The sequence below is a fragment of the Pseudomonas sp. NPDC087626 genome (assembly GCF_044743405.1).
Classification (GTDB): Bacteria; Pseudomonadota; Gammaproteobacteria; order Pseudomonadales; family Pseudomonadaceae; genus Aquipseudomonas.
Genome location: NZ_JBIUWJ010000047.1, coordinates 1 through 40,793, shown reverse-complemented (window position 1 = coordinate 40,793; position 40,793 = coordinate 1). Strand labels below are relative to the sequence as shown.

48 protein-coding genes are annotated in these 40,793 nt (G+C 61.7%); 23 read left to right on the top strand and 25 right to left on the bottom strand.

The window, feature by feature from the left end; genetic code table 11:
* Positions 1-300 precede the first annotated feature (300 nt).
* Positions 301-1,551, bottom strand: a complete 1,251-nt coding sequence (locus tag ACIOVD_RS26385; RefSeq protein ID WP_401131069.1) for an aspartate aminotransferase family protein — start codon at positions 1,549-1,551, stop codon at positions 301-303.
* A gap of 370 nt (positions 1,552-1,921) precedes the next feature.
* Between ACIOVD_RS26385 and ACIOVD_RS26380 the strand changes: the two genes are divergently transcribed.
* The 4 genes from ACIOVD_RS26380 (at position 1,922) to ACIOVD_RS26365 (ending at position 4,855) form a co-directional block, all read left to right on the top strand.
* Positions 1,922-2,710, top strand: a complete 789-nt coding sequence (locus ACIOVD_RS26380) for an ABC transporter substrate-binding protein (RefSeq protein ID WP_095168529.1) — start codon at positions 1,922-1,924, stop codon at positions 2,708-2,710.
* Between the two features lie 63 nt (positions 2,711-2,773).
* Positions 2,774-3,421 (top strand): amino acid ABC transporter permease, encoded by a 648-nt coding sequence (locus ACIOVD_RS26375; protein WP_159995468.1) that lies wholly within the window; start codon positions 2,774-2,776, stop codon positions 3,419-3,421.
* A 10-nt stretch (positions 3,422-3,431) separates the two neighbouring features.
* Positions 3,432-4,091, top strand: coding sequence for an amino acid ABC transporter permease (locus tag ACIOVD_RS26370; RefSeq protein ID WP_095168526.1), 660 nt, complete (start codon positions 3,432-3,434; stop codon positions 4,089-4,091).
* Entirely contained in the window at positions 4,088-4,855 is a 768-nt protein-coding gene (locus ACIOVD_RS26365; RefSeq protein ID WP_095168525.1) for an amino acid ABC transporter ATP-binding protein, read from the top strand. The genes ACIOVD_RS26370 and ACIOVD_RS26365 overlap by 4 nt, the downstream gene beginning before the upstream one ends.
* Before the next feature lie 78 nt (positions 4,856-4,933).
* Here ACIOVD_RS26365 and ACIOVD_RS26360 read toward each other — a convergent pair whose 3' ends face one another.
* Positions 4,934-5,584, bottom strand: a complete 651-nt coding sequence (locus tag ACIOVD_RS26360; protein WP_401131066.1) for a histidine phosphatase family protein — start codon at positions 5,582-5,584, stop codon at positions 4,934-4,936.
* 114 nt (positions 5,585-5,698) lie between these two features.
* Between ACIOVD_RS26360 and ACIOVD_RS26355 the strand changes: the two genes are divergently transcribed.
* The gene (locus ACIOVD_RS26355; protein ID WP_320334355.1) at positions 5,699-6,439 is read left to right on the top strand and encodes an AzlC family ABC transporter permease; all 741 of its coding nucleotides are present in this window, start codon (positions 5,699-5,701) and stop codon (positions 6,437-6,439) included.
* Positions 6,436-6,762, top strand: a complete 327-nt coding sequence (locus ACIOVD_RS26350; protein WP_095168521.1) for an AzlD domain-containing protein — start codon at positions 6,436-6,438, stop codon at positions 6,760-6,762. The genes ACIOVD_RS26355 and ACIOVD_RS26350 overlap by 4 nt, the downstream gene beginning before the upstream one ends.
* 29 nt (positions 6,763-6,791) lie before the next feature.
* Here ACIOVD_RS26350 and ACIOVD_RS26345 read toward each other — a convergent pair whose 3' ends face one another.
* The 6 genes from ACIOVD_RS26345 to ACIOVD_RS26320 all read right to left on the bottom strand — a co-directional run bounded on the left by ACIOVD_RS26345 (position 6,792) and on the right by ACIOVD_RS26320 (position 12,654).
* A complete protein-coding gene (locus tag ACIOVD_RS26345; RefSeq protein ID WP_095168520.1) occupies positions 6,792-7,001 on the bottom strand; it encodes a hypothetical protein in 210 nt (69 codons plus the stop codon).
* Positions 7,002-7,142: 141 nt separating this feature from the next.
* The gene (locus ACIOVD_RS26340; RefSeq protein ID WP_401131063.1) at positions 7,143-8,417 is read right to left on the bottom strand and encodes an OprD family porin; all 1,275 of its coding nucleotides are present in this window, start codon (positions 8,415-8,417) and stop codon (positions 7,143-7,145) included.
* Between the two features lie 113 nt (positions 8,418-8,530).
* A complete protein-coding gene (locus ACIOVD_RS26335) occupies positions 8,531-9,919 on the bottom strand; it encodes a tripartite tricarboxylate transporter permease (protein WP_159995476.1) in 1,389 nt (462 codons plus the stop codon).
* Entirely contained in the window at positions 9,916-10,386 is a 471-nt protein-coding gene (locus ACIOVD_RS26330; protein WP_095168515.1) for a hypothetical protein, read from the bottom strand. Before ACIOVD_RS26330 ends, ACIOVD_RS26335 begins: the two co-directional genes overlap by 4 nt.
* A 58-nt stretch (positions 10,387-10,444) precedes the next feature.
* Positions 10,445-11,362, bottom strand: a complete 918-nt coding sequence (locus ACIOVD_RS26325; protein WP_401131060.1) for a hydroxymethylglutaryl-CoA lyase — start codon at positions 11,360-11,362, stop codon at positions 10,445-10,447.
* A 2-nt stretch (positions 11,363-11,364) separates the two neighbouring features.
* Complete coding sequence (locus ACIOVD_RS26320) at positions 11,365-12,654, bottom strand: hydroxymethylglutaryl-CoA reductase, degradative (RefSeq protein ID WP_159995482.1); 1,290 nt, start codon at positions 12,652-12,654, stop codon at positions 11,365-11,367.
* 136 nt (positions 12,655-12,790) lie between these two features.
* Between ACIOVD_RS26320 and ACIOVD_RS26315 the strand changes: the two genes are divergently transcribed.
* Both ACIOVD_RS26315 and ACIOVD_RS26310 read left to right on the top strand, forming a co-directional pair.
* Complete coding sequence (locus ACIOVD_RS26315) at positions 12,791-14,161, top strand: PLP-dependent aminotransferase family protein (RefSeq protein ID WP_401131057.1); 1,371 nt, start codon at positions 12,791-12,793, stop codon at positions 14,159-14,161.
* 105 nt (positions 14,162-14,266) lie between these two features.
* Positions 14,267-14,629: a hypothetical protein gene (locus ACIOVD_RS26310; RefSeq protein ID WP_401131055.1), complete on the top strand. Its 363-nt coding sequence runs from the start codon at positions 14,267-14,269 to the stop codon at positions 14,627-14,629.
* Positions 14,630-14,657: 28 nt separating this feature from the next.
* Here ACIOVD_RS26310 and ACIOVD_RS26305 read toward each other — a convergent pair whose 3' ends face one another.
* From ACIOVD_RS26305 to ACIOVD_RS26295, 3 genes are all read right to left on the bottom strand, one after another.
* Positions 14,658-14,858, bottom strand: coding sequence for a hypothetical protein (locus ACIOVD_RS26305; protein ID WP_095168509.1), 201 nt, complete (start codon positions 14,856-14,858; stop codon positions 14,658-14,660).
* Between the two features lie 285 nt (positions 14,859-15,143).
* Entirely contained in the window at positions 15,144-15,620 is a 477-nt protein-coding gene (locus ACIOVD_RS26300; protein ID WP_401131053.1) for a hemerythrin domain-containing protein, read from the bottom strand.
* Positions 15,621-15,856: 236 nt separating this feature from the next.
* Positions 15,857-17,194, bottom strand: a complete 1,338-nt coding sequence (locus tag ACIOVD_RS26295; RefSeq protein WP_095168505.1) for an MFS transporter — start codon at positions 17,192-17,194, stop codon at positions 15,857-15,859.
* A 252-nt stretch (positions 17,195-17,446) separates the two neighbouring features.
* Here ACIOVD_RS26295 and ACIOVD_RS26290 point away from each other — a divergent pair, with 252 nt between their 5' ends.
* The 9 genes from ACIOVD_RS26290 (at position 17,447) to ACIOVD_RS26250 (ending at position 25,898) form a co-directional block, all read left to right on the top strand.
* Positions 17,447-17,752, top strand: a complete 306-nt coding sequence (locus ACIOVD_RS26290) for a hypothetical protein (protein ID WP_143501192.1) — start codon at positions 17,447-17,449, stop codon at positions 17,750-17,752.
* Positions 17,753-17,932: 180 nt separating this feature from the next.
* Entirely contained in the window at positions 17,933-18,112 is a 180-nt protein-coding gene (locus ACIOVD_RS26285) for a ribbon-helix-helix protein, CopG family (RefSeq protein WP_320334364.1), read from the top strand.
* Positions 18,113-18,756: 644 nt separating this feature from the next.
* Positions 18,757-18,990 (top strand): hypothetical protein, encoded by a 234-nt coding sequence (locus ACIOVD_RS26280; protein WP_095168500.1) that lies wholly within the window; start codon positions 18,757-18,759, stop codon positions 18,988-18,990.
* 95 nt (positions 18,991-19,085) lie between these two features.
* Complete coding sequence (locus ACIOVD_RS26275) at positions 19,086-19,319, top strand: hypothetical protein (protein WP_095168498.1); 234 nt, start codon at positions 19,086-19,088, stop codon at positions 19,317-19,319.
* A gap of 14 nt (positions 19,320-19,333) precedes the next feature.
* The gene (locus tag ACIOVD_RS26270) at positions 19,334-20,032 is read left to right on the top strand and encodes an alpha/beta hydrolase (protein ID WP_095168497.1); all 699 of its coding nucleotides are present in this window, start codon (positions 19,334-19,336) and stop codon (positions 20,030-20,032) included.
* A gap of 279 nt (positions 20,033-20,311) precedes the next feature.
* A complete protein-coding gene (locus ACIOVD_RS26265; RefSeq protein ID WP_159995493.1) occupies positions 20,312-23,143 on the top strand; it encodes a xanthine dehydrogenase family protein molybdopterin-binding subunit in 2,832 nt (943 codons plus the stop codon).
* Complete coding sequence (locus ACIOVD_RS26260; RefSeq protein ID WP_095168494.1) at positions 23,136-23,675, top strand: (2Fe-2S)-binding protein; 540 nt, start codon at positions 23,136-23,138, stop codon at positions 23,673-23,675. The genes ACIOVD_RS26265 and ACIOVD_RS26260 overlap by 8 nt, the downstream gene beginning before the upstream one ends.
* Positions 23,676-23,677: 2 nt before the next feature.
* Positions 23,678-24,925 carry a c-type cytochrome gene (locus tag ACIOVD_RS26255; RefSeq protein ID WP_401131048.1) on the top strand — a complete coding sequence of 416 codons (1,248 nt, stop codon included), beginning with the start codon at positions 23,678-23,680 and terminating at the stop codon, positions 24,923-24,925.
* Position 24,926: 1 nt separating this feature from the next.
* On the top strand, positions 24,927-25,898 hold the full coding sequence (locus ACIOVD_RS26250) for an XdhC family protein (RefSeq protein ID WP_095168491.1): 972 nt from the start codon (positions 24,927-24,929) through the stop codon (positions 25,896-25,898).
* A 45-nt stretch (positions 25,899-25,943) separates the two neighbouring features.
* Here ACIOVD_RS26250 and ACIOVD_RS26245 read toward each other — a convergent pair whose 3' ends face one another.
* The 7 genes from ACIOVD_RS26245 to ACIOVD_RS26215 form a co-directional block, all read right to left on the bottom strand.
* Positions 25,944-26,174: a hypothetical protein gene (locus ACIOVD_RS26245; RefSeq protein ID WP_095168489.1), complete on the bottom strand. Its 231-nt coding sequence runs from the start codon at positions 26,172-26,174 to the stop codon at positions 25,944-25,946.
* 250 nt (positions 26,175-26,424) lie between these two features.
* Positions 26,425-28,077, bottom strand: a complete 1,653-nt coding sequence (locus tag ACIOVD_RS26240) for an ABC-F family ATP-binding cassette domain-containing protein (RefSeq protein WP_401131045.1) — start codon at positions 28,075-28,077, stop codon at positions 26,425-26,427.
* A 144-nt stretch (positions 28,078-28,221) separates the two neighbouring features.
* Positions 28,222-29,259, bottom strand: a complete 1,038-nt coding sequence (locus tag ACIOVD_RS26235) for a DNA topoisomerase IB (protein ID WP_095168486.1) — start codon at positions 29,257-29,259, stop codon at positions 28,222-28,224.
* 67 nt (positions 29,260-29,326) lie between these two features.
* Entirely contained in the window at positions 29,327-30,415 is a 1,089-nt protein-coding gene (gene modC / locus ACIOVD_RS26230) for a molybdenum ABC transporter ATP-binding protein (protein ID WP_401131043.1), read from the bottom strand.
* A gap of 3 nt (positions 30,416-30,418) precedes the next feature.
* Positions 30,419-31,099, bottom strand: a complete 681-nt coding sequence (gene modB, locus ACIOVD_RS26225; RefSeq protein ID WP_159995503.1) for a molybdate ABC transporter permease subunit — start codon at positions 31,097-31,099, stop codon at positions 30,419-30,421.
* Positions 31,100-31,867: a molybdate ABC transporter substrate-binding protein gene (gene modA / locus ACIOVD_RS26220; protein WP_401131041.1), complete on the bottom strand. Its 768-nt coding sequence runs from the start codon at positions 31,865-31,867 to the stop codon at positions 31,100-31,102.
* Positions 31,868-32,114: 247 nt separating this feature from the next.
* Entirely contained in the window at positions 32,115-33,179 is a 1,065-nt protein-coding gene (locus tag ACIOVD_RS26215) for a nitronate monooxygenase family protein (RefSeq protein WP_095168478.1), read from the bottom strand.
* A 165-nt stretch (positions 33,180-33,344) separates the two neighbouring features.
* Here ACIOVD_RS26215 and ACIOVD_RS26210 point away from each other — a divergent pair, with 165 nt between their 5' ends.
* Complete coding sequence (locus ACIOVD_RS26210) at positions 33,345-33,803, top strand: GyrI-like domain-containing protein (protein ID WP_401131038.1); 459 nt, start codon at positions 33,345-33,347, stop codon at positions 33,801-33,803.
* Here ACIOVD_RS26210 and ada read toward each other — a convergent pair.
* The 5 genes from ada to ACIOVD_RS26185 all read right to left on the bottom strand — a co-directional run bounded on the left by ada (position 33,800) and on the right by ACIOVD_RS26185 (position 36,996).
* A complete protein-coding gene (gene ada / locus ACIOVD_RS26205; protein ID WP_320334370.1) occupies positions 33,800-34,861 on the bottom strand; it encodes a bifunctional DNA-binding transcriptional regulator/O6-methylguanine-DNA methyltransferase Ada in 1,062 nt (353 codons plus the stop codon). The two genes, ACIOVD_RS26210 and ada, sit on opposite strands and share 4 nt — an antisense overlap.
* An 85-nt stretch (positions 34,862-34,946) precedes the next feature.
* On the bottom strand, positions 34,947-35,624 hold the full coding sequence (alkB, locus tag ACIOVD_RS26200; protein WP_401131036.1) for a DNA oxidative demethylase AlkB: 678 nt from the start codon (positions 35,622-35,624) through the stop codon (positions 34,947-34,949).
* The gene (locus ACIOVD_RS26195) at positions 35,614-36,378 is read right to left on the bottom strand and encodes a 2OG-Fe(II) oxygenase (protein WP_401131034.1); all 765 of its coding nucleotides are present in this window, start codon (positions 36,376-36,378) and stop codon (positions 35,614-35,616) included. Before ACIOVD_RS26195 ends, alkB begins: the two co-directional genes overlap by 11 nt.
* Before the next feature lie 110 nt (positions 36,379-36,488).
* Positions 36,489-36,659, bottom strand: a complete 171-nt coding sequence (locus ACIOVD_RS26190) for a hypothetical protein (RefSeq protein WP_095168470.1) — start codon at positions 36,657-36,659, stop codon at positions 36,489-36,491.
* A 34-nt stretch (positions 36,660-36,693) separates the two neighbouring features.
* Positions 36,694-36,996, bottom strand: coding sequence for a DUF1883 domain-containing protein (locus ACIOVD_RS26185; RefSeq protein WP_095168468.1), 303 nt, complete (start codon positions 36,994-36,996; stop codon positions 36,694-36,696).
* A gap of 209 nt (positions 36,997-37,205) precedes the next feature.
* On the opposite strand from ACIOVD_RS26185, the gene ACIOVD_RS26180 reads away from it, so the two are divergent.
* The 4 genes from ACIOVD_RS26180 to ACIOVD_RS26165 all read left to right on the top strand — a co-directional run bounded on the left by ACIOVD_RS26180 (position 37,206) and on the right by ACIOVD_RS26165 (position 39,698).
* On the top strand, positions 37,206-37,556 hold the full coding sequence (locus ACIOVD_RS26180) for a hypothetical protein (protein ID WP_095168467.1): 351 nt from the start codon (positions 37,206-37,208) through the stop codon (positions 37,554-37,556).
* A gap of 240 nt (positions 37,557-37,796) precedes the next feature.
* Positions 37,797-38,444, top strand: coding sequence for a cytochrome c (locus tag ACIOVD_RS26175; RefSeq protein ID WP_095168465.1), 648 nt, complete (start codon positions 37,797-37,799; stop codon positions 38,442-38,444).
* Complete coding sequence (locus ACIOVD_RS26170; RefSeq protein WP_095168464.1) at positions 38,441-39,364, top strand: c-type cytochrome; 924 nt, start codon at positions 38,441-38,443, stop codon at positions 39,362-39,364. The genes ACIOVD_RS26175 and ACIOVD_RS26170 overlap by 4 nt, the downstream gene beginning before the upstream one ends.
* 103 nt (positions 39,365-39,467) lie before the next feature.
* Positions 39,468-39,698 carry a hypothetical protein gene (locus ACIOVD_RS26165; RefSeq protein WP_095168462.1) on the top strand — a complete coding sequence of 77 codons (231 nt, stop codon included), beginning with the start codon at positions 39,468-39,470 and terminating at the stop codon, positions 39,696-39,698.
* Positions 39,699-39,709: 11 nt separating this feature from the next.
* Here ACIOVD_RS26165 and ACIOVD_RS26160 read toward each other — a convergent pair whose 3' ends face one another.
* Entirely contained in the window at positions 39,710-39,991 is a 282-nt protein-coding gene (locus tag ACIOVD_RS26160) for a hypothetical protein (protein ID WP_095168460.1), read from the bottom strand.
* A 136-nt stretch (positions 39,992-40,127) separates the two neighbouring features.
* The gene (locus ACIOVD_RS26155) at positions 40,128-40,316 is read right to left on the bottom strand and encodes a hypothetical protein (protein WP_401131030.1); all 189 of its coding nucleotides are present in this window, start codon (positions 40,314-40,316) and stop codon (positions 40,128-40,130) included.
* A gap of 211 nt (positions 40,317-40,527) precedes the next feature.
* On the opposite strand from ACIOVD_RS26155, the gene ACIOVD_RS26150 reads away from it, so the two are divergent.
* Positions 40,528-40,793 (top strand): sugar phosphate nucleotidyltransferase (locus ACIOVD_RS26150; RefSeq protein WP_401127310.1); only part of this gene is annotated, 266 nt, incomplete at its 3' end.

Sequence of the window (40,793 nt, the reverse complement as noted above, 5' to 3'; positions counted from 1 at the left end):
CGGCGGCCCCCCAAATCAATGTCGGAGTACGGGCATGCCGAGCCTAAGCGAGGCACCGAGTGGTGGGGTAAGAGCCTTTTGCTTACTTTTGGGCTTTCAAAAGTGAGCCGCCGTCAGGCGGAACCATAGGAGGCCGTTACCGCAAAAATGGATATGTACTCGGTCTAATCCAACACCCCGGTCGGCCAACAAATGCAACGTCGCACCACAGTTGTGTAGATACCTATGCAGGGCCCAGGCACCTACCCGAATCCACGCACGTGGTCAGGTAGGTGCCTGGGCCTTGCCGGCCAGCGCGTTTTAGCGAATGGCCGCCAGGCAGCTTTCGAAAATATCCAGGCCTGCTTCCAAGACTTGCGGTTCGATCGTCAGCGGTGGCAGCAGGCGGATGATGTGCCGGGATTTTCCGCTGGGCATTAGCAAAAGTCCCTGCTGCCTGGCGCTTTCCAGTAGCTGTGCCAATACCGCGGTGGCGGGCGCGCCTTCGGGTGTGAGTAGCTCAATGCCGCGCATGGCCCCGACACCCGTCAACTTACCGAGATAGGGCGACAGCTTGTCTTGCTGCCAGGCCTGATAGCGGCTGAGGATGGCCTGTTCCTGCGACTCGCCCCAGGCCGCCAGGTTGGCATCGGTCATCTGGTCCAGGGTGGCCAGCGCCGCTGCGCAGGCAATCGGGTTGCCGGAGTAAGTGCCGCCCAGTCCGCCTTTGGGCAAGGTGTCGAGCAGTGCTTTTTTACCCACCACCGCGCCCAGCGGCAGGCCGCCGGCAATGCTTTTGCCCAGCAGGATCAAATCCGGTTCGATGCCCAGTCGGGTGAAGGCAAAACGTTGCCCGGTACGCCCGAACCCAGACTGGATTTCATCGGCGATGAGCAGGATGCCGTGGTCATCGCAAAACTTGCGCAGTGCTAGTGCAAAGGGCGGCTCGAGCGCCAGGAACCCACCTTCGCCCTGCACCGGTTCGAGAATGAAACAGGCCACTTCATTAACGTCGATCTCGACGCTGAACAGCCGGTCCAGGGCCTTGAGTGCTTCCTCAGTCGTGACCCCGTTGTCTTTACTGGGGTAGGGCAGGTGATAGACCGGGCCTGGCAAGGTGCCGACCCGCTGTTTGTAGGGCGCGACTTTGCCGTTCAGGTTCAGGGTGGCCAAGGTCCGTCCATGGAAGCCGCCATCAAAGGCTATGACCGCCGTACGACCGGTCGCCGCGCGGACGATTTTCAGCGCGTTTTCTGCCGCCTCCGCGCCGCTGTTGGTCAACATGCCGCTGACCGCATAAGACACCGGGATGAACCTGGCCAGGCGCTCCATGAACTGCTTGTACGGTTCGTGCGGCGCGGCGTTAAAGGCGTAGTGGGTCAGCCGGCTGGCTTGTGTGCACACCGCCTCGACAATCGGTGGGTTGCAATGGCCCAGGTTGAGCACGCCGATGCCACCGACGAAGTCGATGTAGCGCTTGCCGTCCGTGTCCCAGACATGGGCATTGAGACCGTGGCTCAAGGTGATGGGGTGGACAATGGCGATGGACTCGCTGATGGATGACGCGGTCATTGGGTGGCCCCTGGCTGCATGGATTTTCTCCAATGAAAGCGAGGATCGCCTGGCTACCACAAGCGAAAAGAAATGCCGCGGTCATTCCATAAACTCTTGAAGTGTACCGGCGCCGAATTTCTCAACCCGGCGCAACGCTGCGCCAACCTCGCATTCGGCAGCCAAGGTGCTGTGCCATGGCGCGCGAGGCAGAGGTTTGCAGCGAGCGTTTCGCGCTCCACCCGGCATAGTGTCGGCCAACTCCGGCAATGTGTCAGGCAGGCTGACACCTTGCCTGGTGCATTCCAAAATTGCCTATGCAAGACTTTTCGTGAAGGCTGGGTGAACAACCCCTGAAAAATAAATAATAATTCTTCGAAGGTGCCAACCGATGCTAACCAGAAAGCTCAAAGGCTTGATTGTCGCTTCCACCGTGGCGGCCGCGGCGCTACTTTCCACCTCCTCTGTTCTGGCTGACGATCTGCAGAAGATCCAGGAGGCCAAGGAGATCCGGATCGCCATGAGCGGTCAGTACTCTCCCTTCAGCTTTGCCAATGAACAGAACCAGATTGTCGGCTTCGACGCCTCCATCAGCGAGGCCCTGGCCGAGCGCATGGGGGTCAAGGTGACAATCGTCACCACGCCATTCGACGGGATCATCGCCGGTCTCCTGGCGAAGAAATACGACGCCATCATCGCCTCCATGACCATTACCCCGGAACGCCAGAAGGCCGTGGATTTTGTCGGGCCCTATTACCATGCGGGCCGCACGATCGTGGTCAAGGAAGACTCGCCCATCAAGAGCCTGGATGACCTCAAGGATGTGACCGTCGGCGTCACGCTCGGCGATGCCCACGACAAGTGGGCCCGGGCGCGTGGCAACCTCAAGGTCAGGACCTACAAAGGGCTGCCGGAAATGCTGGTCGACCTCGAGGCCGGGCGGATCAACGCGCTGGTGATGGACAGTGTTCCGGTGCTGGTGGCCGTCAAGGAAACCGGGCAGAAGGTGCGCATCATTACCCCGCCCGAGAGCGACGGTGGCATTGAAGGCATGGGCATTGCGCTGCGCAAGAACAACCCTGAGCTCAAGGCGACGATGCAGCAGGCCCTGCAGGACATGCTCGCCGACGGCACCTACGAAAAGATCTCGATGAAGTGGATTGGCAACGATATCCGCTGATTCATCGCAGGCCTGGCTCGACCTCGGGTCGGGCCAGTCAATCCGACTTTTCCGAGGGTTCCCATGGATCTGACACTCATACAGCGCACATTCCCGTTTTTCCTCGAAGCGGCGTGGATTACCGTGCAAATCTCGGTGCTGGCTCTGCTCCTGGGTTTGCTGGTGGCTTTCGTGCTGGTGGCTGCGCGGTTGTCCACGGTGTTCCTGTTCCGGTGCCTGGCAAGAATCTACGTCAGCGTTTTTCGCGGCACGCCGTGCCTGGTTCAATTGTTCATCATTTACTTCGGCGGGCCGCAGATCGGCCTTGAGCTGGAGCCGTTCGCCGCAGGGGTGATTGGCCTGGGCCTGAACATTGCGGCCTACATGGCCGAGTCCATTCGCGGCGCCATCAGCAACGTCGACCCGGGCCAGGAAGAAGCCGCTCGCTCCATTGGGTTCGGGCGCCGCCAGACGTTGTGGCTGGTCACGCTGCCCCAGGCTGCCAAGTTGATGATTCGCCCGCTGGGGGTCAACGCGGTCGCACTGATCAAAGGCTCGGCCCTGGTATCGACTATTTCGGTGGTTGAACTTTCCTATACCGCGCAACGTTTTATCAGCTCGACCTACAAACCCTTTGAAATTTTCATGGTGTCAGCGTTGCTGTACATCGTGATGGTCTACTCGGTTCGATTTGTCGTCGACTATCTCGATAATCGTTTCGCGGCAAGGTGAGTACATACCCATGCAAGGTCTGGATCTAAGCATAGTTACACCTTATTCCGAGTTGCTGGCGACGGGTCTGTGGTGGACGGTCGTGATGTTCGTCAGTTCCAGCATCTTGAGTTTGCTGGCGGGGATCGCCTTCGCGCTGATCGTGCTGTATGCGCCGAAACTGATGGCGCTGCCTGTGCGTTTCATTACCTGGCTATTGATGGGCACGCCACTGCTGCTGCAGTTGTACGTGATTTATTACGGCCTGGTGCAGGTCGGTATCGACATTCCCGCATTGGGGGCGGGCATCATTGGTTTAAGCCTGCACTTTGCGGTCTACAACGCCGACGTGATTCGCGCCGGCGTGGTGTCAGTGGACCCTGGGCAGATCGAAGGGGCTCGCTCCATTGGCCTGAGCCGTGGCCAGACCCAGCGTTACGTCATCGTCCCACAAGCGCTGCGCAGCACCATTGCCCCCCTGGGCAACAACCTGATTGTCCTGCTGAAGGACACGTCGCTGGTTTCCATCATCGGTATTGCCGAGTTGGTGTATAGCGCCCAGCTTGCCGTGAGTGAAACCTACAGCCCGTTTGAGTTCTATCTGACTGTTGCGGTTATTTACTATGCAGCCAATCTGGTTCTGGAAGTCGGCCTGCACCTTCTCGAAAAAAAGGTAGAGATGTCACGATGAACAGTGAAAAATTCATGGTTGAGGTCAAGGGTGCACGTAAGGCTTACGGCGCACTCGAAGTACTCAAGGGCATCGATCTTTCGGTCTCGCGCGGACAAATCGTCGCCATCATCGGCCCCAGTGGTTCGGGTAAAAGCACGCTGTTGCGGTCAATCAATCAGTTGGAAGTGCTTAACGATGGCGAGATCTGGCTGGAGGGTGAACAAGTCAATCGGCCCTTGAAAGGCCGCGCCTATGAGCAGCATATCAACGCGGTGCGCCAGCAGATGGGCATGGTGTTCCAGCACTTCAATCTGTTTCCGCACCTGACCGTGTTTGAAAACATTGCCCTTGGCCCGATCAAGCTCAAAGGCCTTTCGAAAAAAGCCTCGCGTGAACTGGCAATGGAATATTTGTCAAAAGTGGGCTTGGCCAACAAGTTCGATGAGTATCCTTCGCGGCTGTCGGGTGGTCAGAAGCAGCGCGTGGCGATTGCCAGGGCGCTGGCGATGCAGCCTAAGGTGATGCTCTTCGATGAGGCGACATCGGCACTCGACCCCGAGCTTGTCGAAGAGGTCAACCAGGTCATGAAGCAGCTCGCTGCCGAGCATATGACCATGTTGATCGTCACCCACGAAATGCGGTTTGCCGGCGAAGTGGCGGATCGGATTGTGTTTATGGACGGAGGAGTGGTAGTGGAGGAGGGCGCGCCGCAGGACATCCTGCAAAACCCCGTCCACGAGCGGACTCGGTCATTCCTGAAAAAGCATCTGCACGATCGGTAGTGTGTACGGGTTCTCTCTGTAGGAGCGAGCTTGCTCGCGATGGACGTAAGGACGCCGCGTTGAGTCAGGCGTGGCGGGTCATCGTTGAAGGCCATCGCGAGCAAGCTCGCTCCTACAAAGTCCATCTGTGCTCGACCAGCGCATTCCATCAAAGGTGAAGCAAACCGCTTCACCATTAACGATGGGATTGACCTCATCGAATCCGCGAAACGAGCCCATGGCAGCTGCATCGATTCGCTGCGGCGCCAGCAGAATCAGCCAGCGTACGACTTGCATGAATTGCCCATGGCCGAATACCAGTACCGAGCCGGTCTTGCCCTGCAGTTGCTGCAGCGCTGTTTGCGCGCGCAGCACCAGGCCATGGAATGACTCTGTCCCGGGCCCGTTGCTGTGATCCGGATCACCCGCGTGCCAATACGCCTGAACCCATGGACGTCTTTGCGCCGCCGTTGTATTCATGCAGTCCGCGGGCGAGAGGTAGGTGAATTCCTCGACCGGCCACACCTGCACCGGGGTCGCCGGGAATTTCCGGAGGGTGGGGGCCGCGGTATCCTGGGCTCGGGTAAACGGCGACATAACGATCAAGTCCGGTGCGGCCTCAATAGACTCGGCAATGGCCTGGGCCTGGGCTCTGCCGCGCTCGGTGAGGGGAATCAGGGCCGGGTCCGATGATGCTCCGCCAGCATTGGCGGCGCTCTCGCCATGTCTTATCCACGTTACGGTCAGCACCAGGTCCCACCTCTCACTCAATAATCCATCCGCACACGATAAATCCCCCGGCAAGGCTTTGTAAGCTTTATGGTCTCGATACCTGGCGGCGCGAACACAATAGAAGGAGTCCAAATGTCTTACCGCACAGCAAGGGAAGCGTTCATGCACGGTGTGCGGGCACTCATGCCATTGAGTCCCGGGGTCGTGCCCTTTGGTTTGTTGACGGGGGTCATGGCGATCAGCCTGGGCCTGTCGCCCGGCACGACCATGGGCATGACGCTGCTGTTCTACTCGGGATCGGCGCAGATGGTCGCGCTGCAATTGCTGCATACCGGTGTTATGCCGGTGGCGATTGTGGTCACAGCCCTGGTGATCAACTTGCGCTTCATCATGTACAGCGCGTCACTGGCGCCCCATCTGCATCATTTGCCCCGACGCTGGACCTGGCCATTGTCGTACATGCTTTCCGACCAGTCTTACGCCCTCTGCAGCCTCAAGCTGGCCTCCGGTGAGCTCGGGAGGTTTGCCCAGTATTACTATGCCGGCACCGCCGTCGCGATGTGGCTGGTATGGCAGCTGTCGGTATTGGCGGGCATTTACCTGGGGGCCAATATCCCTGAAAGCTGGTCGCTGAGTTTTGCCATACCGCTGTCGTTTCTCGCGCTGCTGGTTCCCGGTATACGCAGTGCACCGAGTCTGGGTGCCGCCACGGTGGGCGGATTGATCGCGGTGTTTGCGGTGGATATGCCCTACAACCTGGGGCTGGTCAGTGCATCCATTGGTGGTGTGGTGGCGGGTGTGTTGCTCGAGAGTATGCGCAAGCGGCCATCGAGCGAAGCGCCGGTCGCTGATGCCGAGGGGCAACCACGATGAGCGACCTGAGCTTGTGGGGGCTGTTCCTGGCGGTCGGGCTGGGCACGTTCGTGATGCGTCTTTCCTTTGTCGAACTGTATGGCCGTTTGCGTATCCCGGCGCTGCTCAGGCGAGCCTTGCTCTACGTGCCGGCGAGTGTGCTGGCGGCCCTGGTGCTGCCCGCCGTGGTGTACCCCGGTGGCCAGGGTGAATTTGTCCTGGCTAATGCGCAGATCCCCGCGGCCATCCTGGCGGCCTGGGTCGCCTGGAAGACGCGCAACACGCTCCTGACGTTGGCGGTCGGGATGGGGGCGTTGTGGTTGTTGAAGTATTTTGCCGGGTAGCGGCACCTGTGCCGGGGGCAGGCACTGGGTCACTCGGGCGTCATCAGCACCGCCAGCGTCAGGCTGATGAATTCCTCGTTGTGGTCGATGGTGTCCAGGGCGCTGCGCACGTGGTCGGCGACTTCGGCCGAGCCGCTCAGTTCGACCCAGTTCGACAGCTCGAGGATGGCCGCTTCGAGGGCGAGCTGGTTTTCGTTGAGTTTGAAGAGCAGGGAAGGCAGCAGGTCGGAATTGGGCATGGTGAATCCTCCGTGGTGGTTTCAGCGTAGCAGCCACATCAGCGGGAGGAGGCCGGACGCGTGTGCGTGGGCAGGGGCGCAGCGCAATTTTTTGCGCTGCGCCGATTGCAGGCGTTGGCTTGCCGACGCAGGGACCCGCGACTACAGGAACTTGATGGGGTAGTTGAAGATCAGGCGGTTCTCATCAATGTCGTAGTTGCTGAAGTCCCGGCGCAGGGTGGAGTTGCGCCAGCGCACGGAGAGGTCCTTGAACGGGCCGCTCTGGATGACATAGGCTAGCTCGGACTCTCTGCCCCATTCCTTGCCTTGGCGGGTGTTGGCGGTCTGGACATGGTCGCCGGACAGGTAGCGATTCATCATCGTCAGCCCTGGTACCCCCAGCGCCGCGAAATCGAAGTCGTGACGCAGTTGCCAGGAGCGCTCCCGGGCATTGTCATAGCTTGAGTTGTAGGTGTCGTTGGCCAAGGGGTAGCCGGCGGTGCCGTTGACCCGCATCCAGCCGGTCTCGCCATAGACTCGCTGCAGGCCCAGGTAGAAGGTGTTGGCGCCGGTCTTGGCGGACAGCAGCAGTGACACGGTCTTGTTGTCCATCTCGCCGGCCTTGGCCGCGCCATCCTCGTCGCCCAGGAACAGCCCAAGGTTACCCCCCAATTTCCAATTTCCCAGCACCTGGCTATGCAGCACATTCAGGTATTGCTGCTGGTAGATATCCTCCAGTTGGGCATGCCACAGGCCCACCTGGGTGGCCTTGTCATTGAACTGGTATTCAGCCCCGGCGAAGTTGAAGCGATCCGAGGTCGCGCTGGGCCGCCCGGCCATGAACATGCGCTCCATGCTGGCGTCGTTGCGCGGGCTGTTGCCGCGAAAATACCCGGTGTAGAGGGTCAGGTCGGTAATTTCCCTTGAAGTCAGCTGTGCGCCGCGAAAGGTCTGGGGCAAGGAGCGGCCATCATCGGAGCGCAGGATCGGCAGCAGGGGCATCCATTCTCCGACCTTCAGTTCGGTGGCGGAGAACCTGGCTTTGAGCGCCACGCCGAGGCGGCCGAAATCGTCTGCGGGCCTGCCGCTGTCATGGGTCGGCAGCAATTGGGTGCCGGCAGTCCCGCGCCCGCCATCGAGCTTGAGCGAGTACAGGCCCAACACATCGACCCCAAGGCCGACTGCGCCGGCGGTATAGCCTGAGCGCATGTCGAGGATGAAACTTTGCGTCCACTCTTCGGCTTTGCCTTGCGGATAGGTCGGGTCGACAAAGTTGCGGTTGTGGTAGAAGTTGCGCAGGTTGAGGGTGGCGCTGGCGTCGTCGACAAAACCTTCGGCCGATGCCCCGGCCGCAGCGGTCGAGCACACAATCCCCAGCGCTGCAGCTCGCGAAAGGGTGGCCAGGCGGGGTGCGCTTGAGCGTGCAAGGATCTTCATTATTGTTATTTCCTTTTTTTAAAGCGCAGGACTCCCCCGCAGGGCGAGGCCTGCGCAAAAACTGCGCTGTTTGAGTAGTGGTGGCTTACGACGGGACGAGGTGCCGCCAAGCCCTAGCTGTGCAACAGGGCAACCAGGGCCGGGACCGTGAGCACGGCGGTGTAGTAGCCCATGAACTGCACCCCGATGTTGAAGCCCAGGAAGCGTGAGAGAAAACCGCCCAGCAGGCCGATGGTGACGATCACCGCCAAGCCCAGGAGGCCGCCCTCCCAGATGCCGATCACCAGGATCAGGCCGACGAAGGTCGAGATCACTGCCTCGTGGCTGATCTTGCGCGACACATAGGACGCCGCCCTGTGGGCGTAATTCATGGTGAACGGGTAAGCGATCAGGATCGCCACCACCACCGCCAACATGCCGTAGCCGAGGAACTCCCAGGTGTTGAGCAGGGTGTGCAGGTTGTTGACCTGGCCCGTTGCGGTGTCGACGCTAAAACGCGGAGGCGCATTGAACAATGGCGCAGCCGGGCCCGCAGCGACGGGACTCAGGGGCAGGCCAAAGGCGATCAGCGGGATCAGTGCCTCGGCGAGGTAGGTGGATTCGGTCACCCCGTTGCGCGCGGTAATGACCGTGGTCAGGCGATGGTAGACGTGCTTGATCCGCGAGCCGACGACCTCGCCCATGATCACGGTCATGGCCACCGGGCTGAACACAAAGGTGGCGCTGGAGACGACCGCGGTAATCGCCGTCCACATGCTCTGCTTGCTGTCCAGCACCTTGAGAGGATTGGGGAAAAACCCGCCCCAGCTTTTGACGTCGGGCGACAGCGAGAACGTGCGCACTTCCTCACGGCGCATGGTCGCCCGCTCGGCCGGTGCGAGCATGGAGAACAGCGCGGCGATCAGCGGCCCGATGGCTATGCCCAGGAAGTAACTGACGCTGAGCTTGACCCCGTACTGCCCGGTAATGCTTTGCAGGCCGACAATCACCATGACGAAGGGGATCAGCGTCAGCACGGCCGCCAGCCGACCTTTGGAGAACCAGGCGATGGCGATTGCCGCCAGCAGGAATACCCAGGGGGCGGCATGCTTGATCATGTCACCGAAGGGCGCGAGCATCAGGGCGAACAGCACGGCCATCGGCACCGCGATCAACGCCGCAATCACTGCCCCGGAAATCATCTTGCGCAGGGCAATGTGCGGAACGCCCAGGTTGCGCAGGAAGTTGGCTTCGCGCATCAGTGGCGTGGCCATGGTGTCGCCCGGAATCCCCAGCAGCGCCGTGGGCACGGCATGGGTCATGTGCTTGGCCACCGCTCCCGCGAGGAAGAAGGTCAGCACCCCGGCGGCGGGCACGCCCAGCAGCACCACCAGCAAGGTCAAGGGTGCGAGGGTAGTGGTTTCATCGCTGCCGGAGATGAGTCCGATCCCGGCAAAAATCACTGCGCCGAGGATGCCCATGCCCAAGGCGATGAGAATCTGATCCAACAGGGGAGCGATCATGACCGACCCCCATGGCTGCGTACTGCGCTGATGGATGCGCCGGGGGCTGCCGGGACATCTGGCGCGGCAAGGCCTTTCTCGTAATCGGCAAACAACTCGTAGAGGTCCATTTCCCGCAGTTCCGCGATCGTCGCCGGCGGCAGGTCGGACAGGCGGCCGAGGGGGCCGTACTCGTTCTGCAATTCAATGAGGATTTTTGCTCGCCATGCCGGATCCGCCACGTGCTCGATCACATGCCGCTTGGGCTTGAACAGCCGCGCGCTGATAGCGCCACCGGCCAGGCAGCCAAGGATCCCCACCAGCATCGCGTAGGCGCGGGCCATCTGTGCCGACTCGACCCAGCCCACCAGCAGGTGTTGCGCGATGAAGAAGGTGCCGAGGCTGACGGTGGCGCCAATGCCAATGGCGTAGACCAGGTGACGGGCGTCGACCGTGTCGCCCCAGACTTCGTAGAGCTCTTGTTTCATGGAGGTTCTCCCACTACCCTTGCGGGCTTTTATTGTTATGAACGTGAAGAGATGCGGCTTACTGGATGTGCAACCTGCCACGCTTCGCCAGCAGCGCGCGGGACACGCGAGACGCGGTATCCCGGCCGAGCTCGGCATTGATGAATTCACCGACTTCGATCAGCGCATCCAGATCGACGCCATGGCTCATGCCCAGGCCGTCCAGCAGGTAAATCACGTCCTCGGTCGCCACATTGCCGGTGGCCCCTGGCGAGTACGGACAGCCACCCAGGCCGGCAACCGAGCTGTCGAATGTCCGGACTCCGCTTGCCAGTGCCGCATGGATATTGGCGATCGCCATGCCATAGGTGTCATGAAAGTGCCCGGCCAGCGCGCTGACCGGCACCACCTGGCTACAGGCTTCGATCAAGCGAGTTGTCGCCGCGGGCGTGCCGGTACCGATAGTGTCGCCCAGGCTGATCTCATAACAGCCCATGCCAAACAGTGCCGCGCTGACGGCCGCGACAGCCTCGGGTTTGACCTGGCCAGTGAAAGGGCAGCCCATGACACACGACACGTAGCCGCGGACCCGGATGCCGGCATCCCGGGCACGCACGATCACTTCCTGATAACGGCGCAGGCTTTGCTCGATAGAACAGTTGATGTTCTGCTGCGAGAACGCCTCTGAAGCCGCAGCGAACACTGCGACTTCGCGACAGCCTGCGGCGATGGCGGCTTCCAGCCCCTGGACGTTGGGCACCAGCGCGGTCCAGCTGACACCGGCGCGCGAAGGCAGGGCCTTGAGCACCTGGTCGGTGCCCGCCATCTGCGGTACCCAGCGCGTTGATACAAACGCGCCGGCTTCCAGGGTCCGCAAACCAGCGTCGGCCAGGCGCTCCAGCAACTGCACCCGGACCGACGCCGGCAAAGTGCGTCGCTCATTCTGCAGGCCGTCCCTGGCGCCGACTTCCACCAGGCGTACATGATCCAAGGGCATGCTCAGCACTGCCCACGCTTTTGTTCGAGCAGGCGCGCCGCGTTGTCGGCACGCACATCGCGGGACTCGACCATTTGCTTGACCAGCCAGCTGACTTCCTCGCCCTTGGCGCCTGCCGAGAGTGCAATGTTGCGGGCATGCAGGGCCATGTGGCCGCGTTGAATGCCCTCGGTGGACAACGCCCGCAGCGCTCCCAGATTTTGCGCCAGGCCAACGGCGACGGCGATCTCCGCCAGCTCCTGGGCGGTCTTCACACCGAGGATGCGCAGCGACAGTTGTGCCAGCGGGTGAGTCTTGGTGGCGCCGCCGACCAGTCCGACCGGCATCGGCATTTCCAGGGTCCCGACCAGATGGCCCTGGCGGTCTTTTTCCCAGGTGGTCAGGGAGCCGTAATGGCCGTTACGGCAGGCATAGGCGTGAGCCCCGGCTTCCACGGCGCGCCAGTCGTTGCCGGTGGCGACGATCAGCGGGTCGATGCCATTCATGATGCCTTTATTGTGGGTGGCGGCGCGGTAGGGATCGATCACGGCGAAGTTGTAAGCGTCGAGAATGCCTTCGATGACTTCCTCGCCCTGATAGGCGGCGGTTGTCAGCAGTTCGGGGGCAATGCGCACCTGGGCCCGGGCCAGGCGCAGGTCCGCCAGGTTGGAGAGAATCCGCAGGCGCACCTTGCCGCCGGTGATTTCTTCCAGCAGCGGCGCCACCGCCTCGGCCATGGTGTTGACGGTGTTGGCCCCCATGGCATCGCGCACGTCGACAATCAGGTGCGCCACCAGCATCGGCCCGCGTGGGCTCTGGGCGAAGGTGTGCACTTCAATGTCGCGGCAGCCGCCACCGAGCTGGTTGAGCAGTTGGTCCTTGCGGTTGGCCAGCTCGATGATTTGCTCTTTGTGGCGCAACAGGCTCAGGCGGGCGTTGAACGGATCGGCGATGTCGACGATCTGCACCTGGGCGCGCATCAGCGGCAGCGAACTGGAGGTCTGGAATCCACCGGCCTCGCGGGCCAGCTTGGCCATGAACGATGCGGCGGCGACCACCGAAGGCTCTTCCACCACCAGCGGCACTATCACGTCGCGGCCATTGATCTGGAAATTGCTCGCCACGGCGTAGGGCAGTTCGAACTTGCCGATCACGTTTTCGATCATGCCGTCGGCGATGTCCAGGGGCAGGGCGCCGGCATCGCGCAGCAGGGTCACATCATCCTCGCCAAGCCCGAGCAGCTCTTGCAAATGCTCCAGGCGCGCGGCCGGCGACATGCTGCGGAACATGGGGAGACGGGAGTCGATACTCATGGGAGGAGGCCTCTTGCAGTTATTGTTTTTAAGTTGCCGTCACCCTAAGCGCATGTGTTCCGGTAAAAAAGGTACAGTTTGGACAGACAGTACCTAAGCTGTACCCTCGGTGATCATTGATGGCGGATGAGCGACTATGGCGCGACTGACACTGGCTGAACAACTGAGCGCATCGCTGGTCGAGCAGATCGGCAATGGCACCTACCGCGAGGGGGATCGCTTGCCTTCGCTGCGCGAGTGCATGCGCTTGTTCGGTCATTCGAAAAACACGGTGATCAACGCCTATGAAGCGCTGGCCTCGCAAGGCTTGGTCGAGGCCCGGCATGGCCAGGGGTTTTTCGTCAAACAGGGCGCAACCAGCAGCAGCGAGCCGGAAGAACCCCTGCCGTTCACGCGGGCGATGGACACCATCTGGCTGATGCGCCAGCAGTTCGTGCGGGAACCGGGACACTCACCGCTGGGTGAGGGGTTTCCACCGGTGGAGTGGTTGATGGACATGCGCCTGGACAAGTTCACCCGGCAAATCATGCGCACCGGAGTCACCACGCTGTTTCGCTATGGCAACCGCCTGGGTAATGCCAGTCTGCGCCAGCACCTGGTGCAGAAGCTGGCGAGCTATTCGATCGGCGCCAGTGCGCGGCAGATTGTCACCACCCACGGCGCCAATCACGCACTGGACCTGATCATCCGCCGCTTCATTGCCCCGGGCGATGGCGTGCTGGTCGAGGACCCAGGCTACTACCCGCTGTTCGGCAAGCTGCAGTTGCAAGGCGCGCGGATGTTATCGGTGCCCAGGTTGGCGGATGGGCCGGACATGGACGTGCTGGAGCAACACCTGCTCCTGCACAAGCCCAAGTTGTTTTTCATCCAGTCGCTTGGGCACAACCCCACTGGCTCCGATATTTCCCCTGGCAAGGCTCATCGGCTGGTGCAGCTGGCGCAACAACACCAGTTTATTCTGGTGGACGACGACGCCCTGGCCGACTTCAAACCGGCGTCGGCGATCCGGGTGTCTGCGCTGGATCAGTTGCAACGCTCGTTGTACGTGGGCAGCTTTTCCAAGTCGGTATCGGCGGCATTGAGGGTTGGCTTTATCGCCGGCAGCAAAGAGATGATCGACGAACTGGGCGACCTGAAAATGCTCCTGCACACCAGCACTTCGGAGCTGTGTGAGCGCACCGTCGACGTGATCCTGACGGAAGGGCATTTCCTGCGGCATCTGATTCGACTCCAGGAACGCTTGAAAAACGCCACCGCTGCGGGCTTGCAGATGCTGGAGGAGATCGGCGCCGAGGTCTTCGTCTGCCCAGAGCAGAGCCTGTATCTGTGGGTCAGGTTTCCCCACATCGAGGACGCCCGGGAGTTGACTCGGCAACTGCTGCCCAAGGGCTTCATGATCGCCCCGGGGCACATTTTTTCCGCTGAGCAGTCGCGCATCAATCCATGGACCCGATTGAACGTTGCGTATCTGAATGATCCGTTGCTCAAGGCGGTGTTGCGAGGCTGAGTGCGGGCGGGCAGGTTTTTTTGTCGAGGGTGATAGCGTATTGATATTGCTGTCGGCATACTCTCGAGCGGCACATCAGCGTGCCACCACGCCGTCGGGACAGGGATGTTTGCACTTGATAAAACAAAAAATCTTCGCGGCATTGATCTTGATGGCTGCCACGGCCTATACGGTTTTCAATCTGTTCAGCATGCTGACTTTCGGCTAGTCGCGACCGGTACAGGCAATTTAGGGGAGCCTATGAAAGATGACCTGAGGAACCAGGCGCTGACCAATTGGCGCAGGTTGTTCCTGATGCCGCCAAGCCTGATCAACGCCGAGGATCGTTACGACAAACTGCTGCTCGCCGCCGACCACATGGAGCGCACCCAACTGATCAGCAGTGATGAGTGGCGTGCTTTAGTCCAGCAGGCGGGCACTTCCTTTGCCAGCACCGCGCAATGCATGGGGGGTTGGGATCAGGACTGAAAAGCACCTGATTGCTGACGCCTGTGCGTCAGTAGCTGGCGGCCTGACCGAGCGTGTTGTCCTGTGCGCCGGCCATGAGGTGCAGCGGCATCGGTGGTTGCTCATCGGTGCAGGTAATTTCCAGATTGCCCACCACCTGGGGCGCGCGCTCACTCAGTCGGGTCGACTCTTGTTCCAGTTCCTTGGCCATTTTCGCGTGGTTCGCTGCGATTTCAGAAAGAGTTGACACGATACATCTCCGATGACTGACCAAGCGTTTCGCTGGTGTCCTTGAACGTTAGATTGAATTAGCCCTGCGCGTCAGAATTTCGACGTTGTGCGGCGCTAGTGCGGGCCTGTGCAATCCCTAAGCCAGACAGTATAGGGCTAACCCCACGACTTATCGCTACGCGACGAATGGTGGGGGAGTTGCGTTAAACAATTGTGACTGAATTGCATGCGACCCTATTAACTGTTCGCGCACAGAGGGGCAGTCTGGCCCAGCGCATGACGGCTGGGCCAGCACTGCCGGCGGTCAGGCGGCAATTTTGCCGGCGCTTAGGTCTTTTTTGTACTGGGCCTTCATGGCTTCCATCTGTTTACCCAGTTCTTCGAGTCTGGCCTTGCCCAAGAGTTTTTTCGCCTGGGGAAACATCTCGGTTTCTTCCTCCTCGATGTGATGCTCCAGCAGCTCCTTGACCACCTTGGCCCGGCCGGCGAATTCCGGGGTGGTCGGGTCGGTCAGCTTGAGGTCGGGCAATACCAGGGAATCGACTGTGCGGTGTTCTTCCTTGGCTTCGTAGTACATTTCGTCCTGCTCCTTGCCCCCGGCTTTCTTGAACGCGGGGTACAGGATCTCCTCTTCCAGGCGGGTGTGGATGGCGATCTCCATCTCCAGCTTGGCCACCAGTTCGGTGCGTTTTTTCACGGCGCGATCGGTCGACTCACTGAGTTGGGTGAGAATGGCTTTGACGCGTTCGTGGTCAGCTTGCAACAGGTCAATGGCGTTCATGCAGGTCACCTCTTTGGTCACGGGGGCATTGCGGTAGGTCTGTGCCTAGCGCGCAAACTCCCAATAGAGGTTGCAGGGCCTGTGCCAGCGGGATGATTTAATTAGTCATGTAAAATCAAAGGTATATGTGTCGGCTGGGCGCGTGATGCCATGCAGCTTGCACGAAATAGTGGGTTTCGCCATGCAAATAGCCCACCTGTCGTCTGGGACTGGATGTTCGACAAGCCCTACGTCAGTCAGTGTGACACTGGCGAGTGCGCGGGCACGGCCTGGGGTTGGCTGCGGATGATCAGCAACCCGGCGGTTGCGATCACCAGTGGCACGATCAGCGCACTGTAGTAGCCCGATGGGCCGCCATGTTCGAGAAACCAGCCGCCACTCGCCGAGCCAATGATGGCGCCGACCCGACCCAAGGCAATCGCCCAGCCGGTGGCGGTGGCCCGCAAGGCGGTGGGGTAGGCCTGGGCGACCATGTAGTTGAGCACGATCTGCTGCCCGCCGATGCCCAGGCCCGCGGCGCCGGCGAGGATGAACACCAGCGACCAGTTGGTGCCGCTATTGGCAAGGCCCCAACTGATGGCGATGCCGAACAGGAACAGCGCCAGCAGCAACAGGCGAGCGTTGATTTTCGGCAGGATGATCGCCAGCGGAATCGCGCAGACCACGAACACCGTGTTCACCGCCACAGTGCCCATGGGCGCCTGTTCGGCGGGGAGTCCGGTGGCCTTGAGCACGGTCGGCAACCAGGACAGGAACATGAACCAGGCGACCCAGTTGAACAGGTAGATGGTCCAGATGCCGCAGGTGGTGCGCGCCAGGCCGCCGCTGAACAATGAGTTGACGCTGGTCTTGACCTCGACTTCGGGCACGCTGAAGGTGCTGTCTGCCGGTGTTTGACGTCCGCTGATGGTGGCGACAATACGTTCGATCCGCGCGCGCTGGCTGCCAAGGCGATGGCGGGTGAGAAAGTGCAGCGACTCCGGCAGCCAGATCATCAGTACTGCCAGCAGCACCAGCGGGGTGATTCCACCGACCAGGAAAATCCCCTGCCAGCCAATCACCGGGAGCATTTTGGCCGCGAGCAATCCACCGAGAATCGCGCCGGCAGGCAGGCCGAGCAGGACGGTGGTCATGATGGTGCCGCGGTTTTTCGCCGGCCCGTATTCCGCCGCCAGCGACAGCACCACCGGGGTTGCCCCGCCCATGCCGAGACCGGCGATAAAGCGCAGGACCAGGATCTGCTCGGTGGTTTGCGCAAATGCGGTTGCCAGGGTGGCGCAGCCAAAGAGCGCCACGGCGCCGATGATGGTCGGGCGTCGGCCCAGCTTGTCGCCGAGCAGCCCCAGCGACATGGCGCCCAGCACCATGCCGACGATGCCCGCGGTGAGAATCGGCGCCAGGGCCCCGGGACCTAGCCCAAAGGCCTGGATAATCGACGGCCCGGTGAAGGCAATGGCCTGGGTATCAAATCCATCGAGGATCGCCACCAGGAAGCACAGGGTGAAAATCCGCCACTGAAAGGCGCTGAGGCGCGAGTCATCGATCAGTTCGGGTATTGAGTAGTGACTGCTCATGGGGGGCTCCGAGTGCTTTCTAGTTGTAGTTTTTTCAGGCGCACCTGCTGAGCGTCACGCTAAAGCCCGAGGGGGCGGGCGTCTAATATCAAATGGGTGCAGTACCATACCCTGTGGGTATGATGCTGTTTTGGTTGAATAATGCCTGGTTACTCTACTTTGTCAGTTAGTAGCAAAGTTAGTGGGTGGAAATTAACCGCGAAGTCGCGCTACTGTTGGCAACTAGTGGGTGCTTGAGCCAGGAGTTGTTAGATGTATATAAGATCCAATGTGTATCAGCTGTTCATGCAGCAATACCCGGATGCGCATTTTGTGACGGTTTACCATGAAAATGGCCGTGTTTCGGAAATTGCCTCTGGCAAGCGCGAGGGCAAAGTCGAGGTGGTTTTTGTCGGGACCTACGAAGCCACTGGCTGCCTGGTGGTCGAAAGCCGTATCACTGAAGACCCTTGGGGCCTGCCGGAAACGCTCTGCAGCGCAGGTCCCATGCATTACTACAGCATGGGTGCCGAACGCGCGATGACTCACGCCAACAGTCCGATCTGCACCAAGCGTTGAAGCCACAGCGCGTCTGAGGGGGCGGGCACCGGTCCGGTGTTTCGCGCAGAAAGTTGGGCAATACCCGAGGTTTGGACTATGGTCCACTGGGCTTAAGAATATTGTATTTATCATTTAAACCAGGAACTGGAATTCCGCTCGCGGCCTTCACATCGCTGCGCAGGTCACAAGGATCGTAAAATGCCCAATAGAACTGCACGCCTGACCATATTGATTGACCAGCCGACCAAGAAAGAACTTGAAGATCTTGCTGCGCTCTCTGACCTGACCACTTCGCAAGTCATTCGTAAGCTCATAAAAGACTATCTGGAAGAGTCCAACGGCCATCCGGTAACAACACCGAGACATTCTATCCAGTAGTTCGTTGGGTTCGGCGTACAGCCGTGGCCGCGGTCTTGTCTTGACCGCCGAGCCGCTGCCCGGCGTTGCGTGTCCCTGGCATTTTTGACGATCGGCAATCCGTCTTTTACGTAAAAAAAGTGTGGTTATTTAAGCACTTAGCTAAAAATTATTTCATTTTTCTACATGTAAATATCTTGTTACAAGTCGTCAGGTCGGGTTAATATTGCCCCGCGTTCACCACCACGGTTTATGCATTTTTAAGCCCCAAGTTTCCATCAGCTACTTGGGCTTTTTTTTGCCTGAAATTTGACCTTCAAACCCGGTGGTTGATATTCCCAGGCTCCATAAGGCCAGGACAAAAGGTTATTAGACCGTCCCATGGCCCTCTGCTAAAAAAGTAGCTGCACGGCAGTCGCCCCGCACACAGTGGGTCGACGTCGCGACGTGCACTGCATGTCCATTTGCTCAAATGGAAATCGCCCAACATTGTGCTGGGCAACGATCAATGAGTCCGATGCCACCCTTCGGGTCAATTGCTGCGCCTCTGGCCAACTGCTCGCGCAACGCGCAAAGGGCTCATTGATCACTTTCTCTCCCGTCGCCCTTCCTCAGCCAGCTCTCCCGTTAGAATGACCGCACTTGAACAGGTGGATGGGTCATTGATGCGCAGAGAAATTGGCTATTGGCACCGGGAAGGGCGCGAGCTGTTCTATTACCTGGAATTCGACCCGCAGACTGCGCAGTTCTTCCTCACCTGCGAGCACCGGCCCGCCGGTGCTGAGATGAGCATCAGGCGCGTACCCTTGAGCGAAGCCCGCGGCGAGCGGTACTACGAGGATGCCCTGTTGATCATCAAGGAAGAGTTGTTCCGCGATTTCCGAATCCAAGCGCAATGACACGCGTATCCAGCCGCGATCAAGTCGGGCGATTAAGGTGCTACAGTTTTCCCGTGCACCTTATCCAGTCGTACCCAGAGACGGAGGTCATTGTCATGTTACTCAACAAGCCGGAACAGCAACTGCGGCGCGACCTGCAAGGCATTGCATCGGACCTGCGCTGGTCAGCGGTGGACATCAAGGCCATTGCCGAGCGACTGCACCAGGCCGGCAACCCGGTGGATGCGCAGGCGTTGCTGAGGATGTGCGAGGTATTCGAGAAAACCGAGGCGCGGCTCGTCAGCTACGCCAATGAAGTCAAGGCTCACAAAATCAATCTGAGCACCTGAGCGGGGGTTACCTGATGAGCGCTAAACCGACGATTGTGCTGGTCCATGGTTTTTGGGGTGGTGCGGCACATTGGAACAAAGTCATTGGCGAGCTGTTGCGCCTGGGGCATACGCGGATTCGCGCGGTGGAACTGCCGCTGACGTCACTGGCCGACGATGCCGAGCGCACTCGCAAGATGATCGCGCAGGAGCCGGGACCGGTGTTGCTGGTGGGTCACTCCTACGGCGGCGCAGTGATTTCCCAGGCGGGCAACCAGCCGAATGTCGCCGGCCTGGTGTTTATCGCCGCCTTTGCCCCGCAGGCGGGTGAGAGCCCCGGCGGCATCACCCAGGAACACTTGCCAGAGGCTGCGGCCAACCTGGCCCCCGACAGCGATGGCTACCTGTGGGTCAAGCCTGAGCTGTATCACCAGAGCTTCTGCCAGGACCTGCCGGCCAGCGAAGGCCTGGTCATGGGCATCACGCAGAAGGCCCCGTTGGCCAGTACCTTCGGCGACACCGTCACTGATCCGGCCTGGCAACACAAACCCTCGTGGTATCAGATTTCCAGCGAGGACCGGATGATCTCGCCGCAAAACCAGACGCGCATGGCGGCGCGTTTGAACGCCAAGGCAGTGATCACCCTCAAGGCCAGTCACGCCTCGCTGGCCTCGATGCCAGTCGAAGTAGCCGCGTTGATCGACCAGGCCGCCAGCACCATCAGTCAAGACTGAGACTTCCCCCGCAGGAGTGGTCCCCCGCTTGCGGTGCCTGCTTGCGGTGCCCGCTTGCGGCGGCCGACTGCTCCCCCATGTCCCACGCCCGGACAAATTTCAGCTTGCAACTACTATTACTTTTGCCCAGGCCGGACAAATTCGATAAAGTTAACCATTAGGTCAACTTTTTCGGTTTGTCGGCCCTTCGCATCTTCAGGAAGGGTTTCTGTATGACCTGAATTTTCCAGAACACCATAACGACATGGACGGATTTCATAGCCGTCCAGAGGATGATCCATGTCCAACCGTGACATATCCCGGCGCTCCTTCCTGCAGGGCGGGTTGATCGCTGGCGTCAGCGTGACGCTGACACCGCTCAGCTCCCAGGCGCTGGCTGCCTTGATGGAAAACAGCGTGACCGTGCCGTCCGAGCAATGGCTTGGCAATAACGGCAAGGCCCGCATGCGCAACGACTCGCTGTCCAAGGTCTGCGGCAGCAAGGTTTTTGCCCGCGACATCCGTGCCAAGGACATGCCGGGCTGGCCCCAGCAGCAGGGCCACGCGATGCTGCTCAAGACCATTCGTGCCGACCGCATCTATGAAGGGTTCGACCTGGCGCTGCTGGGCGCCGACCTGCAACCCGATCGTATCGTCACCGCCCAGGACCTGGAGCAGGACGGCATTGTCTTCCCGGAAGACCACGCCCCCGATCCATTGTTGCCGACGGGCAAGGTGCCGATGTTCATCGGCCATCCGGTGGCGATTCTGATCTGGAACGACTTCGAGCGTTTCCGCCAGGCCAAGAACAAGCTCAAGTTCAATGACAAAGCAATCCGCTACGGTGCCCAGGCGCCGCTTTATACCCGCGACCCCTATGGCAGCTTCCGCTACGTGCGGGTGGGCGGTGCGACTTCGGCCGACGAAGACGAATTCGCCAGCCTCAAGGACTCGATCCTGTTCCCGATGATTCGCGAACGCCGCCCGGTATGGAATGCCCAGCCCAACGTGCACGGCAACCTGACCGAGCGCGGGCTGTTTTATGCCGACCGCATGCAGCAGCAACTGCAAACCCCGCCGGACGGCTGGATGGTCTTTGACGAGCGCTACAAGACGCCGTCCATCGAGCCTGCGGCCCTGGAACCGGACAACGGCAACGGCTGGTACGACCCGGCGACCAAGACCCTGCATTTTGTGGTCGCGACCCAGTGCCCACTGGAAGCCGCCTCGGAAACCGCGAAGATGATCGCGCCGTCGCGTTTCGGCCTTGCCGCGCTGAACATGCACCCCGGCTACACCGTGGGTTATGGCTCCAAGGACCACAACATCTTTGTCTACTACGCGGCCCTGGCAGCGTTGTATGGCAACGGTGTGCCGGTGCGCCTGGCAAACGACCGCTACGAGCAGTTCCAGAGCGGGATCAAGCGCCACCCGTTCGACATCCGCTACCAACTGGCGGTCGACAAGCAGGATCACAGCTTCAAGATTTTCCGCGCCGACATGACCGTCGACGGTGGCGGTCGGATCAACTACAGCCCTTCAGTGGCGGCAGTCGGTGCCACGGCGGCGCAGTCGATCTATTACATGCCACAGAACGACCTGCAAGTGACTGCCTACCACTCGCGCGGCGTTGAAGCCGGTTCCATGCGCGGCTACGGCACCTTGCAGAGCATGGCCGCGACCGAAATGATGGTCGACGAAATCGCCGATCGCCTCGGCATCGATGCCATCGACCTGCGCAAGAAAAACGTGTTGCTCTCGGGCATGAAAAACACCCAGGGCGCAGTGCCGGCCGGGGCCTTGCGCCTGCACGAGATTCTCGAGAAGGCTGCCGGTTTCGACCTGTGGAAAAACCGCAAGGCCTTGAAACTGGCCGAAGACGCCAAGGACCCTGACAACTGGTACGGGATCGGCTTTGCCATCTGCCAGAAAGACTTCGGCACCGGTTCGGAAGCGCCGATGGCCAGCATCGAGTTCACCGCCCAAGGGCATATCACCCTGCGCCACATCGGCATCGAGATCGGCACTGGCATGTCCACCTCCCAGGCCCTGGTGGTCGCCGACTTCCTCGGCAGCCCGGCCAGCGAAGTGAAGACCGGTGAAACCGAGTGGGACGAGCTGCAGCTGACCAGCAGCGGCAACCCCTACATCATGAGCCAGGCCGAGCAGGATAGCGTGCTGCGCAACCCACGCTGGGTTGGCAAGATTGCCTCGGCATCGTCGGCCACCAACTCGGCCTACTACTTCAGCCACGCCACCCGCGAAGCGGCGCGCGTGCTGTTCAACCACGGCCTGTGGCCCGCCGCTGTGGAAATCTGGCGCCAGGGACCGTTTGGCGGCCAGGCCAATCCCTACGTGGTACGCCGTGAAGATGCCCATTGGGTCGACGGCAAGCTGACGGCCAACGGCATGGAACCGCTGCCATTGGCAGTGCTGGCCAAGCGTGCCCATGAACGTGGGCTGGTGACCGGGGCCACGGTGCATGGTTTCAACCGCTGGAGCTGGGCCGAGGCCGAGTACAACATCAACGGTGTGCGCGAACGCCTGCCGCTCGATGCGCTGGCCGTGAAGTACGGCGATGGTGCGCCGCAGGCGATCAAGGCGCAGATGAAGACCGCCGGTTTCCATCTGCTGGACCGTCAGAACGTGGTCTACCCGGCCACGCAATTGAACAACGCCGCCGTTACCTATTACAGCCCGGTGGCGACCATCGTCGAGCTGAAAGTCAACAAAGGTTCGGGCGAGGTGCAAGTGCTCAACCATCACTCCTGGCTGGAATGCGGCCGGGTGCTGGTGCCAGAACTGGTCAAGGGCCAGCTCGAGGGCGGGATCGCCATGGGCATCGGCCACGCGTTGCTGGAAGAAATGCCGTTGTACGAAGGTGGGCCAGGGGAGGGTGACTGGAACTTCAACCGTTACCGTCTGCCGCGGGCCAAGGATGTCGCGGTGTGGAAACAGACCTCGGAAATCCTCCCACCGTTGTCGCCGAGCGACCCCTCCAAGGGCATCGCCGAGGTGGTGATGATCCCGGTAGTGGGCGCCATCGCCAACGCCGTGGCCCACGCCATCGGCAAACGGGTCCGTGACCTGCCTATCACTCCAGCGCGCATCAAGGAGGCCCTCAATGGCTAACCGTCCGCTCCAAATGACCCTCAATGGTCAAACCGTCGGTCCCGTCGAGGTCCCTGATGATCTGCCGATGATCGACTACCTGCACGAATACCGAAACCTTACCGGCTCGCGCCTGGGCTGCGGCCAGGGCATCTGCCACGCCTGCGTGGTGATCGTCGACAACCCCGACGGCACCAGCGAGGAAGTGCGCACCTGCATCACCGGCGCGCACTACTTCGAGGGTAAGAAGATCCGCACTATCGAGGGCCATGCGACCCGCGACGAGGCGGGCAAGGTCACTGAGCTGAACCCGATCCAGCAGCGCTTCGTCGACGAATTCGCGTTCCAGTGCAGCTACTGCGCGCCGGGGTTCGTCAATGCCGCGACAGTGCTGGTGGAAAAACTGCAGCGCCAGCCGATCAAGCAAAGCCAGCTGGAAGCGGTGATCGAGGACAGCCTCGGTCACCACATCTGCCGCTGCACCGGCTACGTGCGCTATTACAGCGCCACGCGCAACGTGCTCAACGATCTTGGCCTGGTCAAGGAGGGTTGAGCATGAACCGACTACTTAGCGGCGTTGCCAGTGCCGTGGGCCTGGCGGTTGCGCTGCTGGCCAGCCAATCGGTCCTGGCAGCAGACCCACAGCAGGTCAAGCAGGGCGAATACCTGGCGCGGGCGGCCGACTGCATGGCCTGCCACACCGCACCCGGTGGCGCGCCGTATGCCGGCGGCCTGCCAATCGTCTCGCCGTTCGGCACCATTTATGGCACCAACATCACGCCGGACAAAGAGCACGGTATCGGCCTGTACAGCGATGACGAGTTCTTCGCCGCCTTGACCGAAGGCAAGCGGCGCGATGGCGCCAATCTGTACCCGGCGATGCCGTACACCTCCTATCACCTGATGCCCCGTGCCGATTCCGACGCGATCCACGCGTACCTCAAGACCATCGCGCCGATCAATCGCGCAGCACCGGTTACCAGCCTGAGCTTCCCGTTCAACGTGCGCCTGGGCCTGATGGGCTGGAACATGCTCTATGGCAAGGACGTCAAGTTGGCCCCGGCCGAAGGCAAGGGCGAGGCGTGGCAGCGCGGCCAGTACATGGTCGACGTGCTCGGTCACTGTGGCGAATGCCACACCCCGCGCGGCTTGCCCGGCGCCATGCAGCAGGACAAACGCATGACCGGCGGCCTGCTCAACGGCTACCTGGCGCCGAGCCTGCTGGCCGATGACCTGGCGGCTCGCGGCTGGAACCACCAGGACCTGAGCTCGTTCCTCAAGCACGGCATGAGCGCCCAGGGCACGATGTTCAACGAGATGTTCCCGGTGTTCCACAACAGCACCCAGCACCTCAGCGACCCGGACCTGAAGGCCATGGCCACCTTCCTGCTGGGCGAGTTGCCACCGCAACCCAAGGTGCTCAGCGAGGTCACGCCGGACCAGCTCACTGCCAGCGCCCAGCGCGGTCGCCAGGACTACCTGAACGTCTGCGCCGGCTGCCACGGCGGTAATGGTGAAGGCAAGCCGCACATCGCCGTGGCGATGCAAGGCAACACCACCTTGCGCCTGGAAGATCCACGCAACCTGTTGCGGGTGATCGAGGATGGGATTGGCGAGCAGCAGTTCTCGGGTTTCGAGCGCATGCAGCCGATGCCGGGCTTTGCCGACAAGTTGAGCACGCAGCAATCCACCGACCTGATCAACTACCTGCGTCAGGCCTGGGGCGGGCAACCGGCTGACCTGCTGATCAGCCAGATCGAACAACTGAAGGCAGAGGCTCCCGCGGAGCACAAGGCGCACTGACATGCAGCATCTTGACCTGCAAGTGATACGGCGCGCGCTGGCCTGGTCCAGCGCGGGCCAGCGTGTGTGGTTGTGCAGTGTGCTCAGCACCTACGGTTCGGCGCCTCGCGCGCCGGGCTCGATGCTGGCGGTCAACGACAGCGGGCACTGGATCGGTTCGCTGTCCGGTGGCTGCGTCGAGGACGATTTTCTCGAGCGCATGGCCGAAGGCTTGTTTGCCGAGGCCGTGAGCGTGGTGCGCTACGGCGAGGGCGATGATCCGCGCTCCCAGGTCAAACTGCCCTGTGGCGGACTGCTGGATGTACTGGTGGAAAGGCTCGAACCCGATTGCGAAGTCCAGGCGCACCTGCGTGAACTGGAATCCGCGCTATTGGGCCAGCGCCGGCTGATCCGTGAAGTCGACCTGCAAAGTGGTGCCCGCGGCCTGTTGGTCGACCGCGAGCACGGGCCACGCATCGAGCGCGAAATCGATCGGGTGCGGTTGCGTGTCGGGGCGGCTCAACGGCTGCTGCTCGCCGGTTACTCGAGCGTCGCGCATGCGTGCGCCGAGTTCGGGGTCGGCCTGGGATTCGAGGTGATCCTCTGTGATCCGCGCGAGGAAGTGCTGGAGGGAGTGGTGCTGGAGCATGTGGAGATTCGCCGTCAGTTGCCATCGGTGTTCATTGCCCAGGGCGGTTGCCACAGCGACACGGCGGTGGTCGCCTTGACCCATGATCCGCGTATCGACGACCTGGCCATGATGGAAGCCGTACGCACCGAGGCGTTTTACATCGGGGTCATGGGTTCCCTGCAAACCTCGCAGAAACGCTTCGAGCGCCTGCGCCGGATCGGTGGTCTGGGGGAGGCCGAGCTGGCGCGGATTCACGCACCCATCGGCCTGAACCTGGGCAGCAAGACTCCGGCGGAGATCGCCTTGGCGGTGCTGGCCGACATTCTGCGGATTCGCAGCGGTATTGCCCGCGATCAACTCTGATCCAGGGCAGTCAGCCAACGACACACGGCCCTCAAAGCGCTCGGCTCAGCGGAAGCGTGGCAGGGGCCGATCCAGCGGTTTGAGCGAGGTCAGCGCGTTCTGGATCAGCGGCGCGTCCTTCTCGATATCTTGCAGGCGGTCGCGGATTTTCATCGCCGTCGGATGGCCGTCATGTTTGTCGACCCAATCGGCGATTTCCTTGCACGCCGCCGTCAGGCGCGTTTGGCGCGAGTCGAGCAACGTTAGCAGGGTGGTGATGGACTCTTTTTCGGACATGGAAAACACCTCCATTAGTCGAGAAGCGTGGCAAAGGACAACACAACGCTCGCCAGGTGCATAACCTTGTGGGAGCGAGCCTGCTCGCGATGGACGTCAACGATAACGCGCGGGGCTTGATCAACCGCGTTGTTCTCGGGCTCATCGCTCCAAGTATAGACCCCGCCCTGGAACTGGATCGTTGCCCCCCATCAACTATAGATCCGGTTGCCAAACCTGCAAAAACCCCACGTGCTGTTCGTCGCCTGATTCAGCCCGGCAGCACCGGGCCGCCGTCTTGCAACTGCCAGCCGTGCGCGGTCCAGTGCAGGTGGTGGGTGGGTTGCAGGGCCTGGAGAAACCCGGCGTCATGGGAGGCGGCGATGAGCGCTCCGACAAAACCGCGCAAGGCCTGTTCCAAGGCCTGCACGGAGTCCAGGTCGAGGTGATTGGTGGGTTCGTCGAGCAGCAGCAATTGCGCGGGGGTATTGCCCCACGACGCGATCGCCAGGGCGGCCTTGAGGCGCTCGCCACCGCTGAGCTGGCCCGTGGGCAGGTGCACGCGTCGGGCATCCAGCTGCAAGTGAGCCAGGCGGCTGCGCACCGCCCCTTCGGACAGCGGGGTGTCCAGCAGATTCAACTGCTCGACCACCGAGCGCTCGGGATCCAGCAACGCCAGGTGTTGATCCAGGTAGGCGCTGGGTACGTGGGTCTGGCACTCGCCGCTGACGGCGGCGCAGTGACCGGCGAGCATTTTCAGCAGGGTCGATTTACCGCAACCGTTGGGGCCACTGAGCGCCACCCGCACCGGCCCTGCCAGCGTCAGGTCGAGCCGGCTGCCCGGCGTTTGCCGGGGTAACCATGGCAACTGCGCAGCCACCAGGGTAATGACTCGCCGGCTGTTGGGCAGCGCGGTGCCCGGCAAGGGGATCAGCACTGGTTCATCGTCAATCACTCGGGCATGGGCCTCGCGGACCTGCGCGTTGAGCTCGGTTTTGCAGGCTTGGTGGGCCTGTCGCACATGGCCCATGATCTCGCTGGCACGGCCTTTCATGGTGGCCCGTTCGAAGCGTGAGACGTTGGCGGTCTGCGCATGCTTGCGCGACCCGGCGGCGTGCCGCGAAATCGTGTCGTGTTCGCGCTGCAGGCGTTGCAGTTCTCGGCGGCGCTGGTTGCGACTGTGCTCCAGTGCCGCGTGCGCCGCCGCTTGCACCACCGTGCGCTGTTGCAGGTAGGCCGTGTAGTTGCCACTGAATACCTGTACCCCCAAGGGCGACAGTTCGACGATGCGTTGCACGCTGTCGAGCAGGCTTCGGTCGTGACTGACCAGGATCAGGCCGCCGCGCCAGGCCGCCAGTTGCGCCATCAACCAGCGCCGTCCGGAAGCGTCCAGGTGGTTGCTCGGTTCATCCAGCACCAACAACTCGGCCTGGCTGACCAAGGCGCCGATCAGGGCGATCCGTGCACGTTGACCACCACTGAGGGCGGCCATCGGCTGCTGCGCAGTCAGCCCGGTGAGGCCGGCCTGGGCGAGCATGGAGGCAAAGCGCTCGGCCAGGTCCCAGCGCTCGGCGACGTCGTCCAGGTCCTGGGCGCAGGCATTGCCGGCAGCCAGGCGGGCCAGCGCATCGAGTGTACTGGCGATGCCTGCTGCTTGGGCGACGGTCTGGCCGTCGACGTACAGGGGTTCCTGCGCCACATAGGCGACGCTGGCGTGGCAGTTCAAGGTTCCGGCGCTGGGTTGCAGCAGGCCGCTGATTAATCGGGCGAGTACCGATTTGCCGCTGCCGTTACGGCCGACAATGGCCGTCGGGCGTTGGTCGAGGGATAAATCCAGGGCGTCGAACAGGTGCTCGCCATCGGCGAACTGGAAGCTGAGTTGGTTCAGGCTAACGAGTGCAGGCAGACGCGTGACGTGAGTCATAGCACCTCCAAAAAATGTCGAAAAAGGCCAACAAGTGCCCGAGGCGGCTTGTTGCGCATACATTTTTGAAAGGCTTAGTTGTTCACGGCGAACGATCGTCCTGCTGTAGGAAAGGTGGCCAGCCTAGCGTAGATCGGCAAGGCCTTACAAGTCTTGTGGCTTTTGCGAGAGGGTTTGCAGGAACATCATCAGCCCGACCTCTTCGCGGCTCAGGCGCTTGCGTTGGCGCGGCTTGGGCAGTTGCGCCAGGGTGCCGAGCAAGAAACTGTCGAGCACGGCGGGGTGGATGTAGCACTTGCGGCACACGGCTGGGGTGTTGCCCAGCTCCTTGGCGATGCGCTTGACCATCTCTACGATGTGTTGCTTGGCGTCGGTCGCCGACTCCCAGGGCAACTCGCGCAGCGCTGACAGGGCCAGGCTGCTGCCGGCCCAGGTGCGGTAATCCTTGGCGGTGAAGTCGCCCGCTGTCAGTTGATGCAGGTAGGCGTTGATGTCCGAGGAGGTCACGGTGCGCCGTTGTCCCTGTTCGTCCAGGTACTGGAACAGGTCTTGCCCGGGGAGTTCCAGGCAGCGCTTGATGATCCGTGCCAGGCGCCGGTCCTTGACGGTGATCTGGTGTTCGATGCCGCTCTTGCCGCGAAACTGGAAGGCGATCGCGCTGCCGTTCAGCGACACGTGCCGGGTGCGCATGGTGGTCAGGCCGTAGGAGCGGTTCTGCCGGGCATATTGGCTGTTGCCGACGCGGATCAGGGTGGTGTCGAGCAGGCTGATGACCGTGGCCATGACCTTGTCGCGGCCATGGCCGGGGCTTGCCAGTTGCGCCTCCAGCTGGCGGCGCAGCTTGGGCAGTGCCAGGCCGAACTCCAGCAGGCGCGAATACTTGTCGCCATCGCGCACTTCGCGCCAGCGCGGGTGATAGCGGTATTGCTTGCGCCCCCGTGCATCGCGGCCGGTGGCCTGCAGATGGCCCTGGGGATCGGCACAGATCCACACGTCGGTGTAGGCGGGAGGCACGGCGAGGGCGTTGAGGCGCTTGATTTGCGCGGGGTCGGTAATGCGCTGGCCAGCCACATCGAGATAACAGAACTTGCCGCGCAGGATTTTGCGGCGGATGCCCGGCTGCGTGTCATCGACATAGTGCAGGTCCGGTGGCAGCGAGTCGGCTGGGGTGAGATCCGGCATGGCGCAGGGTCCTTGGGCGGGCTGGTATAGCCATTGACCGCAGGCGTCGGCGGTCGTGCCAAAGGGTTTACGCCAGTACGGCCACGGCCTTGATCTGCGCCCACAACGCCTGGCCGGGATGCAGCTGCAGGTGGTCCCGGGAAAAGCGTGTGATGCGCGCCAGCAGGGGTGTGCCGGCGACGTCCAGGCGCACCAGCACATGGGCGGCGTTGTCGGCGGCAATTTCGCTGACCACCGTCACCGGCAGGCGATTGAGGATGCTGCTCTGTTCGCCGGCGTGCAGGCTCAGGCTGACGTCGCGGGCCTGGACCTTGAAGCGCAGTTGCTTGCCCAGGGCCAGCGGTAGATGGGCCACGCGCACGCTCAATTGACTGTTGGGCAGTTGCAGGGTCAGCAGTTGATAGTCGAGGTTGTAATCGCTGACCTGGCCGTCGATCACCACGCCGGCATCGTCGCCCAGGGCCAGCGGCAGGTCGAGCCGCGCCAGGGTTTCGCCCACAGGGCCACTGGCCAGGGCCTTGCCGGCACTGAGCAGGACGATATGGTCGGCCAGGCGCGCGACCTCATCCTGGGAATGGCTGACGTAGAGCACCGGGATTTCCAGTTCGTCGTGCAGCCGTTCGAGGTACGGCAGGATTTCGCTTTTGCGCTGGGAATCCAGGGCCGCCAGGGGCTCGTCCATCAGCAGCAACCGCGGGCTGGTGAGCAACGCCCGGGCGATGCCGACGCGCTGGCGCTCACCGCCGGAGAGGTGTTGCGGATGGCGATCGAGCAGGTGGCCGATCCCCAGCAACTCAGTGGCGTGGGCCATGTCGACCCGGCGTTGCGCACGAGGAATGCGCCGCCAGCCGAACTCCAGGTTGGCCAGCACCGACAGGTGGGGAAACAGGCTGGCTTCCTGGAACACATAACCCAGCGCGCGCTTGTGGGGTGGCACGAACCGTTGGTTGTGGCTGTCTTGCCAGACTTCGTCGTTGATCTGCACAAAGCCCTGTTCGGCGCGTTCCAGCCCGGCGATGCAACGCAGGCAGGTGGTCTTGCCGGAACCCGAGTGGCCATACAGGGCAGTCACGCCGCGCCCGGGCAGGTCGAGGTCGACATCCAGGGAAAAGTCCGGGTAGTGCAGTTGCAGGCGTACGTGAATCGCGTCGCTCATCGGTCAGCTCCAGCCGGCTTTGGTCTTGCGACTGGAATACAGCGCCAGCAACACCAGGAACGAGAACACCAGCATTGCCCCGGCGAGCCAATGGGCCTGGGCATACTCCATGGCCTCGACGTGGTCATAGATCTGCACCGACACCACTCGGGTCTTGTCCGGGATGTTGCCGCCGATCATCAGCACCACGCCGAACTCACCCACGGTGTGGGCAAAACCGAGAATTGCGGCGGTGATGAAGCCGGGGCGCGCCAGGGGTAGGATCACCGTGAAAAAGGTATCCCAAGGGTTGGCGCGCAAGGTCGCCGCCACCTCCAGCGGGCGAGTGCCGATCGCTGAAAAGGCATTTTGCAGCGGCTGGACCACGAAAGGCATGGAGTAGATCACCGAGCCGATCACCAGGCCGGTAAAACTGAAGGTCAGTGTGCCCAGGCCCAGGGCCTGGGTGAACTGGCCGAGAAAGCCGTTGGGGCCCAGGGTCAGCAGCAGGTAGAAGCCGATGACGGTGGGGGGCAGCACCAGGGGCAGGGCGACGATTGCCCCGACCGGGCCGCGCAACCAGGAGCGGGTGCGCGACAGCCATAACGCGATGGGAGTGCCGATGATCAGCAAAATCACGGTCGTCAGGGACGCCAGCTTGAAGGTCAGCCAGATGGCGGCGAAATCGGCACTCGATAAGGTCATTTAGAGCTGGTAACCATAGGACTGGATGATGGCCGCGGCTTTAGGGCCCTTGAGGTAGTCAACCAGGGCCTTGGCGGCCGGGTTGTCCTTGCCTTTGTTGAGGATGACTGCGTCCTGCTTGATCGGATCATGCATCTCGGCCGGCACGATCCACGCCGAACCGCCGGTGACTTTGCCGTCTTTATAGATCTGCGACAAGGCGACGAAGCCGATTTGTGCATTGCCGGTGGAGACGAACTGGTAGGCCTGGGTGATGTTCTGGCCTTCGACGATCTTGGCCTTGACCTTGTCGGTCAGGCCCAGCTTGGCCAGGACCTGGGTCGCGGCCAGGCCGTAGGGCGCGGCTTTCGGGTTGGCGATGGATAGGTGCTGGTACTGGTTGTCGGCGAGCACCTGGCCCTTGGCGTCGACGTAACCCGCTTTGGCTGACCACAGCGCCAGGGTGCCGATGGCGTAGGTGAAACGCGAGCCCTTGACGATTTCGCCTTCGTTTTCGAGTTTTTGCGGGGTGCTGTCGTCCGCCGCCAGGAACACCTCAAACGGCGCGCCGTTCTTGATCTGGGTATAGAACTGGCCCGTGGCGCCGTAAGCGGCCACCAGCTTGTGCCCGGTGTCTTTCTCGAAGTCGGCGGCAATTGCCTGGATCGGCGCGGTGAAGTTGGCCGCCACCGCCACCTGGACCTCATCGGCGTGTGCCGAACCCAGGGCCAACACGGCGATCAGGGACGCCAGGCAAGTAGGTGCGAAACGTGAGACACGAATAGTCATGAAGCGGCTCCGAGAGGGGGTGGTGAAACGCTGTATAGCGGAATATATAGCGAATCAACGACGAACGGAACTCTTCAAGGCGCGATGATCACAACGTTGTATACAATTTTCTTGCCGCGCCGCGCCTTTAGCAGCTGCCGAGCCCGCGAGGCTGCGTTAACGGCCGCAGGCCGTTCGTTGGAGTTGGCAATACCCGCTGGGGGTCGCTGCGCAACCCAACGCAGCCTGCGGCAGCTGCTACGGGACCTTAGCGGCGGGTCAGCAGGGCCAACGCTTCTTCGGCCAGGCGCCGGGTCAGTTCGCCGGTGGGCAGTTCGATGCCCAGGTGCACGGCTTGGCCGGCCCACAGGTTGCTGAAGTCCGCTTCGCCCTGGGCGCGCAACGGCAGCAACGCGCCACCGGCCAGCGGGAAGGCCGGGGCTTGAGCGCAGATGGGGCCGAGTTCGCGCATCACCCGATTGATAATGCCGCGGGCCGGGCGCCCGGTGAAAATGTTGGTGAGCGCGGTGTCGCTGTCCTTGGCGGTCCGCAAGGCGCGGTAGTGCGAGGCGCTGACCTTGGCTTGCGGGGTGAACAGGTAGGCGGTGCCCAGTTGCACGGCCGAGGCGCCGAGGGCGAACGCCGCCGCAATCGCGCGGGCATCGCCAATGCCGCCGGCAGCGATCACCGGCACGCTGACCGCGTCGACCACCTGCGGCACCAGGGCCAAGGTACCGACCTGGCTGCTCAGGTCCTCGCTGAGGAACATCCCGCGATGGCCGCCGGCCTCGTAGCCCATGGCGATGATCGCGTCACAGCCATGCTGTTGCAGCCAGATTGCCTCATCGACCGTGGTCGCCGACGACAGCACCTTGGCGCCGGTGGCCTTGACCCGTTCGAGCAGGGATTTTTCCGGCAGGCCGAAGTGAAAGCTCACCACTTTCGGGCGAAATTCCTCGACCACCGCACACGCGGCAGCGTCGAAGGGCGCGCGGTTGGAGACCGGCGTCGGCGCCTCGAAATCCACCCCGAGTTCACGGTAGTAGGGTTCCAGCAGCTGTTTCCATTGCTGCGCGCGTAACTCGTCGGCTACCGGCGGTTGATGACAGAAGAAGTTCACATTGAACGGACGCTGGCTGTGTTGGCCGATGATCGTCAGTTCTTCGCGCAACTGCTCGACACTCAGCATCGCGGCCGGCATCGAGCCCAGACCGCCGGCGTTGCTGGCCTCGATGACCATGGCCGAGCCGGTCGCGCCGGCCATGGGGGCCTGGATGATCGGCAACTCGATGCCGAGCAGGTCAAGAATGCGAGTGTCTGGCCATTGGCTCATCAGCAGTGCGCTCCGGTTGAAAATCGGGTGGGAGGGCTTGGCATCTTCAACTGCCAGCCATTTGCGGTCTTTGGGTAGAAGCCGTCGCCGAGGGCGAAAATCATAAACTTCTCGTGTAACGTCGGTGATGAATTTTTTAACTGTTTGATCAAGGAGGATGGGTTCATGAGCATCAAACAACTGGAAGTGCTGCCGTTTAATGTGTCGGGTTTGCGTGTGCGCACGCTCAACGCGGCCGAGCAACAGACGGCTACTGCGCGTATCGGACCGATGTGGGGGCGTTTTTTTAGCGAAGGCCTGTACGAAAAAATACCGGGTAAAACCCCCGACTCCCTGGTGTATGGCGTGTACAGCAACTATGAGTCGGACGCGAGCGGCTCGTTTGATGTGCTGGCCGGGGTCAGGGTCAATGAGCCCGCGACTGAATACCCAAGCATCGAGGTGCAAGGCGGGCAATACCTGGTGTTCGATGCCCAGGGTGCGATGCCGGGCGCAGTGATCGACGCCTGGGGCCGGGTGTGGGAGTACTTTGAGGCGCATCCACAGATCAAGCGCCGCTTCGCCACTGATTTCGAGGCCTACACCGGTCCCGACAGCGTGGCGGTGCACATCGGGATTTTCTAGGGCTGGTTTTCCCGCGCGAGCAATTGCCGCTTGCGTTCCACCCCCCAGCGGTAGCCCGAGAGCTCGCCGTCGCTGCGCACCACCCGGTGGCAGGGAATCGCCACCGCCAGGTGGTTGGCGCCGCAGGCCTGGGCCACCGCGCGAAAGGCCTTGGGCGCTCCGATCCGCTGGGCGATTTCGGCGTAGCTGGCGGTACTGCCCGGCGGAATCTCGCGCAGGGCCATCCATACTCGCTCCTGAAAGGCCGTGCCACGCACATCCAGCGGCAAGTCCAGGCCGAGGGCGGGCGCTTCGATAAACCCGACGACTTGGGCCACCCAATGCTCGAAGTCCGGCTCGGCGCCGATCAGCGTTGCCTGGCTAAAGCGCTGCTGCAGGTCTTCGACCAGTGCGTTGGGGTCGTCGCCGAGGAGAATCGCACACACCCCACGTTCACTGCGCGCCACCAGGATTGCTCCCAGGGAGCATTGGCCGACGGCAAAGCGGATCTCGGTGTTCTGCCCCGAAGCGCGGTAGTCGCTGGGTTTCATGCCGAGCAAATGGTCGGCAGTTTCATAAAAGCGGCTGTTGGAGTTGAAGCCGGCGTCGTACAGCGCCGCGGTCACGGAGTCGGCGGACTCCAGCCGTTCACGCACCCGCCGCGAACGCTGGGCGGTGGCGTAGCCCTTGGGCGTGAGACCGGTGACGGCCTTGAACACCCGATGAAAATGAAACGGGCTCAGGTTTGCGCTGGCCGCCAGCTCGCCGAGGCTGGGTGGGCTCTCGGCCTGCTCGATCTGCCGGCACGCAGCAGCCACCAGGGTCGCATGCTGGGTGGCGACCAGGGACTGGTCCGCCGCGGCCCGCTTGCTGGCGCGAAAACCCGCGGCCAGGGCTTGCTCCTCAGTGTCGAAGAACACCACGTTCTGTGGTTTGGGCAGGCGCGCCAGGCTGCTGGGGCGGCAGTAGATCCCAGTGGTCTTGACCCCGTAGACGAACTGCCCGTCGGCGCGCGGGTCGCGGGCCACGACCGCTGCCCAGCGCGGGTCTTGCTCGATACTGTGTTTGGCTTGGGACATCACGCGCCACCCTGTGAAGATTTGCCTCAGGGTAACCGCTGCGACGACACAGGGCACCCGGCGGCTTGCGCTCGAATTCGCGGTTTCAGCCGGCAGTGCGCAGGGTGAAGTTGATGCGCTGGGCACCCAGTTGCGGATGCAGTCCGTCCTTGAGCGGCAGCACCCCGTGATAACGCAAACGATCGACGCCGCCCCAGACCACAATGTCGCCGTGAAACAACGGCACCCGCTGGCTCCTGTCGCTGCGTTGCATGCCGCCGAACAGGAACATCGCCGGCAGGCCCAGGGAGATCGAGACGATGGGCGGCTCGTAGGAAGCTTCGTTACGGTCCTGATGCAACGACATCTTCGCCCCTGGCAGGTAGCGGTTGATCAGGCAGGCATCGGGGGCAAAATCGGCAAAACCGGCCTCGCTCGCGGCGCATTGTGCCAACTCCCGGAACACCTCCGGCATCGGTGGCCAGGGCCGGCCGCTGACAGGGTCGAGCGGGGTGTAGCGGTAGCCGCTGCGATCGGTGGTCCAGCCCAGTGCGCCGCAATTGCTCAAGCCGACCGACATGGTGAAGCCGCCGGGGGTGAGCATGTTGCGAAACGGCGCTGCCTTCAGCGTTTGCTCCAGTGCCGCGAGCAGCCGCGGCACCCAGGGCAGGGCGAAGCCGCGCAGCACGAATGCCTGGGAGCCGAGCTGTTCGGTTCGCGCCGGTTGCTGGTCGGCGTCGGCAAACAGGTCGAGGGTGGTCGGGCCCAAGGGCTCACTGTGCATCGTGGAAGATCACTCCCAAGGTATGTCGTTGACCGCTGTGCAGGCGACTGACGCCATGGCGCAGGTTGACCCGGTAGTCGCCGCGCACCCCGGCCACCGGGCGCTGATGCACCGCAAAAATCAGCGCATCACCTTGTTCCAGGTGCATCACCATGGGGCGTGACTGCATCCGCGGGCGTTGTTCAGTGAGCACCAACTCACCTCCCGTGAAGTCTAACTCGGGCGCTGACAGCAGAATCGCCACTTGCAGGGGAAATACATGCTCGCCGTACAGGTCCTGGTGCAAACAGTTGTAGTCCCCCGCAGCGTATTGCAGCAACAGCGGTGTCGGGCGCTGTTGGCCGGCGTCATGGCAGCGTTGCAGGAAGGCCGGATGTGCCTGGGGAAAGCGGCCGGGCAAGCCCATGCGCGCCTGCCAGCGATTGGCCAAAGGCACCAGTCGCGCATACAGGGCGCTGCGCAATGGCTGCACCGGCTCGGGCAACGGGTAGTCGAAGTATTGATACTCGCCACGGCCGAAACCGTGCCTGGCCATCACCACCCGGGAGCGAAACAACCCGGGCTTGTCGTACATCGCCTGCAGGCCCTGGCATTCCCGGGTACCCAGCAGGCCGGGGACGATGGCACAGCCGTCCTGATCGAGGCGGTGCTCCAGTGAGGGCCAGGGTAGGTTGTCGATACGTTCGAGCAGCGACGGTTGGTGCGCTGCGGCGAGGTCGTTGGGCAAAGGGGGATGCAGGGAAGAGGCGCGCATTGCCGGCTCCAGGGCCTAGGTCGAGGAGGGCCAGTCTGGGCCGCTCGACACGAGGCAACACTCCGCAGCTTGCGGTCAAATTGTGCAGGTTTTGCCGAGCGCCGGGCGGCTTACAGCGCCTTGCTCACGCTGATATCGCTGATCACGTCCGGGCTGTCGCCATGGATCGCGGCCAGCGCGGCCTTGGCCTCGTCTTCGGTGCCATTTACCAGTTGGGCGAACTCGAAGCGACGCTCGCCGTTGAGTTTGTACTTGATGACGTACTTGGTCGTTGGAGTCACGGGTGTACCTGTCTGTCGCGGAGCGGGCGGGGTGTCAGCTGAACTTGGAGCTGGACCGGCGAACGATCTTGATCGAGTGGGTCAGCGTTGGCTTACGGGTCACGCTGATCGCCCGGCTGGTGACCGTGTCGATGGTGATGTTCCAGAAACCGGTGCTGGGTGCGGTGATTCTCGCCGGGAAGGTGTCGAATGCGCCGCCGTGGTAAGAGTGACGACCGCCGTTCTTGAAGCTGCGGAAGTTGGCGTCGCTCATCAGGCGGATGTTGCAGGTTTGCGAGCATTGAATGACGACGATGTCATCTTCGTTGAGGTGCTCGCGCTGGTGGATAAATTTCATGGGCGCCTCCAGAAGGGCTTTTTCTAGCAAATCAAAACGATAGCATGGACGATGGCCCAGTTTATCAGCGAAGGCTGTGCAAAAGCGGACCGCTGAGAGCCGGTTTGACAATTAAAAACAGTTATCCGCAATTATTTGCGCCATAAAGCACGGCAGGCCGGAGAAAAAGCGCATTTGCGCTGTCCGAGGGTCTTTATTGGAGGATTTGTATGAAGCAGGGCGTTTTGTTGCTGGCATTGGTGATGAGTGGATGTGCGACAGTCTCGGACATCAATCAGACCCCGCCCACCATGAACGTGATTTCAGGGAAGAAGCCGCAGGAATATGCCAACTGTGTCGCCGAGAAGCTGGCCAAGAGCCGGGGCGCGGTGCAAATGGAACCGCACAAGGATGGGGTGCGGGTCATCGTCCCCGGCAAACTGTCAACCGACCCGGCAGCGGTGTTCGACATCGAAGAGCGTTCCGGCGGCAGCAGCATCAAGTTGCACGAGAGTCTGTCCAATGTGCCGATGCGTCCGGGTGACATCGGTGTTGCCGCCAACGAGTGCATTTCCGGCTAAGACCGGACAGCCAGCGGCCATGCCACCCACAAGCCCGACCCGGACCCTCCCGGCTCGGGCTTTTTTATGCCCGGACATAATTGAGGGACACCGAACACCCTGTGGAATGAGGCTGCTCGCGATGATCGTCAACGATGACGCACATCGTCTGGGCGGTTGAGATAGCCGTCACAATCACTTACTCTTTATATGCTTATGCAAACTAAGTCTAAGCTTATAACTAGAAAAAGAGGGTTAGAGATGGATTTCAAACCGACCGTATTGGGCAGCCTGATGCTCATTGCTGTCAGCGTCGTGAATGCCGACGACGGACAGAAAATCTATACCCAGGGTGGTGCGTTGCCTGCCGCTACTGCCTGCTTTGCCTGCCATGGTGCCGATGGCATGGGCATGCCAGCCGCCGGATTTCCCCGGCTGGCCGGTTTGTCGGCGGGGTACCTGAGTAAACAACTGGCGGACTTTCGCAGTGGTTCGCGGGTCAGCCCGGTGATGCAACCGTTGGCCAAGGCGCTGAGCGAAGGCGAGATCCAGGCGGTTACCAGCACCCTGGCGGCCATGCCCGCGCCGGCCACCCCGCAAGTGACACGCAACACCACGCCGACAGAACCGGGCGCGCGGCTGGCCTTGCGCGGTGCCTGGGACCGGCAGATTCCCGAGTGCGTGATGTGTCACGGCCCCGGTGGGGTGGGCGTGGGCACGGCGTTTCCGCCACTGGCCGGGCAGTCGGCCAGTTACCTGGTCGGGCAATTGAACGCTTGGCGTGACGGCACCCGGCACAACGACCCCAATGATCTAATGGGGCATATCGCCAAATCCCTGACCCCGGACGAAATCAAGGCGGTCGCCGACTACTTTGCGACACTGGGCAGCCAGGAGGCCAAGCCATGAAATTCCTATCCTTCGCCCCATTGGCCCTGGCACTGGCCAGTCTCAACGGGTATGCCGCCCAGACCGTGATGGACGATCAGTCCGAACTGAAGATCCCGGCAGCCACTAGCGCAAAAGTCGAGTATTTCCAGGCACCGGCCGAGCATGAGTTGCCGGACAACGCCTTTGGCAAGCTGGTGCGCCAGGGCCACAGCCTGTTTGTCGACACCAAGCGCCAGGCCCCGGCGTATGTCGGCAATGGCCTCAATTGCAGCAACTGCCACTTGGACCAGGGCCGGTTACCCAACTCTGCGCCGTTGTGGGGGGCTTACCCGATGTACCCGGCGTATCGCAAGAAAAACGACAAGGTCAATACCTTCGCCGAGCGCCTGCAAGGCTGTTTCGAGTTCAGCATGAACGGCAAGCCGCCAGCGGCCGACGGCCCGGAAATCAGCGCGTTGTCGGCTTATGCCTACTGGCTCGCGACCAAGGCACCGATTGGCGTCGAACTGCCCGGGCGCGGTTATCCGGAGGTCAAGCAACCGGCCAAGGGCTACGACATCGCCCAGGGCGCACAGGTCTACAAGGCCCAGTGTGCGGTGTGCCACGGTGACAGCGGCCAGGGACAGAAAGTCGGCGAGGACTACGTGATGCCGCCGCTCTGGGGTAAGGACTCCTACAACTGGGGAGCGGGCATGCACCGCATCAATACCGCGGCGTCGTTCATTCAATACAACATGCCCCTGGGCAAGGCGCAGAGCCTCAGCGATCAGCAGGCGTGGGACGTGGCGGCGTTCATCAACAGCCATGAACGGCCTCAGGACCCACGGCTGATCGACGGCTCCGTAGAGAAGACCCGAGTGAAGTTCCATGCCAACGATGGGGTCAATTTGTATGGGCAAACCGTTGATGGCGTACTGATTGGCCAAGGCATCCGGTAAACTGTCTGCATCGACACAGTGCCGTCCCGGGCCCGCGGCTGTTCAACCAGACACACTGAACAGCATCGGGCCCTGGGCGGCATTGGCATCAATGGAGCAGGCAATGAAGCGTGAGCAAGTCCGAGAGCGGCATGCAGAGGGTCACATCTCTGCCACCCATGTGATCCAGAATCCGGCGACCCCGGGGGAATGGATCGTGTTTTTCAAGAAAAGTGCAGGACGCAGTTTTTTCCTGGTGGACGACAACGACGAGGTCGAGTCCTTCACCCATCTGGATGACCTGGTCGAGACCGTACGCGGCCTGGGCATCAAGTTCGCGGAAATTCACATGTAACGGCCCAGAGCCTAGTTACACACCACCACTACGCTGCGACTCTTGAAGTTGCCAACATCCGCGCCCAGGGTCTTGTCGCTTTCCTTGAGCGCTGGTGTACCCTCTGTGCCGACAATCTTGTAGCCAGTACCGGCGCAGGACGCATCGGCTTTTTCGTAGCAGGTGGCCCAGGAATTGGCTTCGCCCGAACAATCGATCGACAAGCCTTGCTGGCCATCGTCCAGATACGTCTTGGACGCCGTGGCACAACCGCTCAAGACCAGTACCGCCATCACAGCCAGGGTTATTTTCATCGGATCGTTGCCATCAGGGGGGAGGGGCGTCAGGCGCAGAGAAGGCCTGGTAGCGGGAGGTTATAGCGAATGGCCATTTCGGTACAGACAAACACAAAAAAGCCCTGCACAGGGCAGGGCTGTTTGACCAGGCACCTTACTCGGGCTTGGACCCGCGACGCTTGGGAGCGGGCGGGGTGTCTTGCAGCACCGACGCCACTTCAATGGCCATGGCTTCAGTGGGGAAAGGCCCGGCGATGTTTTCGCCACCGGCGCTGTCGACCCACCATTGACCGTCTTTGGCTTTATTGATCAGGTAACCGTTCACGCTTTTTGCTGCCGACATCTATCTGCCTCGTTGGCTGGTTCAATTGCTTAATGATAGCGGTAAATGTGCCTGAGGGTCTTCCCTGGTCTAAAGTGAAGCCTTTGCGGAACTATCCTCAAGATTATTTCTCTATGATGGCATCGGTTAGCCAGTGCGGGGCATTGTAAGGTGCACGCCGCCTGATTAGACTGCGCCGAAACTCGTACACACAGCCCTTTCAAGGACTTTTATGATCAAGAAATGCTTGTTCCCAGCAGCCGGTTACGGTACTCGCTTCCTGCCAGCGACGAAGGCCATGCCTAAAGAAATGCTGCCGGTGGTGAACAAGCCACTGATCCAGTACGGCGTCGAAGAAGCACTGGACGCTGGGCTGACCGAAATCTCGATCGTCACCGGTCGCGGCAAACGCGCCCTGGAAGACCACTTCGACATCAGCTACGAGCTGGAAAACCAGATCAAGGGCACCGACAAAGAGAAGTACCTGGTCGGTATCCG

Bases quoted from the DNA above. Each gene is read 5' to 3' on its own strand.
- ACIOVD_RS26385 (WP_401131069.1), bottom strand. From the start codon at position 1,551: ATGACCGCGTCATCCATCAGCGAGTCCATCGCCATTGTCCACCCCATC.
- ACIOVD_RS26380 (WP_095168529.1), top strand. From the start codon at position 1,922: ATGCTAACCAGAAAGCTCAAAGGCTTGATTGTCGCTTCCACCGTGGCG.
- ACIOVD_RS26375 (WP_159995468.1), top strand. From the start codon at position 2,774: ATGGATCTGACACTCATACAGCGCACATTCCCGTTTTTCCTCGAAGCG.
- ACIOVD_RS26370 (WP_095168526.1), top strand. From the start codon at position 3,432: ATGCAAGGTCTGGATCTAAGCATAGTTACACCTTATTCCGAGTTGCTG.
- ACIOVD_RS26365 (WP_095168525.1), top strand. From the start codon at position 4,088: ATGAACAGTGAAAAATTCATGGTTGAGGTCAAGGGTGCACGTAAGGCT.
- ACIOVD_RS26355 (WP_320334355.1), top strand. From the start codon at position 5,699: ATGTCTTACCGCACAGCAAGGGAAGCGTTCATGCACGGTGTGCGGGCA.
- ACIOVD_RS26350 (WP_095168521.1), top strand. From the start codon at position 6,436: ATGAGCGACCTGAGCTTGTGGGGGCTGTTCCTGGCGGTCGGGCTGGGC.
- ACIOVD_RS26345 (WP_095168520.1), bottom strand. From the start codon at position 7,001: ATGCCCAATTCCGACCTGCTGCCTTCCCTGCTCTTCAAACTCAACGAA.
- ACIOVD_RS26340 (WP_401131063.1), bottom strand. From the start codon at position 8,417: ATGAAGATCCTTGCACGCTCAAGCGCACCCCGCCTGGCCACCCTTTCG.
- ACIOVD_RS26335 (WP_159995476.1), bottom strand. From the start codon at position 9,919: ATGATCGCTCCCCTGTTGGATCAGATTCTCATCGCCTTGGGCATGGGC.
- ACIOVD_RS26330 (WP_095168515.1), bottom strand. From the start codon at position 10,386: ATGAAACAAGAGCTCTACGAAGTCTGGGGCGACACGGTCGACGCCCGT.
- ACIOVD_RS26325 (WP_401131060.1), bottom strand. From the start codon at position 11,362: ATGCCCTTGGATCATGTACGCCTGGTGGAAGTCGGCGCCAGGGACGGC.
- ACIOVD_RS26320 (WP_159995482.1), bottom strand. From the start codon at position 12,654: ATGAGTATCGACTCCCGTCTCCCCATGTTCCGCAGCATGTCGCCGGCC.
- ACIOVD_RS26315 (WP_401131057.1), top strand. From the start codon at position 12,791: ATGGCGCGACTGACACTGGCTGAACAACTGAGCGCATCGCTGGTCGAG.
- ACIOVD_RS26310 (WP_401131055.1), top strand. From the start codon at position 14,267: ATGTTTGCACTTGATAAAACAAAAAATCTTCGCGGCATTGATCTTGAT.
- ACIOVD_RS26300 (WP_401131053.1), bottom strand. From the start codon at position 15,620: ATGAACGCCATTGACCTGTTGCAAGCTGACCACGAACGCGTCAAAGCC.
- ACIOVD_RS26295 (WP_095168505.1), bottom strand. From the start codon at position 17,194: ATGAGCAGTCACTACTCAATACCCGAACTGATCGATGACTCGCGCCTC.
- ACIOVD_RS26290 (WP_143501192.1), top strand. From the start codon at position 17,447: ATGTATATAAGATCCAATGTGTATCAGCTGTTCATGCAGCAATACCCG.
- ACIOVD_RS26285 (WP_320334364.1), top strand. From the start codon at position 17,933: ATGCCCAATAGAACTGCACGCCTGACCATATTGATTGACCAGCCGACC.
- ACIOVD_RS26280 (WP_095168500.1), top strand. From the start codon at position 18,757: ATGCGCAGAGAAATTGGCTATTGGCACCGGGAAGGGCGCGAGCTGTTC.
- ACIOVD_RS26275 (WP_095168498.1), top strand. From the start codon at position 19,086: ATGTTACTCAACAAGCCGGAACAGCAACTGCGGCGCGACCTGCAAGGC.
- ACIOVD_RS26270 (WP_095168497.1), top strand. From the start codon at position 19,334: ATGAGCGCTAAACCGACGATTGTGCTGGTCCATGGTTTTTGGGGTGGT.
- ACIOVD_RS26265 (WP_159995493.1), top strand. From the start codon at position 20,312: ATGTCCAACCGTGACATATCCCGGCGCTCCTTCCTGCAGGGCGGGTTG.
- ACIOVD_RS26260 (WP_095168494.1), top strand. From the start codon at position 23,136: ATGGCTAACCGTCCGCTCCAAATGACCCTCAATGGTCAAACCGTCGGT.
- ACIOVD_RS26255 (WP_401131048.1), top strand. From the start codon at position 23,678: ATGAACCGACTACTTAGCGGCGTTGCCAGTGCCGTGGGCCTGGCGGTT.
- ACIOVD_RS26250 (WP_095168491.1), top strand. From the start codon at position 24,927: ATGCAGCATCTTGACCTGCAAGTGATACGGCGCGCGCTGGCCTGGTCC.
- ACIOVD_RS26245 (WP_095168489.1), bottom strand. From the start codon at position 26,174: ATGTCCGAAAAAGAGTCCATCACCACCCTGCTAACGTTGCTCGACTCG.
- ACIOVD_RS26240 (WP_401131045.1), bottom strand. From the start codon at position 28,077: ATGACTCACGTCACGCGTCTGCCTGCACTCGTTAGCCTGAACCAACTC.
- ACIOVD_RS26235 (WP_095168486.1), bottom strand. From the start codon at position 29,259: ATGCCGGATCTCACCCCAGCCGACTCGCTGCCACCGGACCTGCACTAT.
- modC (WP_401131043.1), bottom strand. From the start codon at position 30,415: ATGAGCGACGCGATTCACGTACGCCTGCAACTGCACTACCCGGACTTT.
- modB (WP_159995503.1), bottom strand. From the start codon at position 31,099: ATGACCTTATCGAGTGCCGATTTCGCCGCCATCTGGCTGACCTTCAAG.
- modA (WP_401131041.1), bottom strand. From the start codon at position 31,867: ATGACTATTCGTGTCTCACGTTTCGCACCTACTTGCCTGGCGTCCCTG.
- ACIOVD_RS26215 (WP_095168478.1), bottom strand. From the start codon at position 33,179: ATGAGCCAATGGCCAGACACTCGCATTCTTGACCTGCTCGGCATCGAG.
- ACIOVD_RS26210 (WP_401131038.1), top strand. From the start codon at position 33,345: ATGAGCATCAAACAACTGGAAGTGCTGCCGTTTAATGTGTCGGGTTTG.
- ada (WP_320334370.1), bottom strand. From the start codon at position 34,861: ATGTCCCAAGCCAAACACAGTATCGAGCAAGACCCGCGCTGGGCAGCG.
- alkB (WP_401131036.1), bottom strand. From the start codon at position 35,624: ATGCACAGTGAGCCCTTGGGCCCGACCACCCTCGACCTGTTTGCCGAC.
- ACIOVD_RS26195 (WP_401131034.1), bottom strand. From the start codon at position 36,378: ATGCGCGCCTCTTCCCTGCATCCCCCTTTGCCCAACGACCTCGCCGCA.
- ACIOVD_RS26185 (WP_095168468.1), bottom strand. From the start codon at position 36,996: ATGAAATTTATCCACCAGCGCGAGCACCTCAACGAAGATGACATCGTC.
- ACIOVD_RS26180 (WP_095168467.1), top strand. From the start codon at position 37,206: ATGAAGCAGGGCGTTTTGTTGCTGGCATTGGTGATGAGTGGATGTGCG.
- ACIOVD_RS26175 (WP_095168465.1), top strand. From the start codon at position 37,797: ATGGATTTCAAACCGACCGTATTGGGCAGCCTGATGCTCATTGCTGTC.
- ACIOVD_RS26170 (WP_095168464.1), top strand. From the start codon at position 38,441: ATGAAATTCCTATCCTTCGCCCCATTGGCCCTGGCACTGGCCAGTCTC.
- ACIOVD_RS26165 (WP_095168462.1), top strand. From the start codon at position 39,468: ATGAAGCGTGAGCAAGTCCGAGAGCGGCATGCAGAGGGTCACATCTCT.
- ACIOVD_RS26160 (WP_095168460.1), bottom strand. From the start codon at position 39,991: ATGAAAATAACCCTGGCTGTGATGGCGGTACTGGTCTTGAGCGGTTGT.
- ACIOVD_RS26155 (WP_401131030.1), bottom strand. From the start codon at position 40,316: ATGTCGGCAGCAAAAAGCGTGAACGGTTACCTGATCAATAAAGCCAAA.